This window comes from Streptomyces actuosus, from assembly GCF_016921115.1.
In the GTDB taxonomy this organism is placed as follows: domain Bacteria; phylum Actinomycetota; class Actinomycetes; order Streptomycetales; family Streptomycetaceae; genus Streptomyces; species Streptomyces actuosus_A.
In genome coordinates this window covers 1-57671 of record NZ_JAFFZS010000017.1, presented here as the reverse complement: position 1 = coordinate 57671, position 57671 = coordinate 1, and the positions used below count along the sequence as shown (strand labels likewise).

44 protein-coding genes and 1 rRNA gene (1 of these 45 running past the window's edge) are annotated in these 57671 nt (G+C 71.7%); 19 read left to right on the top strand and 26 right to left on the bottom strand.

Annotated elements, in window-relative coordinates; genetic code table 11:
* Positions 1-842, top strand: the 3' portion of a protein-coding gene (locus tag JS756_RS21275; protein WP_205384739.1) for an MFS transporter. It extends 535 nt beyond the left edge of the window; 842 of the gene's 1377 nt are visible here — the last part of the coding sequence; the start codon falls outside the window, past its left edge; it ends in the stop codon at positions 840-842.
* Positions 843-990: 148 nt separating this feature from the next.
* Positions 991-1248, top strand: a complete 258-nt coding sequence (locus JS756_RS21270) for an SHOCT domain-containing protein (RefSeq protein WP_240204120.1) — start codon at positions 991-993, stop codon at positions 1246-1248.
* A 428-nt stretch (positions 1249-1676) separates the two neighbouring features.
* Here the strand turns inward: JS756_RS21270 and JS756_RS21265 are convergent, their stop codons facing one another.
* Together JS756_RS21265 and JS756_RS21260 are read right to left on the bottom strand one after the other, a co-directional pair.
* Positions 1677-3107 carry a HAMP domain-containing sensor histidine kinase gene (locus JS756_RS21265; protein ID WP_205384737.1) on the bottom strand — a complete coding sequence of 477 codons (1431 nt, stop codon included), beginning with the start codon at positions 3105-3107 and terminating at the stop codon, positions 1677-1679.
* A complete protein-coding gene (locus JS756_RS21260; RefSeq protein ID WP_205384736.1) occupies positions 3108-3818 on the bottom strand; it encodes a response regulator transcription factor in 711 nt (236 codons plus the stop codon).
* Between the two features lie 193 nt (positions 3819-4011).
* Here JS756_RS21260 and JS756_RS21255 point away from each other — a divergent pair, with 193 nt between their 5' ends.
* Positions 4012-4464 (top strand): winged helix-turn-helix transcriptional regulator, encoded by a 453-nt coding sequence (locus JS756_RS21255; protein WP_205384735.1) that lies wholly within the window; start codon positions 4012-4014, stop codon positions 4462-4464.
* Between the two features lie 146 nt (positions 4465-4610).
* Here JS756_RS21255 and JS756_RS21250 read toward each other — a convergent pair whose 3' ends face one another.
* Both JS756_RS21250 and JS756_RS21245 read right to left on the bottom strand, forming a co-directional pair.
* Positions 4611-5084: a MarR family winged helix-turn-helix transcriptional regulator gene (locus tag JS756_RS21250; RefSeq protein ID WP_205384734.1), complete on the bottom strand. Its 474-nt coding sequence runs from the start codon at positions 5082-5084 to the stop codon at positions 4611-4613.
* 70 nt (positions 5085-5154) lie between these two features.
* The gene (locus JS756_RS21245; protein ID WP_205384835.1) at positions 5155-5607 is read right to left on the bottom strand and encodes a hypothetical protein; all 453 of its coding nucleotides are present in this window, start codon (positions 5605-5607) and stop codon (positions 5155-5157) included.
* 192 nt (positions 5608-5799) lie between these two features.
* Between JS756_RS21245 and JS756_RS21240 the strand changes: the two genes are divergently transcribed.
* The 4 genes from JS756_RS21240 to JS756_RS21225 all read left to right on the top strand — a co-directional run bounded on the left by JS756_RS21240 (position 5800) and on the right by JS756_RS21225 (position 8594).
* Positions 5800-6138: a YnfA family protein gene (locus tag JS756_RS21240; RefSeq protein ID WP_205384733.1), complete on the top strand. Its 339-nt coding sequence runs from the start codon at positions 5800-5802 to the stop codon at positions 6136-6138.
* Between the two features lie 121 nt (positions 6139-6259).
* A complete protein-coding gene (locus JS756_RS21235) occupies positions 6260-7036 on the top strand; it encodes an SDR family NAD(P)-dependent oxidoreductase (protein ID WP_205384732.1) in 777 nt (258 codons plus the stop codon).
* Positions 7036-7299: a hypothetical protein gene (locus JS756_RS21230; protein WP_205384843.1), complete on the top strand. Its 264-nt coding sequence runs from the start codon at positions 7036-7038 to the stop codon at positions 7297-7299. The genes JS756_RS21235 and JS756_RS21230 overlap by 1 nt, the downstream gene beginning before the upstream one ends.
* Before the next feature lie 26 nt (positions 7300-7325).
* A complete protein-coding gene (locus tag JS756_RS21225) occupies positions 7326-8594 on the top strand; it encodes a tyrosine-protein phosphatase (protein WP_205384731.1) in 1269 nt (422 codons plus the stop codon).
* A 93-nt stretch (positions 8595-8687) separates the two neighbouring features.
* Here JS756_RS21225 and JS756_RS21220 read toward each other — a convergent pair whose 3' ends face one another.
* On the bottom strand, positions 8688-9881 hold the full coding sequence (locus JS756_RS21220; RefSeq protein WP_205384730.1) for an RtcB family protein: 1194 nt from the start codon (positions 9879-9881) through the stop codon (positions 8688-8690).
* Positions 9882-10094: 213 nt separating this feature from the next.
* On the opposite strand from JS756_RS21220, the gene JS756_RS21215 reads away from it, so the two are divergent.
* The 3 genes from JS756_RS21215 (at position 10095) to JS756_RS21205 (ending at position 13561) form a co-directional block, all read left to right on the top strand.
* A complete protein-coding gene (locus tag JS756_RS21215) occupies positions 10095-10970 on the top strand; it encodes a DUF3558 domain-containing protein (protein ID WP_205384834.1) in 876 nt (291 codons plus the stop codon).
* A 118-nt stretch (positions 10971-11088) separates the two neighbouring features.
* Positions 11089-11976, top strand: coding sequence for a DUF3558 family protein (locus JS756_RS21210; protein ID WP_205384729.1), 888 nt, complete (start codon positions 11089-11091; stop codon positions 11974-11976).
* A gap of 253 nt (positions 11977-12229) precedes the next feature.
* A complete protein-coding gene (locus JS756_RS21205) occupies positions 12230-13561 on the top strand; it encodes a DUF2637 domain-containing protein (RefSeq protein ID WP_205384833.1) in 1332 nt (443 codons plus the stop codon).
* A 202-nt stretch (positions 13562-13763) separates the two neighbouring features.
* Here JS756_RS21205 and lysS read toward each other — a convergent pair whose 3' ends face one another.
* Entirely contained in the window at positions 13764-15506 is a 1743-nt protein-coding gene (gene lysS / locus JS756_RS21200; RefSeq protein ID WP_205384728.1) for a lysine--tRNA ligase, read from the bottom strand.
* A gap of 127 nt (positions 15507-15633) precedes the next feature.
* On the opposite strand from lysS, the gene argS reads away from it, so the two are divergent.
* On the top strand, positions 15634-17403 hold the full coding sequence (gene argS, locus JS756_RS21195; protein ID WP_205384727.1) for an arginine--tRNA ligase: 1770 nt from the start codon (positions 15634-15636) through the stop codon (positions 17401-17403).
* 257 nt (positions 17404-17660) lie between these two features.
* On the opposite strand, the gene JS756_RS21190 is transcribed toward argS, so the two are convergent.
* Both JS756_RS21190 and JS756_RS21185 read right to left on the bottom strand, forming a co-directional pair.
* Positions 17661-18392, bottom strand: coding sequence for a hypothetical protein (locus JS756_RS21190; RefSeq protein ID WP_205384726.1), 732 nt, complete (start codon positions 18390-18392; stop codon positions 17661-17663).
* A 26-nt stretch (positions 18393-18418) separates the two neighbouring features.
* Positions 18419-26386: a ricin-type beta-trefoil lectin domain protein gene (locus JS756_RS21185; protein WP_205384725.1), complete on the bottom strand. Its 7968-nt coding sequence runs from the start codon at positions 26384-26386 to the stop codon at positions 18419-18421.
* A gap of 408 nt (positions 26387-26794) precedes the next feature.
* Between JS756_RS21185 and JS756_RS21180 the strand changes: the two genes are divergently transcribed.
* Complete coding sequence (locus JS756_RS21180; RefSeq protein WP_205384724.1) at positions 26795-29926, top strand: DNRLRE domain-containing protein; 3132 nt, start codon at positions 26795-26797, stop codon at positions 29924-29926.
* A gap of 307 nt (positions 29927-30233) precedes the next feature.
* Here the strand turns inward: JS756_RS21180 and JS756_RS21175 are convergent, their stop codons facing one another.
* The gene (locus JS756_RS21175; RefSeq protein WP_205384723.1) at positions 30234-31133 is read right to left on the bottom strand and encodes an SAM-dependent methyltransferase; all 900 of its coding nucleotides are present in this window, start codon (positions 31131-31133) and stop codon (positions 30234-30236) included.
* A gap of 542 nt (positions 31134-31675) precedes the next feature.
* Positions 31676-32668 (bottom strand): porphobilinogen synthase, encoded by a 993-nt coding sequence (gene hemB, locus JS756_RS21170; RefSeq protein WP_205384722.1) that lies wholly within the window; start codon positions 32666-32668, stop codon positions 31676-31678.
* Positions 32669-33006: 338 nt separating this feature from the next.
* Here hemB and JS756_RS21165 point away from each other — a divergent pair, with 338 nt between their 5' ends.
* Positions 33007-34398 (top strand): FAD-binding oxidoreductase, encoded by a 1392-nt coding sequence (locus JS756_RS21165; protein WP_205384721.1) that lies wholly within the window; start codon positions 33007-33009, stop codon positions 34396-34398.
* A 114-nt stretch (positions 34399-34512) separates the two neighbouring features.
* On the opposite strand, the gene JS756_RS21160 is transcribed toward JS756_RS21165, so the two are convergent.
* A complete protein-coding gene (locus tag JS756_RS21160; protein ID WP_205384720.1) occupies positions 34513-35730 on the bottom strand; it encodes an alpha/beta hydrolase family protein in 1218 nt (405 codons plus the stop codon).
* Positions 35731-36111: 381 nt separating this feature from the next.
* Here JS756_RS21160 and JS756_RS21155 point away from each other — a divergent pair, with 381 nt between their 5' ends.
* The 3 genes from JS756_RS21155 to JS756_RS21145 all read left to right on the top strand — a co-directional run bounded on the left by JS756_RS21155 (position 36112) and on the right by JS756_RS21145 (position 38862).
* Positions 36112-37359, top strand: a complete 1248-nt coding sequence (locus JS756_RS21155; protein WP_205384719.1) for a serine hydrolase domain-containing protein — start codon at positions 36112-36114, stop codon at positions 37357-37359.
* A 460-nt stretch (positions 37360-37819) separates the two neighbouring features.
* Positions 37820-38659 (top strand): helix-turn-helix domain-containing protein, encoded by an 840-nt coding sequence (locus JS756_RS21150; protein ID WP_205384718.1) that lies wholly within the window; start codon positions 37820-37822, stop codon positions 38657-38659.
* On the top strand, positions 38656-38862 hold the full coding sequence (locus tag JS756_RS21145; protein ID WP_205384717.1) for a DUF397 domain-containing protein: 207 nt from the start codon (positions 38656-38658) through the stop codon (positions 38860-38862). The genes JS756_RS21150 and JS756_RS21145 overlap by 4 nt, the downstream gene beginning before the upstream one ends.
* 159 nt (positions 38863-39021) lie before the next feature.
* Here JS756_RS21145 and JS756_RS21140 read toward each other — a convergent pair whose 3' ends face one another.
* The 5 genes from JS756_RS21140 to JS756_RS21120 form a co-directional block, all read right to left on the bottom strand.
* On the bottom strand, positions 39022-40728 hold the full coding sequence (locus JS756_RS21140; protein WP_205384716.1) for a bifunctional uroporphyrinogen-III C-methyltransferase/uroporphyrinogen-III synthase: 1707 nt from the start codon (positions 40726-40728) through the stop codon (positions 39022-39024).
* The gene (hemC, locus tag JS756_RS21135) at positions 40725-41696 is read right to left on the bottom strand and encodes a hydroxymethylbilane synthase (protein WP_205384715.1); all 972 of its coding nucleotides are present in this window, start codon (positions 41694-41696) and stop codon (positions 40725-40727) included. Before hemC ends, JS756_RS21140 begins: the two co-directional genes overlap by 4 nt.
* Positions 41693-43402, bottom strand: a complete 1710-nt coding sequence (locus JS756_RS21130; protein WP_205384714.1) for a glutamyl-tRNA reductase — start codon at positions 43400-43402, stop codon at positions 41693-41695. The genes hemC and JS756_RS21130 overlap by 4 nt, the downstream gene beginning before the upstream one ends.
* The gene (locus JS756_RS21125; protein WP_205384713.1) at positions 43399-44154 is read right to left on the bottom strand and encodes a redox-sensing transcriptional repressor Rex; all 756 of its coding nucleotides are present in this window, start codon (positions 44152-44154) and stop codon (positions 43399-43401) included. The genes JS756_RS21130 and JS756_RS21125 overlap by 4 nt, the downstream gene beginning before the upstream one ends.
* A 281-nt stretch (positions 44155-44435) precedes the next feature.
* Positions 44436-44723, bottom strand: a complete 288-nt coding sequence (locus tag JS756_RS21120) for a glutaredoxin family protein (protein WP_205384712.1) — start codon at positions 44721-44723, stop codon at positions 44436-44438.
* 130 nt (positions 44724-44853) lie between these two features.
* Here JS756_RS21120 and JS756_RS21115 point away from each other — a divergent pair, with 130 nt between their 5' ends.
* The 3 genes from JS756_RS21115 (at position 44854) to JS756_RS21105 (ending at position 48973) form a co-directional block, all read left to right on the top strand.
* Positions 44854-45804 (top strand): HAD family hydrolase, encoded by a 951-nt coding sequence (locus tag JS756_RS21115; protein ID WP_205384711.1) that lies wholly within the window; start codon positions 44854-44856, stop codon positions 45802-45804.
* An 896-nt stretch (positions 45805-46700) separates the two neighbouring features.
* Positions 46701-47489, top strand: coding sequence for an ECF subfamily RNA polymerase sigma factor, BldN family (locus JS756_RS21110; RefSeq protein WP_205384710.1), 789 nt, complete (start codon positions 46701-46703; stop codon positions 47487-47489).
* Positions 47490-47734: 245 nt separating this feature from the next.
* On the top strand, positions 47735-48973 hold the full coding sequence (locus JS756_RS21105) for a DUF5667 domain-containing protein (RefSeq protein ID WP_205384709.1): 1239 nt from the start codon (positions 47735-47737) through the stop codon (positions 48971-48973).
* Positions 48974-49268: 295 nt separating this feature from the next.
* Here JS756_RS21105 and JS756_RS21100 read toward each other — a convergent pair whose 3' ends face one another.
* From JS756_RS21100 to rrf, 10 genes are all read right to left on the bottom strand, one after another.
* Complete coding sequence (locus tag JS756_RS21100; RefSeq protein ID WP_205384708.1) at positions 49269-50354, bottom strand: lysophospholipid acyltransferase family protein; 1086 nt, start codon at positions 50352-50354, stop codon at positions 49269-49271.
* 14 nt (positions 50355-50368) lie between these two features.
* Positions 50369-51430: an NAD-dependent epimerase/dehydratase family protein gene (locus JS756_RS21095; protein WP_205384707.1), complete on the bottom strand. Its 1062-nt coding sequence runs from the start codon at positions 51428-51430 to the stop codon at positions 50369-50371.
* Positions 51431-51635: 205 nt separating this feature from the next.
* Positions 51636-51734, bottom strand: a complete 99-nt coding sequence (locus tag JS756_RS21090; RefSeq protein ID WP_003948845.1) for a 30S ribosomal protein bS22 — start codon at positions 51732-51734, stop codon at positions 51636-51638.
* A gap of 199 nt (positions 51735-51933) precedes the next feature.
* Positions 51934-52143 carry a helix-turn-helix domain-containing protein gene (locus tag JS756_RS21085; RefSeq protein WP_205384706.1) on the bottom strand — a complete coding sequence of 70 codons (210 nt, stop codon included), beginning with the start codon at positions 52141-52143 and terminating at the stop codon, positions 51934-51936.
* A gap of 129 nt (positions 52144-52272) precedes the next feature.
* Entirely contained in the window at positions 52273-53088 is an 816-nt protein-coding gene (locus JS756_RS21080; protein WP_205384832.1) for a phosphatase, read from the bottom strand.
* A gap of 454 nt (positions 53089-53542) precedes the next feature.
* Positions 53543-54715, bottom strand: a complete 1173-nt coding sequence (locus tag JS756_RS21075) for an acetoin utilization protein AcuC (RefSeq protein WP_205384705.1) — start codon at positions 54713-54715, stop codon at positions 53543-53545.
* Complete coding sequence (locus tag JS756_RS21070; RefSeq protein ID WP_205384704.1) at positions 54666-55910, bottom strand: MFS transporter; 1245 nt, start codon at positions 55908-55910, stop codon at positions 54666-54668. Before JS756_RS21070 ends, JS756_RS21075 begins: the two co-directional genes overlap by 50 nt.
* Before the next feature lie 85 nt (positions 55911-55995).
* Complete coding sequence (locus JS756_RS21065) at positions 55996-56712, bottom strand: VC0807 family protein (RefSeq protein WP_205384703.1); 717 nt, start codon at positions 56710-56712, stop codon at positions 55996-55998.
* A 175-nt stretch (positions 56713-56887) separates the two neighbouring features.
* Positions 56888-57532, bottom strand: coding sequence for an HAD family hydrolase (locus tag JS756_RS21060; protein WP_205384702.1), 645 nt, complete (start codon positions 57530-57532; stop codon positions 56888-56890).
* A gap of 60 nt (positions 57533-57592) precedes the next feature.
* Positions 57593-57671, bottom strand: a 5S ribosomal RNA gene (rrf, locus tag JS756_RS21055); the annotation flags it as partial.

Sequence of the window (57671 nt, the reverse complement as noted above, 5' to 3'; positions counted from 1 at the left end):
GAGCCCTCGCCGACCACGCGGGTCTGCGGCCCGAGCCGTTCCTCCTGGGCATCGCCTGTGCCGCCCTCGGCCTGGGCCTGTCCACGCTGGCCGTGCGGGAGACCCGCGACCACGCCCGCGCCGAGGCGGCCCGCCACCCCGCCCCCACCGACCCGCGCCACCGGGAGAACCCGAGCACCGCCGAGGTCGCACGGATCACCAGCGTCCGCGACCGGTCCCTGTCCGCCGCCGCCCAGGCCGGCCTGGTCAACAACCTCAACGACGCCCTGGCCTGGGGTGTCTTCCCGTTGCTGTTCGCCGCCCACGGACTGCCGGCCGTCGAGATCGGCGTACTGAGCGCCCTCTACCCGGCGGTGTGGGGGTTCGGGCAGCTGGTGACCGGCTGGTGGTCCGACCGCGTCGGCCGCAAGCACCTGATCACCGCAGGGATGCTGCTCCAGGCGGGCGCCATCGGCCTCGTCGCCGCCGGCACCACCGTCCCGGTGTGGACCGTGGCCCAGGTCCTCCTCGGGGTCGGCACCGCCCTGGTCTACCCCACCCTGCTCGCCGTCGTCGGGGACGTCGCCCACCCGGCCTGGCGGGCCCGCGCCGTCGGGGTCTACCGGCTGTGGCGCGACGGCGGGTTCGCCGTCGGAGCCCTCCTGGCCGGCGTCCTCGCCGACGCCTACGGCCCGACCACCGCCGTCTGGGCGGTCGCCGGCCTGACCGCCGCCTCCGGGCTGGTGGTCGCCGTCCGCATGGACGAGACACTGCGCCGCCCCGCGCACCCTTCCCGGGCCGTGCCCGCCTCCGCCCCCTCGCCCCCGTCCGCCTCGGCCCCGCCTGCTTCGCCCGCGCCCTGACGACCGGTGCCGCTCGGCCCGCCGCCAGGGACGAAGGGCCCCTGCCGGGGCGGCCCGGTCCGCGCGGAGGCTGAGAGGAGGAGAGGGCGGAGCGGCGACCGCGAGGACCGGAAGCGGACACGACACGCCTCCCCGGGAGGTGGACGCGATGATGTACTGGGACGGCGGCGGCTGGGCCTGGATGACCTTCATGCCGCTGTTGTGGATCGTGCTCGTGGGCCTGCTCGTGTGGGCGGTCGTCCGCCTCACGCACCCGACGGGCCGCGCCGGCGTGCCTCCGGCCGCTCCCGGGCGCGAGACCCCGGAGGAGATCCTCGACCGCCGGTTCGCCGCCGGTGAGATCGACGCGGACGCCTACGCACGGGCCCACGAACAGCTCGCCGCGCACCGCGGCAAGTCCCGCTGACCCGGCGAACCGCTCGGCCGCGCGCCCGCCCTCGGGGCCCGGGCAGGGGAGCGGGCACCGCCCGACTCCCCGGGTCCTCCGTTCGGGCGCGCCCGGCCTCCACCCGAAGACCCCGCCGCGCTGCGGGCATGCCGGCGCGGTGGGCAACCGGGCCCACCCCCCGCGGGCCCGGCTCCCCGCGGACGCGAATCCCGCACGGCGTCGACCTCCGCCCCGCAGACCCCGCCGCGCCGCCGCCGCGCCACCTCCCGGCCGACGAGCCGACGTCGCGCCCCATCCCCCCTGCCTCCCCTGCTCCCGCGCAGACCGTGACGCCTTCACGCACCGCCGCACCCCGGCCACCCCGGCAACCCGGCGCCCCAAGGCGCCTCGGCCGCCCCGCGGCTCCCCCGGCGGCCGAGGGTCCGCGCGTCGCCCCGGCCGCCGGCTCACCCGCCCACGCGCGGGGTCACCCCGGCCACGGTGAAGCCGATGACCGAGCCGCCGCCGTCGCGCTGGGCGGCGAAGGGGGCGCCGCCGTGTGCGAGGGCCACCTCGCGCACGATGGACAGACCCAGGCCGGATCCGGGCAGGGAGCGGGCGTCGGCGGCACGGTAGAACCGGTCGAAGACCCGCAGCAGGTCGCCGTCGGCGACACCGGGGCCGCGGTCGAGGACCTCGACCCGGACCGGGCCCGGGACGGCGGGCCCGGCGACGGTGATCTCGATGGGTGCGGTGCCGTCGCGGTCGAACTTGGCGGCGTTCTCCACCAGGTTGGACACCGCCCGCTGCAGCAGGCCCGGTCGCCCGTGCACCGTGGTGTCCCCGCTCGCCCGCAGCACGATCCGCCGTCCGGTGCGGCGGCGCGCCAGGCCCGCCACGTCCTCGGCGACGTCGGCGAGGTCCACCGTCTGCGGCGGCTCGCTGTCGGACTGGCCGGCGGCGAGATCGACCAGCTCGTTGACCAGGTCGGTCAGCTCACGGGCCTCCTGGCCCAGGTCGGCGACCAGTTCCTCCCGGGTCTCGGGTGGCAGTTCGTCGATGCGGCGCAGCAGGGAGATGTTGGTGCGCAGCGAGGTCAGCGGCGTGCGCAGCTCGTGCCCGGCGTCCTGGACGAGGCGGCGCTGGTCCTCCTCCGACTGCGCGAGCCGGCCCAGCATGCGGTCGAAGGCGCGGCCGAGACGGCCCACCTCGTCGTAGCCGGTGACGGGCACCTCGACGCCGAGGCGGCGGGTGCGGGCGACGTCCTCGGCGGCGTCGGTGAGCACGACCAGGCGTCGGGTGATGCGCCGGGCCAGCCACCAGCCGAACAGCCCGGCGAGCAGTACGACCGCCGCCATCGTGACCAGGGTGCGCTGCTGGAGCGACCGGAGCAGGTCCTCGGTGCCGCTGAACTCCTGCGCCACCTGCACCGCGCCCCGGCCGCCGCCGAGGGAGACCGTCGCGACGCGGAAGACGTCGCTTCCGACATCGACGTCCTTGGACTCGGCCAGCCTCCCGGCGGCGACCGCGCCCGCGATCTCCCGGTCGGTGCCGGTGACCGGCAGGGCGGGCAGGCCGCCGTCGGAGACCTCCCCGTCCGGGCCGAGGACCTGCACGTTCGTCCGGGCGGGGCGGACCACGTCGTGGCCGGGCGCGGAGGAGAAGAAGTCCTCCGGCGCCATCCGGTGCGCCCGCACCTCGCCGCGCACGTCCTCGACGACCTCGTCGAACACGGACTGCTGGTCCACGCGGACCAGTCCGGCGGCGGCGCTGTAGGAGAGGATGCCGACGAGCACGGTGACGGCGGCGGTCACGGCCGCGAACGACACCGCGAAAGTGGTGCGCAGCGACACCAGCCTCGGCCGCCGTAGGGGCAGCAGCCGGCGCAGCCGGCCCACTCAGTCCTCCCGCAGCACGTAACCCACCCCGCGGACCGTGTGGATCAGCTGAGGCGCGTCGGGCTGGTCGAGCTTGCGGCGCAGATAGCCGACGTACACGGCGAGGTTCTTCGATCCGGGACCGAAGTCGTAGCCCCAGATGCGGTCGTAGATCATGGCGTGGTCGAGGACGATCCCGGCGTTGCGGACCAGCAGCTCCAGCAGCTCGAACTCGGTGCGGGTCAGTTCCAGCTCGCGCTCGCCGCGCCAGGCCCGCCGGGCCTGCGGGTCCATCCGCAGGCCGGCCGCCTCCAGGGAGCGGTCGGGGGACGGCTTCGGCGCCTCGGCGGGCGGCTCCCCCGCCGGGCCGGTGCGGCGCAGCAGCGCGCGCAGCCGGGCGAAGACCTCCTCGACGTCGAACGGTTTGACGACGTAGTCGTCGGCGCCCGCGTCCAGCCCCGCGATCCGGTCGGCGGTCTCCACGAGGGCGGTGAGCATGAGGATCGGGGTGCGGTCGCCCTCGGCACGCAGCACGCGGCACACCTGGAGCCCGTCGATGCCCGGCATCATCACGTCCAGGACGAGCACGTCCGGCGGTGACAGGTGCGCCTGCGCCAGCGCCTCGACCCCGTCGGCGACCGCGGTGACCCGGTAGCCCTCCAGGGTCAGGGCGCGCTCCAGGGCATGGCGGATGGCGCGGTCGTCCTCGGCGAGCAGCACGGTGTGGGGCACGGTCCCAGTCTGCCAAGGCCACCCGGCCCTCCGACATGACGGGCGACTCACCGGCGGTGCTTCTTACCCCGCTCTCACCGTGCCCACCGGGTGCGACGCCCCGCCCGTGGAGCCCGCGGCGCACCGGCGCAGCGGCACCCTTGGGGCACCAGCACCGTTACCCGAGAGTGCGTTGACACCGACGAGGAGAGCCATGGCGACCACGACCGCCGCCCAGCGCCGCGAGCAGGCACGTATCGCGTACGACGCCTTCCTGCGCGACTGCCCGACCGACCAGCTCCTCGGCCGACTCGGCGACAAGCGGGTCGGCCTGGTCGTCGCCGCCCTGGCGCCGGGCCCGCTCCGCTACAGCGACCTCAGCCGGAAGATCGCGGGTGTGAGCCCGAAGATGCTCACCCAGACGCTGCGTTCCCTGGAGCGCGACGGGCTCCTCACCCGCACCGTCACCCCGTCCGTCCCGGTCCGCGTCGACTACGCGCTGACACCCCTCGGCAGCAGCCTCGCCCTGCTCCTGGGAGCGGTGAAGGACTGGGCGGAGGCGCACTTCGACGAGGTCCACGCGGCCCGTGCGCAGTACGACGCGGAGAGCGGCGGCGCGGAGGAGCAGCGGGAAGCGGTGGCCGGCCGCGGCGGCCGGAAGCCGTAGGACGTGCGCGGGCCGGCGGCGCCCGCGGACGCGAAGCCGGGGCGGGGGCGGTGGGCTCCCCCCGGGCCCGCCGGGGGGAGCCCCTCGTGCGGGAGCGAGGACGCGCCCCCGCCACGCGGACGGCAGGCCCCGCCCCTGCGCGGGCGTCAGAGCCCGCCGGAGCGCAGGCGCGCGATCTGCTCCCCGCTCAGCTCCACCGTCCGCCTCATGTGGTCCACGATCAGGGCGAGTTCGGTCTCGTCCAGGTCGTCGAAGAGAGCCGGCCAAGGGGCACCCAGCCGGTCCCACATCCGCCCGAACTCCGCCACCTTCTCCGGTACGGCGACCACCAGCACCTTGCGCCGGTCGGACGCGTCCCGCTCCCGGCGCACGTAGCCCGCCCGCTCCAGCCGGTCCACCAGCCGCGTCGCCGACCCGGTCGTCAGCCCGGTGAGCTCCGCGACCCGGCCCGTGGTCACCGGGCCGTCCTCCAGCGTCAGCAGGTTCAGGCACTGCAGGTCGGTGGGGTGCAGTCCCAGGTGGTCGGCGACGGCCTGATCGAACAGGGCGTACGAGGCCATGTAGCGGCGGGAGACACCCGTCAGCTCCGCGAGCAGCCGCTCACGCCCCTGTCCCGACATCAGCCGCACCCTTTCCCTTGCGCGATGCAGAGATCGTACGGTGAAGCGACCGGCCCGCACGGCACCGGCTTCAGAAGGTGTACGCGTCCCCCGTGTCCAGCACCAGCACCCGCTGCCGGTCGTTGCCCCGGTTGCGGTCCACGGCGCCGCCGCCCCACACCGTGTCGATCTCCAGCCGCACCTCGCTGGGCCGCCCCCGCAACAACACCGCCAGCTCGATCCGCTCCCCGACCCCGTCCGCCTCCAGCTTTCCCGTCCGGCACATCACGTCCCGGGCCGCCGTCCGCGCGCATCCTGACGGCAGCCACGGCTGCCGCACCGCGAGGGGCACCGACCAGCGCAGTCGCACGGTGGCGTCCGGCACCGCCGACGGCCCGTGGTTGCGCGGGTTCAGCCCCACCTCCACCCGGCCCCCGGCCATCTCCGCCGCACCGTGGTAGGCCAGGTCGGCCTCCGGGACGGCGGCACCCACGGGCGGGGCCGCCCCGACCGTCCCCAGCACCGCCAGGGCCGCGCCCCACATCACAAGCCTCCGCACGCCGCTCACTCCTCACTCGTCGCGTTCGTCGCACATCACATGCATCACATGCATCGCACGCGCAGCGCTGTTCACATCCGTCACGCCGTCACGTTCTCGGGTCGTACGGATGTATGCCACGCACGGAGCCGGACAGGCGCCCTCCAACAGGTGACACGCATGTGCCACGCTGCGGGCATGCCGATCCTCCGCTCCGCCGCCCTCTTCGTCGTCGCCGCGCTCCTGGAGATCGGCGGCGCCTGGCTGGTCTGGCAGGGGGTGCGGGAGCACCGCGGCTGGTGGTGGGCGGCCGGCGGGGTCCTCGCCCTCGGGGCCTACGGCTTCGCCGCCACCTTCCAGCCCGACGCCCACTTCGGCCGCATCCTCGCCGCCTACGGCGGCGTCTTCGTGGCCGGCTCGCTCACCTGGGGCGCGGTCGCCGACGGCTACCGGCCCGACGGGTGGGACGTGGCCGGCGCGCTGGTCTGCCTGGCCGGCATGGCCGTGATCATGTGGGCGCCGCGCGGCAACGGCTGACCCGGCCACCGGACGGCGGTGACCTGAGCAGGGGCCGGTCGGCCACATACCGGGCCGGGACCCCGCTCCGGTCGCCTACCCTGGGCTCGGACCCGTCGCACACACGCCCGAGGAGCTGCCCATGGCCACCGCCGCCCCGTCCGCCGCCTCACGCATCGCCGTCGTCACCGGTGCGAGCAGCGGCATCGGCGCCGCCACGGCACGGCAGCTCGCCGCGGCCGGCTACCGCGTCGTGCTCACCGCCCGCCGCAAGGACCGCATCGAGGCGCTGGCGGAGGAGATCGGGAAGGCAGGCCACTCGGCGACGGCCTACCAGCTGGACGTGACCGACCGCGCCGCGGTCGACGAGTTCGCCACCGCGTTCCGGACGATCGGCGTGCTGGTCAACAACGCGGGCGGCGCGCTCGGCGCCGACCCGGTCGCCACCGGCGACCCCGACGACTGGCGCACGATGTACGAGACGAACGTCCTCGGCACCCTGCACCTCACCCAGGCCCTGCTGCCCAAGCTGGAGGCGAGCGGCGACGGCACGGTCGTCGTGGTCTCCTCGACCGCCGGCCACGGCACCTACGAGGGCGGTGCCGGGTACGTGGCCGCCAAGCACGGCGCCCATGTCCTCGCCGAGACGCTCCGCCTGGAGATCGTCGGCAGGCCGGTCCGCGTGATCGAGGTCGCGCCCGGCATGGTCAGGACCGACGAGTTCGCCCTGACCCGCTTCGGTGGCGACCGGGAGAAGGCGGACAAGGTCTACGCGGGGGTCGCCGACCCGCTGACCGCCGACGACGTGGCCGACACCATCACCTGGGCCGTCACCCGCCCCCCGCACGTCAACATCGACCTGCTCGTCGTCCGGCCCCGGGCCCAGGCGTCGAACACCAAGGTGCACCGGGAACTGTGATGACCGACGACGCGCCCGCCGCGCCCGCGAACACACCGGCCGAGCCGCCCGCCGAACCGCGCGGAAGCACCTCCGCGGAGACCTCCGGGGAGGTTTCCACCGAGACCTCCCCGACGGTGCCCGCGGCGGAGTCCCTGGAGCGGCGGCGCCTGGAGCAGGAGACGAAGGACGAGCGCAAGGTCTGGTACTTCCTGGCGTACTTCCTCTTCGGCATCCACTTCGTCGCGTTCGTGATGATCTATGCGGTGCGGCACGCCAAGTAGCCACGGCTTCGGGGGAGACACGACCGGTGGACAGACACATGGCGTTCGACCGCCTGCACAACTTCCGTGACCTGGGCGGCTACCGGACCACCGACGGCGGCCGGCGCGTCCGCCCGCGCCGCCTGTACCGCTCGGACTCCCTCGGCGGACTGGCCGAGGGCACGCCCGACTGGGACCGCTTCCTCGCGCTCGGCATCGGCACGGTGATCGACCTGCGCCACGGGTGGGAGATCGCGTCCCAGGGCCGGATCCCGGCGCACGCCTCCTTCACCTACCACCACCTGAGCATCGAGCACCGCCCCTACGACCAGGCCTCGCTCGCCGACGACGTCGAACCCGGCCCGTACCTGGCCGAACGCTTCATGGAGGTCGCCGAGGACGGCACCGAGGAGATCCGCCGGGCCCTCGAACTCGTCGCCCGGGCCGCCGAGTCGGACACCCCGCTGGTCTTCCACTGCGCCTCCGGCAAGGACCGCACGGGCCAACTGGCGGCGCTGGTCCTCGGCCTGCTCGGCGTCGACGAGCAGACGATCGCGGAGGACTTCAGCCTGACGGACCTGGCCGCACCGGCCCTGCTGGCCCGATGGCGCGCCCGCAACGACGGCCGCACGCCGGCCTGGCCGGGCTACGGCCGCGCCCCGGAGGCGGTGATGCGCCTGTTCCTGGCCGCCCTGACCGCACGCCACGGCAGCATCGACGCCTACGTGACCGGTGCCCTGGGCCTGGACGCACCCCGCCTGGCCGCGACGCTCCGCGCCCGCCTGCTCGAACCCGTCCCGCCCGGCGCCCCGCTGGCCTGCCGCACGGCGGAGCCGTCCGACGCGCGCGCCCTGGTCCGCCTGCGGGACTCCGCCGCCCTGTGGCAGCTGGCCCGCGGCATCGAGCAGTGGCGGCCGGGCGAGAAGGACGAGGCCCACTTCGTGCGCCGGATGCGCGAGGGCGAGGTCTGGCTCGCACACGCCGGCGGGCACCTCGCCGGCGCGTGGGAGCTGTGGTGGTCCGACGAGGCCGCCTGGGGCCCGCGTCCGCCCGACGCGGGTTACATCCACCGTCTGATGACCGTCCCCCACACCGCCCCGCCGGGCTCGGGCCGCGCCCTGCTCGCCGAGGCCGAGGCGCGCATCGCCGCCGCAGGGCGCCGTCGGGCCCGCCTCGACTGCCTCGCCTCCAACGCCCGCCTGCGCGCCTACTACGAGGCGGAGGGCTACCGGGTCGTCGGCGAGCAGCCGGCGAAGACGGACGGCACGGGCAGCCCGTACGCCGTGACGCTGCTGGAGAAGCGGCTCGCCCCGTGACGCTCGGGGCGACGGGGCGACGGGGCGACGGGGCCCGACCTTCGACGCTGCCGGCGAGGAGGTTCAGCCCCCCGACGCCGCCGGCGCCGCGGCTCAGCCCTTGACGCAGACGACCTGCTTCAGCTTCGCCACGACCGCGACGAGGTCCCGCTGCTGGTCGATGACCTGCTCGATCGGCTTGTAGGCGCCGGGGATCTCGTCGACGACGCCGGAGTCCTTGCGGCACTCCACACCCCGGGTCTGCTCCTCCAGGTCCTTGGTCGTGAAGCGCCGCTTGGCCGCGTTGCGGCTCATGCGCCGACCCGCACCGTGCGAGGCGGAGTTGAAGGAGCGGTCGTTGCCGAGGCCCTTCACGATGTAGGAGCCGGTGCCCATCGAGCCGGGGATGATGCCGAACTCGCCGGAGCCGGCCCGGATCGCACCCTTGCGGGTGACGAGCAGGTCCATCCCCTCGTACCGCTCCTGCGCCACGTAGTTGTGGTGGCAGGAGATCTCCGGCTCGAAGACCGGCTTCGCCTTCTTGAACTCCTTGCGGACCACGTCCTTCAGGAGCGCCATCATGATCGAGCGGTTGTACGCGGCGTACTCCTGCGCCCAGAACAGGTCGTTGCGGTACGCCGCCATCTGCGGGGTGTCCGCCACGAAGACCGCCAGGTCGCGGTCAACCAGGCCCTGGTTGTGCGGGAGCTTCTGGGCGATGCCGATGTGGTGCTCGGCGAGTTCCTTGCCGATGTTCCGGGAGCCGGAGTGGAGCATGAGCCAGACGGCGCCGTCGGTGTCGGTGCACACCTCGACGAAGTGGTTGCCCGAACCCAGCGTGCCCATCTGCTTCGTGGCCCGCTCCGCGCGGAACTTCACCGCGTCGGCGACCGTGTCGAACCGTCCCCAGAAGCCGTCCCACCCGGAGGTCGGGAAGCCGTGCAGCCGACCCGGGTCGACGGCGTCGTCGTGCATCCCGCGGCCCACCGGAATCGCCTGCTCGATCTTCGACCGCAGCCGCGAGAGGTCCCCCGGCAGGTCGTTCACGGTCAGCGAGGTCCTCACCGCCGACATGCCGCAGCCGATGTCCACGCCCACCGCCGCCGGACACACGGCACCCTGCATGGCGATCACGGACCCGACGGTCGCGCCCTTGCCGAAGTGGACGTCCGGCATGACGGCCAGACCCTTGATCCACGGCAGGGTCGCGACGTTCTGCAGCTGCTGCATCGCCGCGCCCTCCACCGCCGCCGGGTCGGCCCACATACGAATGGGGACCTTGGCGCCCGGCATCTCCACGAAGGACATATTTTCCTCATTCCCCCGAAATCAACATGAAAGCCTCAGATCGCAAAACCGGCGCCAGGGTCGACGAACAGGACATCGGACCGGCATCCACGGCAGTGCGTGCGATAGACATTGTGGTCAGGGTGCGCCCCCGAGCAGCAAGCGAATAAGCAGCGGGGACGCCGAAGGACCGAGCACATGGGGCCCAGCCCCGCCGTCGAGAGGAGCCTCACCGTGCAGCGGAAGGCCTACGTACCGGGCACGGCCGCGCTCCTCGCGGCATTGCTGGCCGGCTGCACCGGTGGCACGGGCGACGGCGGCAGCTCGGACAACTCCGATCCGGGCGAACCGGGCGCGGCGAGCGCCCAGGCGCAGCCCGGCAAGTACCGCACCCTGCCCGAGCCGTGCGGTGCGGTCAGCCCGGCCACCCTGGACCTGATGCTGCCCGGCATCGCGGAGATCGCCGACGAGGAGCAGCAGAACAAGGCCTACCGGGGCACCCCGATCCTGACGTACGACACCGACCGCAAGGTGGGCTGCCGCTGGAAGGTGGAGTCCGCGACCGCCACGGACCACCTGTACGTCGACTTCGAACGGGTCGTCAGCTACGACAACACCGTCAGCGACGACAGCGAGGCGGAGCGGCTCTTCGCCGGACAGCAGGCGGCGGCCGACCTGCCGGAGCCGACGGGTTCGGCGTCCGGCACCGGCGAGGCCGGCGCGTCCGTCGCCCCGTCCGCCACGTCGAGCGCACGGGTGGGCCCGACGCCCTCGGCCTCGGGGTCCGGTTCGGGGTCGTCCTCCCCCGTCTCCTCGCCCTCGTCGTCCGACGGGTCGTCTCCTTCGTCCTCCCCTTCCTCCTCGGAGGACCTCCGCCCCCGGGTCCTCGACGACCTCGGCGACGAGGCCTTCCTCGACGACCGGCTCTCCCCGTCCGGTTCGACCGCGAAGCGGCGCAAGGTGACTGTGGCGTTCCGCACGTCGAACGTCATCGTGACGATCGAGTACGAGGAGCAGCCGGCGACCACCGCGACGGAGCCGGACAGCAAGGAAATGCAGGACAAGGCACGGAAACTGGCGGCCCGGCTGGCGGACGCGCTCTCGGGCTGACGCCCCCGCACCCCCGCCTGCCGTGTCCCGGTCATGGGCGTGAAGGCCAGCAGTGCGGCTCCCCCACCGCGTACCGTGACCTCTCGGACCCGGTCCGACCGCAGGAACCACGAGCGTCATGAGTGAAGGAACCATGCAGCGACGAGCCCAGCGAGACCAGCGAGACGATCAGGGGGCGGCCCCCGCGCCCTACGGCTACGGGCAGCGGGGGAAGGAGCAGCGCGCACGGCGGCTGCGCGCCCTCGCCGGCGCGGCGGCCGTGCCCGTGATGCTGGTCGCCGCCGGCTGCTCCTCCGGCGACTCCGGCTCCGGCGGCGAGAGCGACGGCGCGAAGGCCTCGGGTACGCAGACGCCGTCGTCGGTGAGCGCGTCCCCGACGGTGCAGGCGGCGGCGTACCGCAAGCTGCCCAAGGTGTGCGGGGTACTGTCGAAGAAGACGCTGGAGGACCTGGTCCCGGAGGCGAAGTCGGGCAAGGAGGGCACCTCCAGCGACACCTCCACCCGCGCCAGCTGCTCCTGGAGCAGCCTCGACAACAACGGCGTGAAGGGCTCGCAGTTCCGCTGGCTCAACGTCTCCCTGCTGCGCTTCGAGTCCGACGCCACGCGCGGCGAGGGCGACCGGCTCGCCCACGACTACTACGAGAAGCAGATCAAGGACGCCAAGGCGGTGGCGGGCGCCAAGAACACCAAGGCCGCCCCGGTCGCCGGCACGGGCGACGAGGCGACCTCGGTCAGCTACGACCTGAAGAAGAAGGAAGGCGCGTTCAAGCAGCAGACGGTCGTCGCCCGCGTCGAGAACGTCGTCGTCACCCTCGACTACAACGGTGCCGGTCTGGCCGGCGACAAGACGCCGGACGCCGCCGAGCTGACGAAGGCCGCGCAGAAGGCGGCCAAGGAGGCCGTCGCCGCGGTGTCGACCGCCAACACCGCCTCGTCGAGCCCCGAGCCCTCCGCCTCGACCTCCGCCTCCGCCGAGCCGTCCGCGTCCGCCTCGAAGAAGAACTGAGCGCGCCGGGGGGAGAACTCGGGACGAACACCCGGAGAAGCGCCCGAAAGGAACACCGGGCGCACCCGGGAGGGACCCGGCGGGAACCGAGGCGGAGCCGAAACGGCGGCGCTTCGGCACCGAATCGGCACCGAAGCGGACCCGAGGCGGCCGACCGGCCACCCGTACACCGCACACATGTGCAACCCTGTTGCGCGCAACATCAGGCAGTGGGAGGGGAGTACGGGTGGCCGCGCCCATACAGCTGACACGGATGCACCGGATTCTCATCGGCGTGGTCGTGACCGGTGCCGTCATCATCGCGGGCATCGGCTTCGCCGGGTCGTACGCGGCCGTCCGCGAGCTCGCCGTCAAGAAGGGCTTCGGGAACTTCAGTTACGTGTTCCCGATCGGCATCGACGCGGGCATCTGCGTCCTGCTCGCCCTGGACCTGCTGCTGACCTGGATCCGGATCCCGTTCCCGCTGCTGCGCCAGACGGCGTGGGTCCTCACGGCGGCGACGATCGCGTTCAACGGGGCCGCCGCCTGGCCCGACCCGCTCGGCGTCGGCATGCACGCCGTGATCCCGGTGCTGTTCGTGGTGTCGGTCGAGGCCGCCCGGCACGCCATCGGCCGCATCGCCGACATCACCGCCGACAAGCACATGGAGGGCGTCCGGCTGATGCGCTGGCTGCTCTCCCCGATACCCACGTTCCTGCTGTGGCGGCGCATGAAGCTGTGGGAGCTGCGCTCCTACGACCAGGTCATCAAGCTGGAGCAGGAACGCCTCGTCTACCAGGCCCGCCTGCGCTCCCGCTTCGGCCGCGCCTGGCGGCGCAAGGCGCCGGTGGAGTCCCTGATGCCGCTGCGTCTGGCGAAGTACGGCGTGCCGCTGGCGCAGACGGCCGGGGCCGGCCTGGCCGCGGCGGGCATCGACCCGGTGCTGCTGCCGCCGGCAGCGCAGCGTGACGCGCTCGGCGCGGCCGCCGCGGACGACCGGGCCTCCGGCGTGGCGCCCGCGGGCGGCCAGAACGCCGCCGTGGGCGCCCGGGCCGCCCTGGGCGGGGCGCCGGCCGGCGAGCGGCGCCCGCAGCCGGCGGGCGGCCCCGGCGCGGGCATGCCGCCGCCCGGGTTCGAGGATCTGCCCCCCGAGCCCGACGACGAGCGGTCCCCGTGGTTCAACACCCCCCGCCAGGTCGAGTACCACGGCAACTACGACCCCTCCTTCGACACGTCGTACGCGGACCCCTCCTACACCCCGGAGGAGCAGTACGAGCAGTGGTACGAGGAGCAGTACCCGCAGGACCCGGCGCAGGCGGACTTCTCCCCCGAGCAGACCGGAAGCTTCCCGATCCCGGTGGTGCCCGGCGGCCGCACCCGCGAGCTGGGCGACGGCGGCGGCAGCCCCGCACCGGAGCCGACGGAGGAGGACTACTACCAGGTCTTCCGCCAGTCGATCAACGGCAGCTACCCGACGCCGCGTGAGCTGATCGACAACGTCCAGGCGGAGTTCGGCAGGGACCTTCCCGCCGACGAGGCCAAGCGCATGGTCATGCGCTTCCAGAACCGCCACACCGCGGAACTGGAAGAGGACCACATCGCCTGACGCCCGGCGCCCGGGCAGCGAGGGCATCGGGCCCTGGACCGCGGAACCGGATCCCGCAGGGGCAGGGCACGGCGAGGCGGGGGACCGTGAGCGGGCACGAAGCCGCCGGGAGACCGGCGCGCCCGCGGGAACACCGGCGCGCACGCGCGGACTCGACGGCGCTGACACGAAGAAGGGGCCCTCGACCGAGGGCCCCTTCCGTTCACTCGCCGAGCAGCTTGCGCACCCGGTCCTGCCCGACCGCCAGCAGCAGCGTGGGCAGCCGCGGCCCGGTGTCGCGCCCGACCAGCAGGTGGTAGAGCAGCGCGAAGAACGTCCGCTGGGCGGTCTTGATCTCCGGCGGCAGCTCCTTGGGCGTGGCGTCCGCGGGGAACCCGGCCCGCACCTTCGGCACCCCGTACACGAGGTGGGTGAGGCCGTCCAGCGACCAGTGCTCGGCGAGCCCGTCCACCAGCAGCCGCACCGACTCCCGGGACGCCTCGTCGAGGGACTTCAGCAGCTCGACGTCGGGCTCGTCGCGCACGATGGTCCGCTGGTCGGCGGGGACGTGCGTGTTGATCCAGGCCTCGGCCCGGTCGTAGCGCGGTCGGGCCTCGTCGAGGGAGACCAGCGGCTGCTCCGGGTCCAGCTCGCTCAGGATCCGCAGGGCCTGGTCCTCGTGGCCGGCGCTGACGTCGGCGACGGAGGCCAGCGTCCGGTACGGCAGCGGGCGGGCCGTGCGCGGCAGCTCACCGGCGGCCGTGCGGACCGCGCGGGAGTGGGCGGCGACGTCGCCCGGCAGGGCCGTACCGTCGGAGACCTTGGCGTCCAGGCGGTCCCACTCGTCGTAGAGCCGCTGGATCTCCTGGTCGAAGGCGATCTTGAAGGACTGGTTCGGCCGCCGCCGGGCGTACAGCCACCGCAGGATCTGCGGCTCCATGATCTTCAGGGCGTCCGCCGGGGTGGGCACACCACCGCGCGAGGACGACATCTTCGCCATGCCGCTGATGCCCACGAAGGCGTACATCGGGCCGATCGGCTGCTTGCCGCCGAAGATCCCGACGATCTGCCCGCCGACCTGGAAGCTGGAGCCGGGAGAGGAGTGGTCGACGCCGCTGGGCTCGAAGACGACGCCCTCGTAGGCCCAGCGCATCGGCCAGTCGACCTTCCACACCAGCTTGCCGCGGTTGAACTCGTCCAGCCGGACGGTCTCCGAGAAGCCGCACGCGGTGCAGGAGTACGTCAGCTCGGTGCTGTCGTCGTCGTAGTGGGTGACGGTGGTGAGGTCCTTGCCGCAGTTGCCGCAGTACGGCTTGTACGGGAAGTACCCGGCGGAACCGGAGGACCCGTCGTCCTCGCTCGCCGCGCCCGACCCCTCGGCCGCCTCCAGCTCGGCCTCGTCGACCGGCTTCTGCGACTTCTTGGCCCCGCCCTTGGCCTTGGTCCGGTACTGGGCGAGCACGGCGTCGATGTCCTGCCGGTGCTTCATCGCGTGCAGGACCTGCTCGCGGTAGGCGCCGGAGGTGTACTGCTCGGTCTGGCTGATCCCGTCGAACTCCACGCCCAGCTCGGCCAGCGACTCGACCATCGCGGCCCTGAAGTGCTCGGCCCAGTTCGGGTACGGCGAGCCCTGCGGCGCCGGGACCGAGGTCAGCGGCTTGCCGATGTGCTCGGCCCAGGACTCGTCGACGCCGGCGATCCCGGCGGGCACCTTGCGGTACCGGTCGTAGTCGTCCCAGGAGATCAGGTGCCGGACCTCGCGGCCGCGCCGCCGGATCTCGTCGGCGACCAGGTGCGGGGTCATGACCTCGCGCAGGTTGCCGAGGTGGATGGGGCCGGAGGGAGAGAGTCCGGACGCGACGACGACCGGTTTGCCCGGGGCCCGACGCTCCGACTCCTCGATGACCTCATCCGCGAAACGGGAGACCCAGTCGGTGGTCTCGGTGCTCTGAGCCACGATCGGCACGTCCTTCTTTCTGAACGGGTGACACCCCATTGTCACAGACCGGCATGCGACCCGGAAAACGGCTTTACCCCCCGTGGGATACTGGCCGGGACCATCCATCCCCACGAGGAGAACGGCACCCACACCTATGGCCTCGGTCACGTCCCTCAGCGATTCCGTCCAGCAGCACCTCGCGACCGCCCTCTCGGCCACCCTGCCGGAGGCCGCCGGCGCGGACCCGCTGCTGCGACGTAGCGACCGGGCCGACTTCCAGGCCAACGGGGTCATGGCACTCGCCAAGAAGGCGAAGGCGAACCCGAGGGAGCTGGCGACGCGGGTCGTGGCGGAGGTCGCCACCGGTGACGTGATCAAGGACGTCGAGGTCTCCGGCCCCGGCTTCCTCAACATCACGATCACCGACGCGGCGATCATCCGGAACCTCGCCGCGCGCCACGCGGACGACACCGGACGCCTCGGCGTGCCGCACGCCGGGCAGCCGGGCACCACGGTCGTCGACTACGCCCAGCCGAACGTGGCCAAGGAGATGCACGTCGGCCACCTGCGCTCCGCGGTGATCGGCGACTCCGTCGTGAAGCTGCTGGAGTTCACCGGCGAGAACGTGGTGCGCCGCCACCACATCGGCGACTGGGGCACCCAGTTCGGCATGCTCATCCAGTACCTGGACGAGCACCCGCACGAGCTGGACCACAAGTCCGGCGAGGTGAGCGGCGAGGAGGCGATGTCCAACCTGGACCGCCTGTACAAGTCCGCGCGGAAGCTGTTCGACTCCGACGAGGAGTTCAAGACCCGGGCCCGCCGCCGGGTGGTGGACCTCCAGGCCGGCGACCCGCACACCCTCGCCACGTGGCAGAAGTTCGTGGACGAGTCGAAGATCTACTTCTACTCGGTCTTCGAGAAGCTCGACATGGAGATCAGCGACCCCGACATCGTCGGCGAGTCCGGCTACAACGACATGCTCGCCGAGACCTGCCGCCTGCTGGAGGAGTCGGGTGTCGCCGTCCGCTCCGAGGGCGCGCTGTGCGTCTTCTTCGACGACATCAAGGGCCCGGACGGCAACCCGGTCCCGCTGATCGTGCAGAAGTCCGACGGCGGCTACGGCTACGCCGCCACCGACCTGTCCGCGATCCGCGACCGTGTCTTCCGGCTGAAGGCGACCTCGCTGATCTACGTCGTCGACGCCCGCCAGTCCCTGCACTTCAAGATGGTCTTCGAGACCGCCCGCCGGGCCGGCTGGCTCAACGAGGACGTGCACGCCCACCAGCTCGCCTTCGGCACGGTGCTCGGCAAGGACGGCAAGCCGTTCAAGACCCGTGAGGGCGAGACGGTCCGCCTGGTCGACCTGCTGGACGAGGCGATCGACCGCGCGACGGCGGTGGTCCGCGAGAAGGACGTCAGGCACCAGCTGTCCGAGGGCGAGATCACCGAGCGCGGCGCCCAGGTGGGCATCGGCGCGGTGAAGTACGCCGACCTGTCCACGTCGGCGAACCGGGACTACAAGTTCGACCTGGACCAGATGGTCTCGCTCAACGGCGACACCTCCGTCTACCTCCAGTACGCCTACGCCCGCATCCAGTCCATCCTCCGCAAGGCCGGCGAGGCCCGCCCCGCCGCCCACCCGGAGCTGGACCTGCACGAGGCGGAGCGCGCCCTCGGCCTCCACGCGGACGCCTTCGCGGCCGCGGTCGCGGAGGCGGCGGGCGAGTACGCCCCGCACAGGATGACGGCGTACCTGTACCAGCTGGCGTCCCTCTTCACGTCCTTCTACGACAAGTGCCCGGTCCTCGGCGCCGACACCCCGGAGCAGGTCGCCAACCGCCTGTTCCTCTGCGACGTCACCGCCAGGACCCTCCACCAGGGCATGGCCCTCCTGGGCATCAGGACACCCGAGCGGCTCTGAGCCCTCCGCCCGAGCACGACCTGCGGCCCCGCCCGGACCCCGTCCGGGCGGGGCCGCAGGCTTGAGGGGCCGCGCCCTACGCAACCCGGTGGGTGGACGAGCGAGGCCGGACCCGATCTGCTCGGGTCCGGCCTCAGAACCGTCCGTGCGGTCAGCGCACGTCAGCGATGCGGATTCAGCCTGCTGGCCGTGCGGCGCCCCTCAGCCCGACTGCGGATCGAGCGCGAGGAGCGGGTCGCACACGTTCTGGTAGCCCGTCATGGGGACTCCGGGCACCCCAGAGTGCTCAGTACAGCGGTCTCGGACAGTGGTTCGCTCACACTACCGTTGATGAGCCAGGAGCCGTCCCAGGTGACGTGCCAGACTTCGCCACGGAAGTTCTCCCACTCGACGAAGCTCCCCACAGTCCCCTCCAGCAACGCCAGCTCCCTGAGTAGCACATCAGTGGTGGTGAAGCCGCGCGACGGTCCGAGGCTGCCGCTGCCGGTCCTGGTGTTCTCGTACCGCATCCGGAGATACGGCGCCACCGGCCGCTCGACCACTGTCGGACGGATCATCCGCTTGAAACGGTGGATCGCCTCCTCAAGGGTCTCGTGTCCCGAGAACTCACAGCTGTACGCCGGGAACACCCCGATGATCTGTTCCCCCAGCGCGTTGCCCCGACCAAAATGATACTGGTGCACCGCGGGCGGAACAGCCACAACTACATCGAACCCGTGGAACTCTGTCGTGAAGCCAGGAGCGACCGTGAAGGGTGTGTCGTCCTTCACCTCCTCCGCCAGGTGCCGATCTTTCGCAAATTCGAGAACCGCGATGACGAGCCCTTGGTCGAAGTGATCGATAACGTTCATCTGGTAGGCACAGTTGCGCTTCGAGTCCAACGCCAGCGAGAAGACGAACCTTGGCGTCGGCGACCATCGCCACGCCTCTAGCATGCCGGAAATGGGTTCCGCCCCCTCAACCCCCGCCAAAACATCGTCGAAATTCATGACACCTCTTGCCTTTATCGATCCATTTAGGAGGAGTAATTAGGGCCTGTATCCTGCCGATATCTAGCCGTCATACGACCGCCCGCACTGGAATTGAGCCCCCTGCTCATGGGAACCAGGTTGTCCGGGTCATTGAAGTAGTCATTCCTGGCCGCCCGGCTGCTGTCATACCCGGAATAATTCCAATGATCGACCACAGGAGGCACATGGTCGTAGGTCAACTCTTCCCGAGGGATAACGCTACCTTGCTCATCAAGCCAGTTCCCGCTGGAATCCGTCCAGCGCCTTGCCATTTCCTGGTGGGTGGACGCACGATAGCCGCTCGGATACTGGTTACTGCGATCGAGCCTATTAACCGGAGCATTGGGGTTGGATCCCATGGTTCCGTCGGCCAGCCGTGGCTGCCCACCGCTCGCACACGCGCATGTGCCGGAATGCCCGTCAACACTGCCGCCGCAGTTGTGGACCAGAACCGGCGTCTCGCCCGCCACCACATAGTACGTGTGGACGTCACCGACCGTGAGGTTGTGCACCGTGGCGGTCTGGGCCGTCCATCGGTCCACCGCGGTGACCTGGACGTACGTGCCCGCGCTGGTGCGCAGCCATTCGCCGGCGTGCAGGTCGGTGGCCTTGATCCAGGCGTGCAGTTCCTGGACCCAGAAGGGGTGGCCGTCGGTCGCGGTGACCTGGGCCGTCCTGCTGCCCTTGGTGCCGTCGGTGTCGATGGTGACCTTGACGAGGTGCTTGAGGCCGTGGCCCTTGATCTCGGCGGTGACCGTCTCGACCCGGGTCTCGCCGGTCTTCGGGTCGGTCGTGACGACCTTGTCCCCGGTCCGAACCTCCTCGATCGGCTTGGTCGTGCCGTCGGCCATCAGGACCTGGGTGCCCGGGACGAAGCTGTTGCACGTCCCGCCGCCCTCACCCCCGTGGGAGCCGCCGCCGGACTTGCCGGAGCCGCCGCTGCCGCTGGAGCCGCCCTCGCTCTTGGAGGAGCCGCCCGACTTGCCGCCGGGCTTGCCACCGCCTCCGGAGCTCTTGCCTCCGGAACCGTGGGACGACGACTTCGGGGCCGCCTTGGCCTGGGCGTGCTTCTGGCGTGGGTTGCCGGTCTTCTTGGTGACGTCGACGGCCTTGTCGGCTGTTCGTTTGGCTTCCGCCGCAGCCTTCTTCTTGGCTCTCTGCGCGGCTCTCTTCTTGGCCCTCTCGATTGCCAGTTTCTTGGCCTTCAGGGCCAGGGTCTCGGCCATCTTGGCCAGCTTCAGGACCCGCTGGGCCTCCTTCTTGGCCTTGCGGAACGCCCTGACCGCCGAGATGGTGCGCTTGACCGCCTTGACGACCTTCGGGAGCTTGCCCAGCTTGTACCAGGGGATGGCCTCGGCCACGATGCCGACGCAGGACCACATGTCGCCGCCGAAGCAGGCGAGGGCGTCGTTGATGCCGATGAAGTCCTTGAGCGTCTCCCAGGCCACGGCCAGGATGATCGAGCCGAGGGACTTGCCCTGCATCGCCTGCGCCTGGGCGACCTGCGCCGCCGACAGACCCGCGCCCGCCAGTGCCGCCGCCCGCTCGGAGGCGGTCAGCGAGATGGCCAGACCCGTCGGGTCGGACATCGTCACCGGGTTGTTGTGGGCGTAGGCGTAGCCGTTGGACTGCAGGACGTCGTTGAGGTCCAGCACCGGGTCCGCGGACAGGAAGCGTCCGACCACCGGGTCGTACAGGCGCGCGCCCAGCGGCACGAAGCCGGAGGAGTCGTCGCGGGCCGCGCCCAGGAATCCGGTGTGGGTCTGGACGTTGACGCCCACCGTGTCGGCGCCGCGCTGGTTGCCGAACGGGTCCTGCTTGCGGATCCGCACCGACATCTGGTCCTTGAGCGCGACCTCCGCGAACGTGCTGCCCTGGTGGTCGCCGGCGAGGGCGACGAGTTGCTCGCCCGCGTTGCCGTAGGCGTAGCGCATGACCGCGCCGCCGGGGACGGAGTAGGTGCGCTGGGTGTTGACCAGGACGCCGCCCTGCTGGACGGTGACCTCGGCCTCGCCCAGGTACAGCGTGGCCTGCTTGCCCTTGATCGACAGCAGGCGGGAGCCGTCGGGACCGTAGATGTAGCGGGTGTCGTTCTGCGGCGCCCATTGCTGCTCGGCCTTGGTGCCGTCGCAGGTGGCCAGCACGACGGGGGTCGACTCCGCCGAGTTGGCGTCCTTGACCGCCAGGCACATGCCCGTGGCGACGTGGAACAGCTGGCCTGAGGCGTTGCGCTTCAGCTGCTGCGCGGTCGAGCCGTCGCAGGCCTGGACCTGGAGGGCCGAGCCTGCGGCGCTGCCGGCGGGCTGGACGCACCACGTGTCGTAGACCGTCAGCGTGCCCAGGTCGGGGTCGGTCTGTGTCGCCCCCGGGACGGTGGCGAAGTGCCAGCTCTGCGCCGCCGAAGCGTTGCACGAGTGCAGCTGGATCGGCTGGTCCGCGGTGGGCACGCCGCCCTTGAGGTCCAGGCACTTGTCGGCGAGACCCAGGTAGGGGGTCTTCCCGCCGCTGCCCTCGCCGGTGATCCGTTCTACCTGGCCGTCGTAGGTCCAGGTCAGCTGCTGCTTGTCGCCGTTGTCCAGCGACGTGACCGACTTGGTCTCGCCGGTCAGCTCGTACAGCCGCTCGGCCTCCGCCTTGACCTGCGCGCCCGCGGGCGTGGTGTAGGTCTTGGACACCTTGGTCAGCGTGTGCGGCTGGGTGCCGTCGGCCTTGCCGTAGGCGTAGGTGGTCGTGGCGTCCTTGGCGGTGTCGCCGGTGAGGTCCTTCTCGGTCAGCCGGGTGCGGTTGCCCAGGAGGTCGTAGGTGTACTCCTGCCAGTAGCCGGACCTGTCGCCGCCGGCCGCCACGTTCAGCGTGCCGTCGCTGTTCTTCGGGCCGGTGCAGGAGCTCTGGTCCTTGGCGGTCCAGGCCGTCTTCAGCTGGCCCAGAGGGTCGTAGACGAAGCACTGCCGCTCGGCGATGCCGGTGGCGTGCTCCTGGATGGAGGTGACGTTGCCGGCGGGGTCGTAGGCGTAGGTGCGCTTGGAGACGAGGTTGCCGGGAACCACGCTCTGGTCGCCGGTCTGCTCACGGTAGACCTGCTGTTCCTGGAGCTCACCGCTGGACTCGTCGTAGGAATTCTGCGTCCACACGCGGTAGGGCTGGGCGCCCAGGGTGGAGCGCAGGACCTGGCCGTAGGGGTCGTAGACCGTCTCGGCGCCGTACCAGTCCTTGCCGGAGACGGACAGCGGCTTGCCGTCCTTGTTGTAGCGGACGACGAGCTTCTCGGCGTCGAACCGGCCGACGGCCGGCAGCATGCCCTCCTTCAGCGCGCCAGTGTCGTCGTACGTGTAGCTGTACGAGTACGACGTCTTGAGGCCCCAGGTGTCGGCCAGGGACTGCGGCAGGCTGAGCGTGGTCCCGGTCGGCTGGTAGTCCTGAGTGTAGCCGTCGACGCTCTGCGTGTAGGCCTCACCGTCGGTGTAGCGGGTGGCGGTGGCGGGCAGGCCCTTGCCGCCGGTGACGGTGTCGTAGGTGAACTTGGCCAGCAGGGTGCCGGTGGAGCCGTCCAGCCGCTGCTCGGTCGGCCGGGACAGGGTGTCGTAGCCGTTCCAGACCGTGACGCCGCGGGCGTTGGTCGTGGTGAGCGGGCGGTCGTACGTGTCGTAGGTGGTGGACGTGGTGCCGGTGTCGGGGTCGGTGGCGCTGCTCATCCGGCCGCGGTGGTCGTACGTCCACGTCCACGGGTGTGTCGGGTCGGCGGAGCTGGTCGCCTTCACCATCTGGCCGGCGTGGTCGTACGTGTAGCGCATCGACGTGTAGCCGCCGGGCGCCGCCGGGTTGAAGGTGTCGGTGCGCACGGTGCGGCCGAGGGCGTCGGTCCACACGCGGTAGGAGGAGGCTCCTTCCGGCTGGATGACCTTCGACCAGTCCGTGCCGTACTCGTACCGGGTGGCGCGGGCCGGAACCGGCTCCGAGGTGGCTTCCCCGGTCAGCGGGTCCTTGACCTTCAGCACCGGCGTCTCCTGGAGGACGCGGCCCTGGCCGTCGTAGGTGTAGCGGGTGATGTTGGGGACGGCGGTGTCCGCGAGCGGGGTGAACAGTTCGCCCGGGGTCACCTCGTCGGCGAAGTAGGCGTTGTTGGTCTGCCAGACCTCACCGGAGCTGTTGTACAGCGTGTCGGTGATCAGGTAGCCGCCGCCGTCGGCCTCCTCCTGCGTCTGGCGCTCCCGGCCGAGTCCGTCGTAGAGGGTGACGGAGGTCTCGATCCGGTCGTTGTGGCCGCGCGCGTAGGTGGTGACGTACGGGGGCTTGTGGTCGGTCTTGGACGGGTCGTCCGGGTCGTACTCGGGCACCGTGTACTCGGCGCGGAAGTCCGGGACGGACGAGGGCGACGGCGTGCGGCCGGGGCTCCAGGCCTCCGCCAGGCGGCCCAGCGGGTCGTACGTCGCCTGGCTGACGTAGCCGTTGGCGTCGGTGGTCTTCAGGGTCGTCGACCGGCCCGGCTCCAGCTCCTGCTTCTCGGTGTGGCCGAGCGCGTTGGTCGTGGTGACCTCGAAGACCTGCCCGACGGACGGGGAGTAGGTGATCGTGCCGGTCCTGCCGTCCGGGTCCGTCTCCTTGACGACGCGGCCGACCACGTCGAAGTCGGTGGTGCCGTTGGACTGGAACCCGGTGCCGTCACCGTTCACCGTCCACGACTCGGTGGCCTCGCCCAGCGTGGTGTCGGCGAGCGCGGTGCCGTAGGCCTGGTGGTCGTAGGCGGTCCGCACGGCGCCGGTCAGGGTCGACAGGTCGGCCCAGTCGGCGTCGTCGCAGGTGGTCGGGGACACCAGGGCCTGCTTGCTCAGGCCGATGATGTTCCTGGCCGTGTTGTGCAGGTACTCCAGCTTGGTGCAGGACTCGTCGCCGGTCCTGTTCTCGTCGGCGTCCCCGAGCGACTCCACCAGCACGGGCAGGCCGTACGTCGACTCGTACGTGGTGTGGGTCCTGACGACGCGTTCGGTACGCGGGTCGTCCCCGGTGCCGGAGGACTTGGTGTACGCGATCTCGTCCGGCTCGGTGACCCGCCAGGCGCGCAGCGGGCTCAGGCCGTCGTCGCGGTCCCGCTTGGCCAGTTCGGTGGCGGCGGGGACGGTGACGCTACGGGAGAGCCAGTCGCCGTCCTGGTCGTCGGCGCTGGTGTAGGTGAGTTCCTCGGCGATGCGGCCGGCGAACGGCTCCTTGTCCTTGGCGATCTCGGCGCCGGTGATGTCCTTCACCGACACCGTGTCGCCCATGCCGCGGAAGAAGCGGGTGACGGCCTTGGAGCGCTTGCTGCCGATGTTGGCGTCGTCCGCGCCGGTGATCACCGTGGTCTGTTCGAACCCGGCGAACTGCGAATAGGTGCGGGTCGACTTCTTGGAGAACTCGGCCTCGGCCAGCTTCCAGCCGGCGTTCTTGTACGTGTAGGCGGTCTTGGTGGAGAACTCGCCGTCGACGTTGGGGAGTTCCTCGATGGTGTCCACCACGTACTTGTGGAACCAGTCGATGTCCTCGACCTCGGGGTCGGGGTTCCAGAACGACGGGTAGCACAGGCGGGTGTTGGACTTCAGCGCCGCGGTGTCGGACTTGCCGGGCAGGTTGCTGCCGGTCGCGCAGTCGCCGGTGGGCGCCTTGTAGGTGACGACGGTCTCGCCGCCGTACTCGTTGATGACGCGGGCGATGCGCAGGCGGGAGAACCCGGGGGTCGGGTCGTTGGCCCGCACGACCCGGTTGGGCATGTCCTCGGCGTTGGACTCGAAGCGCACCGGGTTGAGGGTGACGCTGTCGTCCGTGGAGCCGTTGCGCGCGTAACCGGTGCGCTGGACCGACTCCAGCCACAGCGCGATGTTCGGGCCGGTCCTCAGCACCGGAAAGCTCTGCTTGAGCGCGTAGCTGTCCACCACCTGGCGGGCGGTGGTGTCGGTGCGGCGCTGCGCTGCGGTCTGGATCCGCGTCAGCCGCTTGCGGGACCAGAACGACGGGCCGGCGTTCCAGCACTTGCGGGTGTAGGTGGCGGTGACCTTCTTGCAGTTCAGGTCGGCCGGGGTGTCGTACCAGATGCGGTACTTGCCCGGGTCCTTGTCCTCGAAGTTGGCGTCGGCACAGGTCAGCGGGGCTTCGTCGAAGCAGCGCTCCTCGACGGTGAACCCGACCCGGGCCGGGGCGGTGTCGGAGAAGAGCCTGTCCCTGCGCTGCCCGTAGTCGATGTGGTCGAGCCAGCCGCCACGGTCGTAGAGGACCGGCGCCTTGAAGTTGAAGTTGCGGGCGTAGTAGTTCTGCTCCTTCTTCCACCACAGGGACATGGCGTTGCCGTGGATGTCCTCGACGTAGTCGAGGTTCCACCGCCAGCCCTGGGTGCACCAGGAGCCGGACCAGTCGCCGGACTTGTAGCAGGGCTCGCCCGAGTGGTTGCCGTACACCGGGACCGTCAGCACGGAGTCGGTGACGGGCTGGCCGTCGGTCCAGCCGGGCAGCCGGTTCAGGCCGAAGTGGTAGCGGGTACCGTCGCGGGTGGTGACGACCCAGTACTCGCCGTCCTTGGCGCCGTTGGCGGTCTGCGGGTCCTTGACCTGCTCGACCCGGGCCCCGTCGCCGTTGGCGGTGAACCACTTGCCCTTCGCGGCGTCCCACACCAGTTCGGTGGTGGCTCCGCCGAGCGACAGGGTGGCGTTGTTCGAACCCCAGCACAGGTCCGAGGTGCGGTGCGTGGCGTTGTTCGAACCGGCCTTCTTGGAGTCCTGGCGGCAGTTGGCGTACGTGCGGGTGATCGAGCCCGGGTTGTAGTCCCAGCCGTCACCGATCCAGGAGGCCTGGTTGTTCGTCGCCGAGGTCCGTCCGTCGACGGACTGCGAGGAGTAGTTCAGCGCGATCTTCGGCATGAGGCCGCCGGCGGTCTCGGGGACCTGGACGGCGTAGGAGTAGGTGAACGCTCCGGAGGAGGAGCCGGCCGCCCAGGAACCCGACGACAGCAGCGGTGTGGCCGTGAAGTCGCCCGAGGACGAGGAACCGGTGTCCATCGCGCCGATCACCTGCGGGCCCGAGGCGTCCACGGCCGGCAGGACGCTGCTGCCGGTGGTGAAGGAGGCGGTGCGGGCCGAGGCGCCCGACGCCTTCGTCTTCGCGCCGGTGGTGTCCCCGCCGAGGAGGCTGGAGATCGGGACCGAGCCGGTGAGGATCTTGCGGGTGCGGGCCTTCTTGGCGGCCTGCGTCCTGGTGGGTGCCTGGGCCGCCGGCACCTCCTTGACCCTGCTGGGCAGTTCCTGGGCGTGCGGGTCCGGCTTGCCGGACATCGTCATCGTTCCGCCGTCCGCGGCGCAGTCGCCGCTGTCCGGGGCGTTCATGACGCAGTCCGGCAGCAGCACCAGGCCGAAGCGTTCGGCGGCCTGCGGGCCGTAGAGGTCGGCGAAGCTCGTGGTGTCGATGTCCAGGGTGACCTGGGCGGTCGGATCGGCGTCCGCCGGCGGCGTGACCTTCATGATCAGGCCGGAGACACCGGCGTCCTGGGAGGTGCTCGGCGCAGCCAGGTCGACCTGCCATTCACCGTCGATGGCGGCGGGGTCCGTGCCCTCTGGTACGCCGACGGCCACCGGGAGCCCGTTGTCCACCGCAACCGTCGTGCCGGGCTCGGTGGTCGGTTCCAGCTTCGCCTTTCCGGTGTTCCCCGACCACGGCGTCACCGACTCCGGCTCGTAGGGGGTGACCGGCACCTCGGGCGCGGTGGTGAGGTTCTTCTCGGCCTCCGCGTCCTTGTCGACCGTCGTGGGGTCGGGCAGGTCGGGGAGCTTGACCTCTTCACGGGTCATGCCGGGACCGGGAACCGCCCAGGCCTCAGCACCAAGGCTGGTCACCGTCAGGGCCGAGGACACCAACAGGACGATCGCCACACGGCTCTGCCGCCGGCGCCGCCGTTCCGACTCCGTCGTGGCCAGGCGTCCCCGCCCCAGCCACGACAGCGGACCTTGAACACGCATACGCGTCGTCGACTCCCACCCCAGGCAATGAAACAACACAGGTCGATCGCACCCTCTGTCATGACCGCCGCAGGCTTCAAGATCGGCGGAGAGGGGCGGGAGCGCTTTGCTGTGAACTACCTCACGGATAATCTTCTGACAGATCGTCTGTTCGCCTGCTGAACAGGAAATATTGCGAGCAGGAGCCTCTATCCACGCAGAGCGGGCGACCAAAAGGGACAGGAGTGACACGCACAAGGTCAACCCATGACTTCACCAAGTGCGCATCACGGCTTTATAAATTCTTCATACGTGGACGGTCTGTGTGAATCGTGTGATCGTGTGCGCGCCCATGTCTTGAATCCGCTTGGCCCACACGGGGAGTAGACCGCCGACGTGTCCGCGCCGCCTCGCTTTCTCAGTCCGTTCATGCGCACGCGCACCCGACTGACCCTCACGCTCGGCCTGATCGTGGCCGCCCTGACCATCACCCTCCTGCCCTGGTGGCTGCCTGACGATCCGTCAAAATCGCAGGCCGGCCAGGCGACCGACGCACGGCAGACTGCCACCGGCCCGCGGGACGAGGCCGCCGCCATGGCCGAGGCCCGCCGCACCGGCAAGGAGGTGGCCGTCGACACGGCGACCACCGCCACGTCACTGACCTGGGCCCGGCCGGACGGCCAACTGCGCACGCGGATCAGCGCACTTCCCGTGCGGGCGAAGAACGCGCAGGGCAGGTGGGCACCGGTCGACAACCGCCTGCGCCGCGCCGAGGACGCCACCGACGGCCTCGGCATCCGCCCCGCCAACCCCGTGACGCCGGTGCGCTTCTCCAGCGGCACGCCCGGCACGGACACCCGCGCCGACCGCTCCTACCGCCGCAGCCCCCTGACGGACGGTCCGGCGACGGACGAGACGGCGCTGGCCGAGTTGGACGTCGCCGGCCACACCGTCACCTACACCTGGCCGGGCCCGCTGCCCGAGCCAGTGCTCGACGGCCCGCGCGCCCTCTACCCCGAGGTGCTGCCGGGCGTCGACCTGCTCCTGGTCGCCCGCGAAGAGGGCGGCTTCGCCCAGTTGCTGATCGTCAAGACCGAGGAGGCGGCACGGAGCAAGGCCCTGGCGACCGTGTCCTACGGGCTGCGATCGAAGACGGCCGTCTTCCGGCACGACGAGGAAGCCTGGCGCGTCCTCGTGCTCGATCCAGCCGGCCAGGAGATCGGCTCGATCCCCACGCCGTTCGCCTGGGACTCCAGCGGCCTTGACCCCGAACTTCCTGAGGCCGGCACGCCGCGTACCTCCGTCGCCACCTCCGCTGACGTGCTCGCGCTGTCCGGCCTGAGCGGTATCGAGCCCGGCGCGCACAGCGCCCCGATGCCGATGCAGGTGACCGGCGACGACACGGGCACCGCCCGGCTCGACCTGGACGTCGCGCACACCGGTCTACTCGCCCGCGAGGACGTCACCTACCCGCTGTTCCTCGACCCGACCGCCATCACCGGCTGGTCGGCGTGGACGGTGGCGTACAAGCCGTACCCCAACACCAGCTTCTGGGACGGCACCAACTTCAACTCGGGCACCTCCGACGCGCGCGTCGGCCACGAGAGCGACAGCGGCGGCACGGCCCGCTCCTTCTGGCGAATGAACTTCAACAGCAACCTGAAGGGCGCGCAGATCTCCGACGCGACCTTCCAGGTGCTCAACAACCATTCCTGGTCCTGCTCAGCCCGTGACATCCAGATCTGGCTCACCGGAGGCATCTCGACGGGCACGACATGGAACAGCCAGCCGAGTTGGGCTACATGGCTTCAAACGAAGTCCTTCGCCCACGGCTGGTCCTCCAGTTCCTGCCCCGACGACTACGTGGCGTTCAAGGTGACCTCCGCTGCCCAGAAGGGCGCGGACAACGGCTGGTCCAACATCACCTTGGGTATGCGTGCCGCCAGCGAGACCGACACCCAGACGTGGCGCAAGTTCCGGGCGACCTCGGCAACCCTGGTAGTCGTCTACAACCGGGCGCCCGCGGTGCCGTTCGGCGTCAAGAGCACGCCGGGCGGAGACTGCAACACCGCGACGGGCGGAACGACCATCGGCAAGACCAACCTGGTTCTGTCAGGTCAGTCCAATGACCCCGATGGAAACCTCGCCAGCCTGGTCTTCCGGTTCTGGAAGGCGGGTGCCACAGCGACGACGTACCCGGCCACGACCAACTCCAACGGCTCTGCCAGCACAACCATCCCCGTCACCCTTGAGGACGAGGCGACCTACTACTGGGACGTGCGCGCGAAGGACCAGGAAGGCACCTACTCGGACTACTACCCGGGCAGCGGCAAGGAGTGCACCCTCACCATCGACGGCTCCGCGCCGCCCACGCCCACGATCACGAGCGCCGACTTCCCCCGCGCCAGCGACGACGGCGACGTCTGGGCGACACGCAAGTTCGGTGAGACAGGTACTGTCACGTTCACCTCCACCGGTGCCACGAGGTTCAAGTACGCCATCGAGGGCCTGAGTTGGACGGACAAAGTCGCTGCGGACACCGTCACCATCGATAACCTGAAACCGGTGCATGCAGGCCCCAACTGGCTCAACGTGTACGCCTACGACGCCGCCGGCAACCAGAGCGCCCGTGCCGACTACCTCTTCTACGTTCCACCGCGCGACGACGCCGACAGCCCCGGTGACACGGGCGGCGACGCCATGCCCGACCTGCTCACCGTCAATTCCGGCGGCGACCTCGTCAACTGCACGGGAACACCTGGTGGCGACCTGTACTCCTGCCTGGCCGGCTCATACTCCGTCGACGGCGGCGTCACCAAGCTGAACCCGGCTGGACACTGGTACGACCCCGCCACCGGCAAGGCCGCCCTGATCACGCACTTCGACGACGCCTATCCGGGTGACGGGTCCACCGACTTGTTCGCCGTCACCCCCGACGGCAGGTTCTGGCTCTATCCCGGTGACGGCTACGGCAGCTTCGACATCGACCGACGGCTGGAAGTCCGGCTGCCCTCGAACTCCCCGGACCCGTCGACCTGGACCCAGATCAAGGCTGTCGGCGACATCACCGGCGACAAGCTGCCCGACCTGGTACTGCGGGCCGGCACCGCCTTCTGGACGCTGTCCGGCTACAGCGGTGCCACCTTCCAATCGGCCACGTTGATGAACGGCGACGACTGGGCCCACCGCGACATCATCAACGTCGCCGACATCAACGGCGACAGTACGCCGGACCTGCTGTGGCGGGACCTGGACACCGGGAAGATGTACGTGCGTCACGGCAAATCCGGTTCCACGAACGGCAGCGTCGACCTCGGCTCCTTGAAGGAGAGCACCGGTTCCCTCAACGGGGACGTGGTCTACGGATCCGGCTGGACCGCGAGCTATGTCACCGCAGCCGTCGGGATTCCCGATGTCAACGGGGACGGCATCCCGGACATATGGGCCCGCTTCGGCAACGACGGCAAGATGCGCGTCTACTATCCGTCCCGGACCAACACGAACGGTCCCGTGAAGATCGTCCTGTCGGTGGACTGGAGCACCGTCAAGGCCTTCGGCTGACAGCCAATGACAACGGCGGCGGCCCGGCCCCTTCGGGGACCGGGCCGCCGCCTGCACCCATTCACACACGGTTCAGCTCACTCATCCCGACATCGCAGGCCAACAGTCGAAGCCGCCTCGACGACACGCCGAGCACCTCGTCGGCGAACAGGCCGGGTCCGTCCCGACCGTCGCGCCGCCCGCCTCCCCGCCGCGTGTTGCGCAGGAGGGGGCGGGGACCGCACCGGCATCGGCGGGGCGGAGCCGCGGAAGGCGGGAACCCCCGCCCGAGGCCGGGTCCGGCCCGGCGGCGGGCTCCGCGCCCCCGTCAGTCCTTGCGCGCCACCGCCGCGTAGACGCTGACGTCGGTGTCCGTGACGTCGTTGATGTCGTGGTACCTGATGCGGTCGACGAGGTCGAGGGAGTCCAGGTACTCGGACGACGGGGCCGTCAGGACCGGGGCGGCACCGTCGGGACGCCAGTGGTGCACGGGCACGACACCGGGCTCCACCGGGCTCAGCCCGTTCTCCGTGAAGAAGCGTTCCACCTTGCCCTTGGACCGCAGCACGAACGACAGCCCGCGCTCCTGGAAGGACTTGACGATCCGGGCGGTGTGCGGCGTGAGGTCGTCGGCGAGGTGGCTGAGGACCAGCCGGCTGCCCGGCGCCAGCGCGTCCAGCAGCTCGCCGACCACGGCGTACGCCGTCTCGTCGGGGATGAAGTGCAGGACCGCCAGCAGGCACAGGGCGACCGGCCGGTCGAAGTCGAGGGTCTCGGCGGCCCGTTCGAGGATGGCGGACACGTCGCGCAGATCCGCGTCGACGTAGTCGGTCCGGCCCTCGGGACCGCTGGTGAGCAGGGCGCGGGCGTGCGCGAGCACGATCGGGTCGTTGTCGACGTACACCACCCGCGACTCCGGGGCGATCTGCTGGGCGATCTGGTGCACGTTGTTCTGCGTCGGCAGCCCGGCCCCGATGTCCAGGAACTGCCGCACCCCTTCCTGGGCGACGAGCCCGGTCACCGCGCGCCGCAGGAAGTCGCGGTTGTGCCGTGCCGTGAGGAAGGCCCGCGGCTGGTGCTCCAGGGCGGCGGCCGCGGCGGCCCGGTCGACGGGATAGTGGTCCTTGCCGCCGAGGAAGATGTCGTAGACCCGGGCGGGGTGCGCCTTGGTGGTGTCGATCCTCCTGCGCAGCTCGGCGGGGTCTTGGCTGAGGGCATCACCGGGCATGGAGGTCTCCTTCAACGCACAACCAACTCTGCGGTCAACAACCTATCCCGCCAAAGGACTTGCCGCGCCCGCACATCCCGCCACCCGCATCCGACCACGCCCCGGACCGCCGCGGTACCCCGGTCGCGGCACACCCGACGCGGCGACCCCGTCCCGTCACCGTGTCGGCGCGCGTCCCCGCCCGGCACGCCGCCCCGTCCCCCGCTCCCGACCCCGGCAGGCACCGCCGAGTCCCGCGGACCGTCCCGGACCCCGTCCCGAACAGGGCACCTCGTCGCAGGCCGGGGCGCCGGTGCGAACTCCGGTGTCCCGACTGCGCCGGTGACGGTGAGGGGCCCGGCCGCGGGCACCCCGGCTGGGCGGCGCACTCGTCGGCGCCCACACCACCGGAAGGCCTCATGCCCGTGCACCACCGCGCCCGCCTGCTGCTCGCCGGGCGCCGACCGGGCCCGCCGCCCCGCCCTCGCCACTTGCCGCGACGGCGAGAGCCTGCACGACGAAGACCGATCGCACTCCCCGGAGGAGCCGTGCGCAGGGCGGGCTCAGCCCAGCTTCTGCGCGACCTCGGTGGCCCAGTAGGTGAGGATGTTCCGCGCGCCGGCCCGCTTGATGCCGACGAGGGTCTCCATGATCGCCCGGTCGCGGTCGACCCAGCCCTTCTCGGCGGCGGCCTCGATCATGGCGTACTCACCGGAGATCTGGTACGCGGCGACGGGGACGTCGACGGCGTCCGCGACACGGGCCAGGATGTCGAGGTAGGGCCCGGCCGGCTTGACCATGACCATGTCCGCGCCCTCCTCCAGGTCCAGGGCGAGCTCCCGCATCGACTCGCGCCAGTTGGCGGGGTCCTGCTGGTAGGTCTTCCGGTCGCCCTGGAGCGAGGAGGCGACGGCCTCCCGGAAGGGGCCGTAGAAGGCGGAGGAGTACTTGGCGGTGTAGGCGAGGATCGCGACGTCCTCGCGCCCGATCTGGTCGAGCGCGTCGCGGACGACCCCGATCTGGCCGTCCATCATGCCGCTGGGCCCGACGACATGGGCGCCGGCGTCGGCCTGGACCTGGGCCATCTCGGCGTACCGCTCCAAGGTGGCGTCGTTGTCGACCCGCCCCTGCTCGTCGAGCACCCCGCAGTGGCCGTGGTCGGTGGTCTCGTCCAGGCACAGGTCGGACATGACCAGGAGGTCGTCACCCACCTCGGCCCGTACGTCGCGCAGGGCGACCTGGAGGATCCCGTCCGGGTCGGTGCCCGGGGTACCCGCCGCGTCCTTCTTGGCCTCCTCGGGGACGCCGAAGAGCATGATCCCGGAGACGCCCGCCGCCACGGCCTCCGCGGCGGCCTTCTTCAGGCTGTCCCGGGTGTGCTGCACGACCCCGGGCATCGATGCGATCGGCACCGGCTCGGCGACGCCCTCCCGCACGAACGCGGGCAGGATCAGGTCGGCGGGGTGCAGCCGGGTCTCGGCGACCATGCGGCGCAGGGCGGGGGTGGTGCGCAACCGGCGAGGACGCGTACCGGGGAAGGATCCGTACTTCGTCATGCCACCTACGCTACGCCCGGCGCGGCGGCGCCCATGCCGACGGCCTGTCGGCGCCGCGGGGCCGTCCGGGCCGGTGGGCGACCGGACCCGAGCGGGTCCATCCTGGAAACGGGGACCCCACCCGCCCCGCGCCCGCGCCGGCCCCCCGGCGCCTCCGCACCCCGGCCGTCACCGACGCCGCCGCCCCGACCCGTACCCCCAGGACCCCGGCGGCCCCACCCGCCCGGTCCGACCGCCCGACCGCCGGCCCGACCACCACCCGTCCGACCGTCCGCTCGCGCGGCCGTCCCGCACGCTGCGCCGCCGCCGTCCCTCCGTCCCGCGCCACGGAGGACGCGATGACCACCATCCACCCCCTGCCCGACCTGTTCCTGCTCTCCGAGGTCCGCGGCCCGGTGCTGCGTCCCGACGACGAGGGGTACGCCGACGAGGTGCTCGGCTTCAACCTGGCCGCCCGCCCCACCCCCGACGTCGTGGTGGGAGCGGCCGCCTCCGGCGACGTCACCACCGCCCTGCGCTGGGCCGGCGCCACCGGAACGCCCGTCGCCGTCCAGGCCACCGGGCACGGCGCCAACTACCCGCTCCCCGACGGCCTGCTGATCACCACGGGACGCATGACGGACGTGCGGGTCGACCCCGTGGCGCGCACGGCCGCGGTCTCCGCCGGCGCGACCTGGCGGGACGTGGTGCGGGCGGCGGCACCGCACGGCCTCACCGGGCTCCACGGGTCGTCCACGCCGGTCGGCGTCGTCGGCTACACCCTGGGCGGCGGCCTGCCCGTCCTGGGACGCGTCCACGGCTACGCCGTCGACCTGGTCCGCTCCTTCGAGGTCGTCACCCCGGACGGCGTCCCGCACATCGTCGACGCCGACCACGAATCCGAGCTGTTCTGGGCGCTGCGCGGCGGAAAGGGCAACGTCGGGGTGGTCACCTCCCTCACCACCGGGCTGATCCCCCTGCCCCGCCTCCTCGGCGGCGGCATCCACTGCCCGGGGGAGCAGGCCGAACCACTGCTGCGCACCTGGGCCGAGTGGACCTCGACGGTCCCCCCGCAGATGTGCACGGCCTTCAGCCTCCTGCGCCTGCCCCCGCTGCCGATCGTCCCGGAGCCGCTGCGCGGCGGCTTCTTCGCCCGCGTCGCGGTGGCCTGGACGGGCGACCCGGCCGAGGGCGACCGCCTCCTGGCCCCCCTCCGCGCCGCGGCGCCGGTGCTCTTCGACACCGTGGAGGAGATCGGCTGTACGCAGACGGACCGGGTCTACGACGATCCGAAGGACCCGCTCCCGGTCCGCGAGGCCTGCGCGCTGCTGCGTGCCCTGCCCCCGGACGCCGTCGACACGCTGCTGGCCCGGGTGGGGCCCTCGGTGCCCGACTGCCCGCTCCTGGCGATCGAGATCCGCCACATGGGCGCGGCCCTGTCCCGCCCCCCGGTCCACGAGGACGCCGTCGGCGCCCGCGACGCCGCCTACCTGCTGGAGTCCGTCGGTGTCCCGGCCGGCCCGGAGGCCGCCGCGGCCGTGGAGTCGGCCACCGCCTCCCTGTACGCGGCGATGGCCCCGTACGGAACCGGCCGCACCATGCCGAACCTGCACGGCACGCCGGGCGACGCGTCCGACCGGGCCCGCGCCTGGACCCCGGCCGCGTACGACCGGCTGCGCCGGGTGAAGCGGACCTACGACCCCGCCGGGCTGCTCCGCTACGGCCACACGGTGGCCCCGTCGGCGGCGTAGCCCGTCCGGCCGCGGGGCCGCTGCCTCTGGCGGTCGCCGGGTCGCGGGTCGCCGGGTCGCCGGGTCGCCGGCGCGCAACGGCCCGACCACCGGCGGAGGACCGGAGCCGGCCGGTCAGGGCCCGTGGGGGTGGGCGAGCACCTCGTCGAGCCAGTCGAAGACGCGCTGGTCGAAACGTGAGCGGTTCCAGCTCTCGCAGTGGCCGGCCGCTCCCTCGGCGGCGGAGAACCGCACCAGCGTCTTGGGGCACCGCAGCGCCTCGTACAGCTGTTCCGCCTGGCCGGCGAGTTGATCGCCCTCGGCCATGGCCACCAGCGTGGGGCAGGCGATGCGGTCGACGACATCGGAGAGCCGGTAGCGGCCGGATTCGACCACGTACTCGCCCAGACTTCCCAGGCCGTGCACCCACAGGGCCCGCTGGACCAGCTTCCAGCGCGCGACCGGGTGCTCGACCACGGGTGCGAGGTGAGCGTCCAGCTCGGCGGGGTCCACGTCCGGCAGTCGGTCCCGCAGATCCTGGGGAAGCGGCAGCAGGGCCTTGATGTTGTCCAGCAGGTCCCACTGCCCGGGGTCCGCCACCAGTGCGGCCACCCGTGGTTCGCCGCTGACACCGCGCGGGGCGAGATAGCCGCCGAAGCTCCAACCGCTCACCGCCAGCCGGGTGCCGTCCACGCCCGGAAGCGTCACGGCGTGGTCGACGACGGCCCGGAGCACCGTCTCCCAGTCCGGACGCATGGTCAGACCCTGGTGGACCAGGGCGAGACCCTGCCCCGGCCCGTCGACCAGCAGGCAGTGGTAGCCGCGCCGCACGGCCGGTCGGGCGTGGCTCCACCACATCTCGTGCACGTCGGAGTCGTAGCCGTTGACCGCGATGACGGTGGGCCGGGGATCACGCCCCGGGGCGGTGTCCGGCGCCGGGCAGAGGTAGCCGTCGAGAAGACCGCCCTCGAACGGCACCCGGACCGGCCGCAGCGGTGGATCGCACAGCTCGGCGAAGCGGGCGAAGCAGTCCCGCTCGTCCCGTGCCGCCTCGGTGAGCCGGGGGTCCACCGGCAGGCCGAAGAGCGGGTAGTACGAGACGCGCAGGTAGGTGGCGGCCCGCAGATAGGCCTCCCGGGCGCTCACCGGGTGGCCGGCCCGGTCGCTCTCCTCCGCCCACCCCCGCACCATGGCCGCGGTGGCGGTCCACTCCCGGTACCAGCTGTCGTCGTCGCCGTCGGCGATCCGCGCGGCCGTCACCGCGCACTCGCCGTACTCCGCGCCACCGCCCGTCATCGTCGCCAGTGCGCGCTCGACGAACATCTGGAACCGGGCGTCCTCGAAGAGCTTCACCGAAAATCCCTGCGCTCGTTCCGCCATGCCTGGTCGGCCGCCTTCCGTGCCGGGCCGGCTGCGCGTGTCTGTCTGGTGCTGCGCGGCGAGGTGCCGTGCCGGACGCCGCGAGCCGGTGAACCTTCCCGATCACAGCACTAGCACCGCCGCACCGGGGCCGCGGCTGCTTGCACCGGTGGTGGGCGTGGCGGCCGGCCCTGCCCGAGGGCGTGCGGACGCCGGCGCGCGTGCGCCGTGTGGCGGACCTCTGTGGCCCGATGTGGTGGTGTCCGGCGCGGGCCGGCCTGCGGTGCGCCGTCCGCCGGGGAAGCAGCCGGTGGCACGGGACCGGTGGGCCGCAGTCCCGTCGTCCGTCGTCGCCCGAGCCGCCTGGAGCCCCGCATGCCGATCACCAACGCCCGCCGCACCGTCCCCCTGCGACCGCGGCGCAGCGTCGTGGCCTCGCTGGCAGCCTCGGTCGTCCTCCTCGCGGGGACGTCCTGCTCGGGCGGCACGGTGACCGAGAGTGCGGGAACGCGGCTGTCCTCCGAGGGAGCGACGTCGTCCCCGACCGGGGCGGACATGGCCGCGCGGCTCGACGCCGCGGTCCGGCAGGTGATGAGCACCACCGGTGTTCCCGGTGTGATCGTGGGGTTGTGGATGCCGGGACAGCCCGGCTATGCCCGCGCCTTCGGCGTCGCCGACAAGCGGACCGGCGAGCCCATGGCGACGGACATGCACATGCGTATCGGGAGCGAGACGAAGACCTTCACCGTCACCGGCATCCTCCAACTCGTCGACCAGGGCGAGCTCGGCCTCGACGACCCCGTCTCACGCTACGTGCCGGGCGTGCCGGAGGGCGACAGGATCACGCTGCGGGACCTGGCCCGTATGCAGAGCGGGCTCTTCGACTACACCAAGGACCCGGACTTCGACGCCGCCGTGGAGGAGAACCCCGAGCGGGTCTTCACCGCGCAGGAACTCCTCGACTACTCCTTCAGGCACCCGCTGGACTTCACTCCCGGAACACAGCTGGTGTACTGCGACACCAACACGGTGCTGCTGGGACAGGTGCTGGAGAAGGTCAGCGGCCAGAGCATCGCCGACTATCTCCGCGAGCACGTGCTCGATCCCCTGGGCATGGACCAGACCCTGTACCCGGCGAACGCGCAGATCCCGGCACCGTACGCGCACGGCTACACCACGCAGACCAAGGACGGGACCGAGACGGACGCCACGCACTGGAGTCCGTCCGACGCGAACGCCGCCGGCGCGATGATCTCGACGCTCGGTGATCTGCGCGTCTGGGCACCCGTCGTGGCCACCGGCACGCCTCTGATCACGCCCTCGACCCAGAAGCAGCGCCTGCAGACGGCCACCAGTCCGGACTTCCCCGGGGCGGGCTACGGGCTCGGCCTGTTCACCGCCGACGGCTGGGTGGGCCACAACGGTTCGATCCCCGGCTATCAGAGCCTGACGCTGTACCTGCCGTCGCAGAAGGCCACCATGGTCGTGCTGCTCAACAGTGACACGCCGTACAAGGGAACGGATCCCAGCACGCTGTTCGGCACGGCCGTCACCTCGGTCGCCACTCCCGGCCATGTGTTCCGCTTGGGCCCCGAGACGTCGGCCTCGCCCTCGGCCGGATAGCGCACGGCGTCGTCGGCCCCGGCGGGCGCGGGATCCGGCTCCGCCCGCACCGTCCTGCAGGGCACGGCCGCACCGCACCGATGCCCCGAAGGTCCCCCGACTCCCCCACCAGCGGGCGTCCGGAGCCGGACGCGGCGGGCACGTCGGCGGCGTTCGCCCCGGACGGGGAGACGACCACTCCGGGCCATCGGTCACGTCGATGCGCCACACGCACCGCGCACCGACCCCGCCGGAGAGCGGCACGCAGGGCCGGCGCACCGGAGTACGGAGGGTGGAGATTCACTCATTCACGTCACTCAGTGTGCTCGCGCATGCATAAATTGTGAAGTACGGCGGCCCGTGCGGTCGGTGACCGTCCGTGCGGTGACCGGTCCCGTCCGGGCCGTACGGGCTGTCCGGGGACGCGCGGGACCGATTGGACCGGTTGGACCGGAAAGGGCGCGGCGAGAGGGCGGCTGACGTGAGCGACTGGGACGCGGGACTGGAGGACGCCGAGGCCGGAGCCGTGATGCGGACCGTCGTACGGCAACTGAAGCTGTGGCGCGAGGGGGCGGGCCTCACCCAGGCCCAGTTCGGGGCGGCCATCGGATACGGGGAGGACCTGGTCTCCGCCGTCGAGCGGGGGCGGCGCATTCCGCGGCCGGAGTACCTGGACGCGGCGGACGAGGTCCTGGGTGCGGGCGGCCGGATCGCGGCCATGAAGCGGGACGTGGCGGAGGTCCGGTACCCGAAGAAGGTGCGGGACCTGAAGAAGCTTGAGGCGGATGCGATCGAGCTGTGCGCCTACAACAACTCCGTGATTCATGGGCTGTTGCAGACGGAGGACTACACGCGGGCGATCTTCAACGTCCGTCGGCCCGCGTTCACCGAGGAAGAAGTGGAGCAGCAGGTGGCGGCACGCCTGGCGCGCCAGGAGATCCTCGATCCCGGAGCAGGCCGACGCGTTTTCAGCTTCGTTCAGTGCGAGTCGACACTTCGCCGCCCCATCGGGGGAAGGATGGTCATGCGACGGCAACTCGAACGAGTGTTGGAGGTGGGGCGGCTACGCAACGTGGACTTCCAGGTCCTGCCCCTGGACCGCGAAGAGAACTCGGGCACCGACGGCTCGTTCAGGCTCCTCAAACTCACCGACGGAGCCACGGTCGCGTTCAGCGAAGCACCGCTCAGCAGCCGTGTCATCACCAACCCCAAAGAGACGACGGTCCTGGACATTCGTTATGGGGTCCTCCGAGCCCAGGCTCTCAGCCCACGGGAGTCCTTGGCGTTCATCGAAAAGGTACTGGGAGAAACAGAGACATGACGCTTCAGGCCTCAGCAGGAGCGGACGCAGGCGTGGACTGGATAAAGAGCAGCTACAGCACGGCGGACGGACCCGACTGCGTCGAAGTCGCCACCGCCCCGGGCACCGTCCTCGTCCGCGACTCCAAGAACCCCCACGGCCCCCGCCTCGCCCTCACCCGCACCGCCTGGGCGACCTTCCTGCCGTACGCCTCCGGGCGCTGACACACGAGTCGGCCGCGTCCTCGCGTCGGCGGCCCCGGACACCGGACACCGGACACCGGACACCGGACACCCAGTGAAGAAGCCCCGCCGTCTCCCGTGAAGAGGACGGCGGGGCTGAAGGACCCGTTCGGGTACCCGGTCCGCGGCAGCGGCAGGCGGCTACGACGTCGAGCGCCGTCTGCGCGCACCAGGGCGCCGCTCGCTCGGCCGGGTCACCGGGTCGCCGGCCTCCAGGGCCGCGGCGCGCCGCCGCCGGCCAAAGTCGCCGAGGGCCTCCGCGAGCTTGTGCACCGACGGTTCCGGAGCCATGACGTCCACCCGGAGGCCGTGCTCCTCGGCCGTCTTGGCCGTGGCCGGGCCGATGCAGGCGATGACCGTCACGTTGTGCGGCTTGCCCGCGATGCCGACCAGGTTCCGCACCGTGGAGGACGACGTGAACAGCACCGCGTCGAAACCGCCGCCCTTGATCGCCTCCCGGGTCTCGGCCGGCGGCGGCGAGGCGCGCACCGTCCGGTAGGCGGTGACGTCGTCGACCTCCCAGCCGAGCTCGATGAGCCCGGCGACCAGGGTCTCGGTGGCGATGTCGGCCCGCGGCAGGAAGACGCGGTCGATCGGGTCGAAGACCGGGTCGTACGGCGGCCAGTCCTCCAGGAGGCCCGCGGCGGACTGCTCGCCGCTCGGCACCAGGTCCGGCTTGACGCCGAAGGCGATCAGCGCCTTGGCGGTCTGCTCGCCGACCGCGGCGACCTTGATGCCGGCGAAGGCGCGGGCGTCGAGGCCGTACTCCTCGAACTTCTCGCGGACGGCCTTGACGGCGTTCACCGAGGTGAAGGCGATCCACTCGTAGCGACCCGTCACCAGGCCCTTGACGGCGCGCTCCATCTGCTGGGGCGTGCGCGGCGGCTCGACGGCGATCGTCGGCACCTCGTGGGGCACGGCACCGTAGGACCTCAGCTGGTCGGAGAGCGACGCCGCCTGCTCCTTCGTCCGCGGCACGAGGACCTTCCAGCCGAACAGCGGCTTGGACTCGAACCACGCCAGCTGGTCACGCTGGGCGGGGGCGCTGCGCTCGCCGACCACGGCTATCACCGGCCGGCCGCCGTCGGGCGAGGGCAGCACCTTGGCCTGCTTGAGGGTCTGCGCGATCGTGCCGAGCGTCGCCGACCAGGTCCGCTGCCGGGTCGTCGTGCCGGCGACGGTGACGGTCAGCGGGGTGTCGGGCTTGCGGCCCGCCGCGACCAGCTCGCCGGCCGCGGCGGCCACGGAGTCCAGCGTCGTGGACACGACCACCGTGCCGTCGGAGGCTCCGACCTCGGCCCAGCAGCGGTCGGACGCGGTACGCGCGTCGACGAACCGGACGTCGGTGCCCTCGGCGTCCCGCAGCGGGACACCCGCGTAGGCGGGCACACCGACCGCGGTCGCGACGCCGGGGACGACCTCGAAGGGGACACCGGCCTTGGCGCACGCCAGCATCTCCTCGGCGGCGAACGCGTCGAGTCCGGGATCACCGGACACGGCACGCACGACCCGCCTGCCGCCCCGCGCGGCCTCCATGACAAGATGTGCCGCATCCCGCTCCGCGGGTGTCACAGCGGTTGTTGACGCGCCGTCGACAACCGCCGGCCGCGGCGTGCCCGTGCCCGGAACGGCATCCGGCGAGGCGTCCCCGTCCGTGCGGACGAGGGACACACCCTGCCGGGCGTGCTTCCGTACGACGTCGAGCACCTCGTGCTCGGCGACAAGGACGTCGGCGCTCGCCAGCGCCTCCACGGCGCGCAGAGTCAGCAGTCCCGGATCCCCGGGTCCGGCACCCAGGAAGGTGACGTGCCCGTGTTCGAGGCCGGCGGGAAGGGTGGTGGGGCTCAATGTGCTCGCTCCCCCATCAGACCGGCCGCGCCCTGGGCGAGCATCTCGGCGGCGAGTTCGCGGCCGAGTGCCACAGCCCCGTCGTGCGTCTCGGGCACGGGACCGGTGGTGGACAGCTGCACCAGCGCGGTGCCGTCGGTCGTGCCGACGACGCCCCGCAGGCGCATTTCCTTGACAATCCGCCCGTCGGCCAGGTGGTCGGCCAGCGCGCCCACGGGCGCACTGCAACCGGCCTCCAGGGCGGCGAGCAGTGACCGCTCGGCGGTCACGGCGGCCCGGGTGAGCGGGTCGTCGAGCTCCGCGAGCGCGGCGACCAGAGCAGCGTCCTGGGCGGTGTCCCCGGCCCTGCACTCGATCGCCAGTGCCCCCTGGCCGGGGGCGGGCAGAACCGTGTCGACCGACAGGAAGTCGGTCACCTCGTCGATGCGGCCCATGCGGGTCATGCCGGCCGCGGCCAGCACCACCGCGTCCAGCCCGCCGTCCCGCACGTATCCGATGCGGGTGTCGACGTTGCCGCGGATCGGGACCGTCTCGATGTCCAGCCCGTGGCTGCGCGCGTACGCGTTCAGCTGCGCCATGCGGCGCGGCGAACCGGTGCCGATGCGCGCCCCGCGCGGCAGGTCCGTGAACTTCAGGGCGTCGCGCGCCACGATCACGTCCCGCGGGTCCTCACGCACCGGGACGGCGGCCAGGACCAGTTCCTCGGGCTGCGCGGTGGGCAGGTCCTTGAGCGAATGAACCGCGAAGTCGACCTCGCCCCTGACCAGCGCGTCGCGCAGCGCCGTGACGAACACGCCGGTGCCGCCGATCTGTGCGAGGTGCGCGCGGGAGACGTCACCGTAGGTGGTGATCTCGACCAGCTCGACGGGCCGCCCGGTCACCCGGCTGACGGCCTCCGCCACCTGCCCGGACTGGGCCATGGCGAGCTTGCTCCGCCTGGTCCCGAGCCTCAAAGCCTTGTCACTCATGCCGGCCCTCGGTTCTGCTTCTCGTCGGTGCTGTCCTCGGCCCGGGAGACGGCGGCGACCGTCTCGGGGTCGAGGTCGAACAGGGTGCGCAGGGCGTCCGCGTACCCGGCGCCGCCGGGTTCGGACGCCAGCTGCTTGACCCGCACGGTCGGCGCGTGCAGCAGCTTGTCGACGACACGCCGGACGGTCTGGACGATCTCCGAGCGGTGCTTGTCGTCGAGGCCCGGCAGGCGGCCCTCCAGGCGCGCGATCTCGCCGGCCACGACATCGGCGGCCATGGTGCGCAGGGCGACGACCGTGGGCGTGATGTGCGCGGCCCGCTGGGCGGCGCCGAACGCGGCGACCTCGTCGGAGACGATCCGGCGGACCTGGTCGACGTCGGCGGCCATGGGGGCGTCGGCGGAGGCGTCGGCGAGGGACTCGATGTCGACGAGCCGCACCCCGGACAGCCGGTGCGCGGCGGCGTCGATGTCGCGCGGCATCGCCAGGTCGAGGAGGAAGAGGACCGGCTCGGGCCGTGCGGCATCGACGGCCGGCTCGGGGCGGCGCCGCTCGGGGATCCGGCCGACCGTCGCCACGGTCGCGGCGAGCGCGCCGATGAGCTCCGCGTCGGCCTCGGCGCTGCGCCGGGCGTCCTCGCGGCGCTGGACGACGGTGCCCCTGTCGACCCAGGCAGCGTGCTGCTCCAGCGTCGCGGCGTCCATGCCGGCCACGGCGGCCTCGCCGAACACGGAGAAACCCGCCTGCACGGCGGCCGGGTCCAGTGGGCAGCCCTCCTCGGTGCCGACGGAGGTGGGCGGCAGCGCCCGCGCGCCGGGCTGCTCGCCCGTCGCCGGGCCCCCGGCCGGGGCGGTGGAGGTGCCCGCGCGGCCCTCGACCGCGGTGGCGACGGCCTCCGCCGTCAGGACCAGTCCGGTCGCCCCGGTGCAGGAGACGGCTACGTCGGCACGTGTCAGCTCGGCCGGCACCGATTCCATCGGTACCGCGCGGGCCACCACGTCCGTGCCGTGGGCGTCGGTGAGTATCCGGGCGAGTCGCTCGGCGCGCTCGAAGGTGCGGTTGGCGACGACGACCTCGGCGACACCGGCGCGGGCGAGCGTCGCCGCGGCCAGCGACGACATCGATCCGGCCCCGATGATCAGCGCCCGCTTGCCGGCCGTCCAGGCGCCGACGTCGGCGCCCCGCGAGAGCTGCTCCAGCCCGAAGGTGACCAGCGACTGCCCGGCCCGGTCGATGCCGGTCTCGGAGTGGGCCCGCTTGCCGACCCGGAGGGCCTGCTGGAACAGGTCGTTCGTCAGCCGCCCGGCGGTGTGCAGTTCCTGCGCGCGGGCCAGGGAGTCCTTGATCTGGCCGAGGATCTGCCCCTCGCCGACGACCATGGAGTCCAGCCCGCAGGCCACCGAGAACAGGTGGTGGACGGCCCGGTCCTCGTAGTGCACGTACAGGTAGGGCGTGAGCTCCTCGAGGCCGACCCCGCTGTGCTGGGCGAGCAGCGTGGACAGCTCGGCCACACCGGCGTGGAACTTGTCCACGTCGGCGTACAGCTCGATGCGGTTGCAGGTGGCGAGCACCGCGGCCTCGGCGGCCGGCTCGGCGGCGACCGTGTCCTGGAGCAGCTTGGTCTGCGCGTCCGCACCGAGCGACGCCCGCTCCAGCACGCTGACCGGGGCGCTGCGGTGGCTCAGTCCCACGACGAGGAGACTCATGCCGGCATCACGGCGGGTACGTCCCCGTCGGGCCCCTGGTCGGTGGTGTCACCGCTGGTGGCGGCGGCCGGTACGGCGTCGGCGGCCTCCTCGCCGGCCTTGCGCTGCTCGTGGAAGGCGAGGATCTGCAGCTCGATGGAGAGGTCGACCTTGCGCACGTCGACCCCTTCGGGGACGTTCAGCACGGTCGGCGCGAAGTTCAGGATGGAGGTGACGCCGGCGGCGACGAGGCGCTCGCACACCTGCTGGGCGGCGCCGGCGGGCGTCGCGATGACGCCGATGGAGACGCCGTTGTCCTGGATGATCTTCTCCAGGTCGTCGGTGTGCTGCACCGGGATCCCGGCGACGGGCTTGCCGGCCAGGGCCGGATCGGCGTCGATGAGCGCCGCGACGCGGAAGCCGCGGGAGGCGAAGCCGCCGTAGTTGGCGAGGGCCGCGCCGAGGTTGCCGATACCGACGATGACAACCGGCCAGTCCTGGGTGAGACCCAGTTCGCGGGAGATCTGGTAGACGAGATACTCGACGTCGTACCCCACACCACGCGTCCCGTAGGAGCCGAGGTACGAGAAGTCCTTGCGCAGCTTTGCGGAATTGACCCCCGCCGCCGCGGCGAGCTCCTCGGAGGAGACCGTGGGGACCGAACGCTCCGAGAGCGCGGTCAGGGCGCGGAGGTACAGCGGAAGCCTGGCGACGGTGGCCTCGGGAATCCCTCGGCTACGGGTCGCCGGTCGGTGAGTTCGGCCAGTTGCCACGGTGCTCCTGCGGGTAGAGCGGGGCTGCGGGCGGCCATACGTCCCCGGACCGCCCCGTCGACAGCAGGCTATGTCTTTGTGAACGCGTGCACAAAGATGGTGTCCGATTTGCCCGCCCAACGTGACCGGGCTCACGCATCCCCGACGCCCCGATATGGAACCGTCACGCGGGTGCCGTCGTTGCTCTGCTGAAGGGGGCACAGCTGCACACACTCCTCACCGCATCCCGCCCCCGAGAACACAACGCCGTCGATCCTAGGCGACTTTCCGGCCAGTTTGGACTACTCGGTCAGTGCCTTGCGGAGCCTCTCCTCGTTCACACGCCAGAAGGTGTGCTGCTCGCCGTCGACCAACACGACGGGAATCTGCTCCCAGTACTGGTCATGGAGTTGCCGGTCCTCGGTGATGTCCTTCTGTTCCCAGGACACGCCGAGCTCGCCGCACACCTTCTCGATCACGAGCTGTGCGTCATCACACAAATGGCACCCGGGCTTGCGGACGAGAGTGACGAGACGGTCACCCGGGGCCATCGGGGCCTTGCGACGGAAGAAGGGACTCATGTCGGCCATTCTCTCGCGGCGGCGCAAGGTCGGAAGCCGCCCCGGAACCAGCCCCTTTAACGATGCGGTCGCGGAGAGTTCACACCCCGCGAACCTCTCGACACCGGAAGCACCGAACAGACTGGCTATGCTCACGGGCATGGCCGCTCTAGGATGGCTCACTCCCCGTAGGCGCTCCGCCACGGCGCGGAGCGTGTTGGCAGGCGAGGCCTCGGCCGAGGCCGCCCGCAAGTCCTCGCAGGACGCCTCCCAGGACGTCCCGGTGGAAGCCCTGGCGGAAGCCCCGGCGGAAGAGGAGCCGGAGTTCCCCGTCTCCGGCGACGACAAGGCCGCCGCGTTCTTCGACCTCGACAACACCGTGATGCAGGGCGCCGCCCTCTTCCACTTCGGCCGGGGCCTGTACAAGCGCAGGTTCTTCGATACGCGCGACCTGGCCCGGTTCGCCTGGCAGCAGGCCTGGTTCAGGCTGGCCGGCGTCGAGGACCCCGAGCACATGCAGGAGGCCCGGGACTCCGCCCTCTCGATCGTCAAGGGCCACCGCGTGTCGGAGCTGAAGTCGATCGGCGAGGAGATCTACGACGAGTACATGGCCGAGCGCATCTGGCCCGGCACCCGCGCCCTCGCCCAGGCCCACCTGGACGCGGGCCAGAAGGTCTGGCTGGTCACGGCGGCACCGGTGGAGATCGCCCAGGTCATCGCCCGCCGCCTGGGCCTGACCGGCGCTCTGGGGACCGTGGCCGAGTCGGTCGACGGCGTCTACACGGGCAAGCTGGTCGGCGAGCCCCTGCACGGGCCCGCCAAGGCGGAGGCGGTGCGCGCCCTGGCGACGGCGGAGGGCCTGGACCTCGGCCGCTGCGCGGCGTACAGCGACAGCCACAACGACATCCCGATGCTCTCCCTGGTCGGGCACCCCTACGCCATCAACCCCGACACCAAGCTCCGCAAGCACGCCCGCCGACTGGACTGGCGCCTGCGCGACTACCGCACCGGCCGCAAGGCGGCCAAGGTCGGCATCCCCGCGGCGGCAGGAGTCGGCGCGGTGGCCGGCGGCACGGCGGCGGCGATCGCCCTGCACCGCAGGCGCCGCTAGCGCTGCGGCCGGAAGGGTCCGCCGGACAGCTGGCGGCGTCCGGTGCGGTGCGTCGCGGGGCAGAGCGTCACCTCGCGCACTGGACGTTCACGGGTGATGCGACAACGCGGCGAGGTGCCGTGCCGGACGCCCCGAGCCGGTGAACGCTTCCGGTCACAGCACCTGGCCGCACATCGGCGGCACACGACCACCGCTGCGCCACGGGGCGGGCGGCGACCAGGCCCGCGCGGCCCCGCACGACCGGCCGCCCCCGCAACGACGGAACGTCCGGCGCGAGATGCCGGGGCCGCGCGCCCGGCGGTACCGGCCCGGTCCGAGCCCGCCCCGGCGGGTGCGGCCGCCCCGGGTGCCGTTCCCCTGCCTTCCGTGTCCGCATCGCTGTCCGTGTCGCCGCCCGCGCCCCTGAACCGGGCCGGGCGAACCGGGCCGCCACCGGCGCCCTGGGAGGCGGGCCCCGCCGGTCCGGCCTCCGATGCGCCGGGGAGAGCACCCTCGCGCCCCGCCCCGGACCCCGGGCGGCCGCCGTCACGCCGGCCGCGCCCCACCCGTCGGCCGGACCCGCCACTCATTTCCAGTCACCGACGCTCACACCCGGCCAATCCAGGTGACGTACCCCGCGGCATCCCTGTCCAGTCCCCTCACCCGCACCTGACCACAAGACGCCCTGCATCCACCCGAAAGCCGAAGAGAATCGATCATCAAACGCTCACTCTCAGGCACCCGATCGAGCGTCAACCGGATACAGAAGCGACGTAATCGATGATTTGAGCAACTCGGTGTAGCAGGGCCTGCACGAAGCGTTATTCTCCTCAGACGCAAACCGGTACCCCTCCGTCGCCACGACGGGTGAACGGTCCCGCACTGCACGTGATGGAAGCTCTGCCTCTGGGAGTCCCGTGTACCCACACGTCGGGGTTGACGCCTCGGGCCTGGCTACGCTGCGCGCAACGGTCGCGACAGTGCACAACATGATGCGCGGCTTGGTCCCCACCGCGTACGCCGTCCCCGCCTTCGCCTCCGCCACCCCCGTCGGCCCGTGCTACGCACTCGCCGACGGCGGCGCGGCGGTCGGCAGACGGAACCGCTCGGCCAACAACGGCAGCGGCGCCACCACCCGCCGCCCGGCCGCCGACAGTGACAGCGCCCGCATGATGGACCTCGTCGAGCGCGCCCAGGCCGGCGAGGCCGACGCGTTCGGCCGTCTCTACGACCAGTACAGCGACACCGTGTACCGCTACATCTACTACCGGGTGGGCGGCAAGGCGACCGCCGAGGACCTCACCAGCGAGACCTTTCTGCGCGCCCTGCGCCGTATCGGCACCTTCACCTGGCAGGGGCGGGACTTCGGGGCCTGGCTCGTCACCATCGCCCGCAATCTCGTCGCCGACCACTTCAAGTCCAGCCGCTTCCGGCTGGAGGTCACCACCGGGGAGATGCTCGACGCCAACGAGGTCGAACGCTCTCCCGAGGAATCGGTCCTGGAGTCCCTCTCCAACGCCGCCCTGCTCGACGCCGTACGCCGGCTCAACCCTCAGCAGCAGGAGTGCGTGACGCTCCGGTTCCTCCAGGGCCTCTCCGTCGCGGAGACCGCCCGCGTCATGGGCAAGAACGAGGGTGCGATCAAGACCCTCCAGTACCGCGCCGTGCGCACCCTCGCCCGGCTCCTGCCGGACGACGCCCGCTGATCGCCCCACCCGGTCCGCACCCTCGGCGACACCCAACTCACTTTCCGTAAAAGTTCGTTGACTTCCCCATCCGATCATCCTCCGTCCGTAACCCAAGTGCCGCGCCGCTCGTTGTGCGGGATACAGGCTCCCTGTGGTCACGTCCGGGCCAACCCTGATCACTCGATCGAGTGGAGGTGGTCGTGGGCGTGCAACCCTCAGGCCCCCTGGGGAGTCGACCGTCATGACGAGAGGAGGTGCCGCCAGTGATCGCGAACGTATCGGCGCACCGGCGGGCGAACGCCTTCGCCCAGGCCCTGGAGGAGCAGAGCGACCGGGGCTCGGCGGCCGAGCAGTCCGAAGGATCGCCACCGGCCGCAGCCGCCGCGGAACAGACCGAGAAGGGCCGACTTCTGGCCCTCGCCACCGGTCTCGGCGAGCTGCCCAAGCCGGAGCTCGACCCCGAGGTCAAGGTCGTCCAGCGGGCCCAGCTCGTGGCCGCGTTCGAGGCCATGCTGCAGGAGGGCGCGGGAGGCGAAGCAACGGACCCTTCGGTGCCCGAGCAGCGTTCCCATCGGGCCCGGGGCACACACCGGGCGACCCCGCTGGGGAAGCTCCGTCCGCGTACGCGGCTCGCCAAGGGCCTCACCGCGGGCGGGCTGAGTATCGGAGTCGCCGCGGGCGCGTTCGGCGGAGTCGCCGCTGCGAGTTCCGACGCCCTGCCCGGTGACTCGCTCTACGGGCTCAAGCGCGGCATCGAGGACTTCAAACTCAACTACATGTCCGACAACGACGACGAACGCGGTCGGAGCTATCTGGACCAGGCCTCCACCCGGCTCAGCGAGGCCCGGCGGCTGATGGAACGTGGTCGCAGCGGCCACCTCGACCACGAGTCCCTCGGCGAGATCCGCCGCGCCCTGTCCGGCGTGCAGCACGACGCCGCCGAGGGCCACCGCCTGCTCCACGAGGCCTACGAGCGGGACCCCGACTCGCTGGGCCCCATCCAGGCGCTGTCCGCCTTCTCGCGCTCGCACCGCGAGGCCTGGGGCGCCCTGTCCCAGCGGCTTCCCGTGCAGCTCGGGGACGTCAGTCAGCAGGTGTCGTCCGTCTTCGACGCCATAGACGAAGAGGTGGCCCCGCTGCAGTCCCTGCTCCCGCAGCCTCCCGCGCAGGGCGGTGGCGCGAGCAGCCGGCAGTCCCCGGGCACCCCGGGCACCGGGCCCTCCGGTGGCGGGGCCCCGGCGGCGCCCAGCGCCGGCAGCGGCGCCCCCACCGCCGGCAGTCGGTCCAGCAGCGGCAGCCCGAGCACGTCCCCCGCCGGCTCCGACGGCCAGAACGACGGCCTGCTCGGCGGCAGCACCGGCGGCCTGCTCGACCCGCCGCAGGACACCGGCAGCACGGCGTCGTCGTCCGGCACACCCACACCCGCGCCGGACGTCACGCTCCCGCCGCTGCTGCCCGGTCTGCTGCCCGGCCTCGGCATCGACGGCGACGACGCCACCTAGTGCCGCAACAGGGCGGGTTTCGAACGTCGCGTCCTGCCCGCGGTGTCCGGTGCGGGACGTCGCCGCGTTGTCGGGATCGCCCGCGTACGCCCCCGTACGCGGGCGGTCCTCCGCCCGGCCGACGCACGGCACCGGACACCGCGAGCCGCGCCCCTGGGTGGACGACGCCACTTTCGCAACACGCCTTGGCCGCCACCCGGCCCGGTACGACGACGGGGGCGCCCCCTCCGGAGGGGGCGCCCCCGTCGTCGTACCGGGCCGCAGCGGGTGCCGTGGGCGCCGGCGCGCCGAAGCGCTAGAAGAACACCGACCGCCGCTGCACCAGCAGCTTGTACAGCGTGTGCTGGATCTGCTCGCGGACCTGGTCGGTCAGGTTGAACATCAGCATCGGGTCCTCGGCCGCCTCCGGCGGATAGCCGTCCGTGGGGATCGGCTCACCGAACTGGATGGTCCACTTCGTCGGCAGCGGAACCGCCCCGAGCGGCCCCAGCCACGGGAAGGTCGGCGTCAGCGGGAAGTACGGGAAGCCCAGCAACCGGGCGAGCGTCTTGGCGTTGCCGATCATCGGGTAGATCTCCTCCGCCCCGACGACCGAGCAGGGGATGATCGGAGCGCCCTGCCGCAGCGCCGTGGACACGAACCCGCCCCGACCGAACCGCTGGAGCTTGTAGCGCTCGCTGAACGGCTTCCCGATGCCCTTGAAGCCCTCCGGCATCACCCCGACCAGCTCGCCCTGCGCCAGCAGCCGCTCGGCGTCCTCCGCACAGGCAAGCGTGTGGCCCAGCTTACGGGCGAGCTCGTTGACGACAGGCAGGACGAACACCAGGTCGGCGGCGAGGAGCCGCAGGTGCCGGTCCGCCGGATGACGGTCGTGCACGGCGACCTGCATCATCAGGCCGTCCAGCGGCAGCGTCCCGGAGTGGTTGGCGACGATCAGCGCCCCGCCCTCGGCCGGGATGTTCTCGATGCCCTTCACGTCGACCCGGAAGTACCTCTCGTACACCGGGCGCAGCAGGGACATCAGGACCTGGTCGGTGAGCTCCTCGTCGTATCCGAAGTCGTCGACCTCGTAGTCCCCGGTCAGGCGGCGGCGCAGGAACGACAGCCCGCCGGCGAGACGCCGCTCCAGGCCGTTGCCGGAGGACGCCGCCTTCTCGGCGGGCTCAGGGGTCACAGGGCCATCATCCTGTGCGGCAACCCGGCCGGGCAGGGTCTGGACGTCACCCGTCGTCCGCGTCTCACGCACCTGGCGCACGTCCCGGACCGGAACGTGCTCGCTGCTCTTGCGTCGGCCTCCCGGGCCCCTGCGCCGCTGCGGGCGCTGCACGGCGCTCCCGCGGGACCGGTCGTCGTCGAACGGAATGACCTTGGCGTCCGCCATTGTTGATGCGCTCCTCAGTTGGCGCTCTGCGTCGGGGGCTTGCCGCCGCCCGCGACGGGCAGCGCGGCGATCCGGTCGACGGCCCCCGCAAGGGCCTCGGGGGGCAGGAGACCCGGCCCCCGGCTGAGCACGAAGTCCGCGAACGTTTCTGCGGTCGTGTACTTCGGCTTGAATCCCAGCGTCTCGCGCATCTGCGTGGTGTCCACGACCCGGCCGTGGGTGAGCAGCCGGATCTGTTCGGGAGAGAAGTCCGTCATCCCCAGCGTACGCACCAGGGAGCCCGCCCACGTCACGGCGGGCAGCAGCAGGGGGACCGTGGGCCGGCCCAGCCGGCGGGAGCACTGGGAGAGCAGCAGGACGCCGTCGCCGGCGATGTTGAAGGTGCCGCTGTTGAGCGTGCCCCGCTCCGGCTCGTGGGAGGCGATGCGCAGCACCTCGATCACGTCGTCCTCGTGGGCGAACTGCAGCCGCGGGTCGTAGCCGAACACGGTCGGCAGGACCGGCAGCGCGAAGTACGAGGCGAGCGGGGTGTCGGCGCTCGGGCCCAGGATGTTGGCGAAACGCAGCACGCACACCGCGACGTCCGGCCGCCGCCGGGCGAAGCCGCGGACGTAGCCCTCGGCCTCGACCGTGTCCTTGGCGAAGCCGCCGCTGGGCAGCGACTTGGGCGGGGTCGTCTCGGTGAACACGGCCGGGTCGCGGGGCGCGGAGCCGTACACGTTGGTGCTGGACTTCACCACCAGGCGCTTCACGGTCGGCGACTTCTGGCAGGCACCGAGCAACTGCATGGTGCCGATGACGTTCGTCTCCTTGACCGTGGCCCGGCTGCCGCTGCCCAGCGCGGTCGCGGTGATGTCCATGTGCACGACCGTGTCCGCGCCCGTCTCCGCCAGCACGCGGGCGATGGTTGCCTGCCGGATGTCGGCCCGGACGAAGTCCGCGCCGCCCAGATGGTGCTCGGGTTGCACCGCGTCCACGGCGATCACCCGGTCCACCTGCGGGTCACGCTGGATGCGCCGGACGAACCGGCCTCCCAGCGGACGGGCCGCTCCGGTCACGAGCACGATCTTTCCCAAGATCAGCGCCTTCCTTCTCGACCTCGTACCTAGCCCGCGTTCCCCCGTGCCGCCAACTTAGCGGGTCGATGTTGCGCTGTGATGACCACCCGATGCACGAAGTGACGAGAAACAGCCGGGAGGCGGACACGGGATACGGCTGTGGCCCCCCACCGAATGCGATGGGGGGCCACAGAACAGACGCGGCACGTCCGTGCGTCGTCGCTTACTTCTTGTTGCGACGCTGGACGCGCGTGCGCTTGAGCAGCTTGCGGTGCTTCTTCTTGGCCATCCGCTTGCGCCGCTTCTTGATAACAGAGCCCACGACTACCCTCGCTCACTTCTCATCACTCGGTGTTTGGGCGCCATGGGCCCACACGACCTACGAGGGGCTAGCCTACCCGTCCGAGCGCCGAGGTCGTAATCGAGGGGCTTCGGGGAGACCGGAAGTGCCCTGTCCTGATCGCCGGGATCACCGTCGAAGCCGTTGATCCCGCCGCTCAGCGGCCTCCCCGAGGCAGCCGTCACGCCGTGTCCACCCCCACATAACTCTCGCGGAGGTACTCGTGAACCGCGTTCTCGGGGACGCGGAAGGACCGCCCCACCCGGATCGCGGGCAGATGACCGCTGTGCACCAAGCGGTACACGGTCATCTTCGACACTCGCATCACCGAGGCGACCTCCGCCACGGTAAGGAACTGAACCTCGCTCAGAGGCCTCTGGTCTGCAGCCATGACACACCTGAACCTTCCGCACTCGACGGCCACCGGCTTCCCCTTCCGGTGACTCTTCGTCGTTGCGTGCTCACTCCCCAGACTAGGGGCGGGTGATGCGAGTGGGGAAGAGGTGCACCCATCGGCGGCCTACTGTGACAGACACGCTCGATTGAGTACGTAGCGGGTCAGCGGCAGGTAGTAATCAGCCCGCACGGCATCATCAAGTGGAACGGCGACGGACACGACACCCTCGGCCTCCCCCACAAAGAGCGCGGGGTCATTCGTATCGGCCAGCCCAATGGCCTCAAACCCCAGCTGACCTGCCCCGCAGACCCACCCGTGATCCCCGACGACGAGGTCGGGCAGCGCTCCGCCGGCCTCGGCCACGCCGGCCAGGGCCGTCCGGACGGGCAGCGGCGAGTGCGAGTGCGCGCCGGTCGCACAACCGGGGCGCCGCGGTCCGGGTTCGCGTAGCAGCGCGACTCCTCGTACGTAGTCGAGGTTGTACGTGCGTAGACCGAACCGGGTCGTTATGTCGACACAGCGACCCTGCGCCGGGGTGAGGACGGTACATCCCGACGCCGACAGGCCGTCTGCCAGAGCGGCGTAGAAACCGAGCAGCCGGTGCGGGTGACCGGTGCCGATCAGGACCGAGGCACCGCCCCGAGCCGCGACGGCCAGCCGGCCGGCGAAAGCATCGAGGGCGGCCAGGGTCCGCTCGGGATCAATCACATCATGACCCGAACTGCATCGGGGATCGGCCGAAACCCCGCACTTCTCGGCCATCAACGCGATCAGATCACGCACACCCCAGGCGTCCTCCGGGTCGATCCCCATCAGGGCCCGGGGATCCCGGGCCGCGAACAGCCGATAGCTCCGCAGGCTCGTCTCCCGCGACGTGGCCACGACCCCGGCGATCCCGGACGCGAGAAGGTGGGCCCGCAGGGCCCGCACGCTCAGCACGCCGCTCGACACGCCAGCGATGCTGGCGCACCCCGCACCCGTGAACGGCCGGAACCGGAAAAACACCCCCGGTCGGCGTAACGGTTCTCCGGACGGCCGCCGGAACCGTCCCTCCCGGCCCGCAGGACACGGGCGCACACGCACGGGGGAAGCAGCACGGACGAACGAGCTACCCGGAGGGCCCGCACGGTGACGCGGGGCCACAGGGAGCGCCGGGCCGCGGGGAACCGCGGGGACAACGGGGACACGGGAGTCCAGGGCCACGGGGCAAGGCGGGGAACCCGGACCAGGGAGAGCGGGAGACACACGGACACGGGGGCAGAAGCGCGAGGAGGCCCGACCGCAGGAGCGCTCACCTCACCGCGCCGCCGCCGTGGGACCGCCCGTCCTCGCCGGGTGCCCTCAGGCGTCAGCGCCCCCGTCGGCCTGCCCTCCGCCCCCGGGCCGCCGCGCCTCAGGCCAGGAGCCCGCGCAGCGGAAACACCGCCCGTCGCGTGGCCAGCACCGCCTGGTCCAGGCGGTCGGCGGGGTCGTAGCCCGCCTCCCAGTCGGCCCACCCCGCCGGCCACCGGCCGTCCGTCATACGCCCGGGCGCCAGCTGCCGGGTCCGCGCGAAGACCTGCTGCCGCCAGGAGTCCGGCGTCACCGTCTCCGGCTCGATCGGCCGCCCCGCCGCGATCCCCACCAGATGCGTCCACGACCGCGGCACGACGTCCACGACGGCGTATCCCCCACCGCCCAGCGCCACCCAGCGCCCGTCGGCGTACTCGTGCGCCAGCTCGTGGCACGCCACCTGCACCGCCCGCTGCGCGTCCAGCGAGACCGCCAGGTGAGCCAGCGGATCCTCGAAGTGCGTGTCGGCCCCGTGCTGCGTCACGAGCACCTGCGGCCGGAAGTCGGCCAGCAGTTCCGGGACCACTGCGTGGAACGCCCGTAGCCATCCCGCGTCCGCGGTCCCGGCGGGCAGTGCCACGTTCGCCGCCGACCCCTGCGCGGAATCCGACCCCGTCTCCTCCGGCCATCCGGTCTGCGGGAACAGTGTCCGCGGATGCTCGTGCAGCGAGACCGTCAGCACCCGCGGATCGTCCCAGAACGCCGCCTGCACCCCGTCGCCGTGGTGCACGTCCACATCGACGTACGCGACCCGCTCCGCCCCCAGCTCCAGCAGCCGGGCGATCGCCAGCGCGGCGTCGTTGTAGATGCAGAACCCGGACGCCGCCGCGGGCATGGCGTGGTGCAGCCCGCCCGCGAAGTTCACCGCGTGCTGCACCTCGCCGCGCCACACGGCCTCCGCCGCCCCCACCGACTGCCCGGCGATCAGCGCCGACACCTCGTGCATCCCGGCGAAGGCGGGATCGTCGATCGTCCCCAGCCCGTACGACTGGTCGGCCGCCGCCGGGTCCGCGGAGGCCGCCCGCACGGCGGCGATGTAGTCCTCCCGGTGGACGAGCCGCAGCGTCGACTCGCCCGCCGGCTTCGCGGCCACGACGTCCAGGTCCCGGTCCAGCCCGAAGGCGTCCACCAACTGTTTCGTCAGGGCCAGCCGGACCGGATCCATCGGATGGTCCGGACCGAAGTCATAGCCCGTCACTGCCTCGTCCCACATCAGCTGTGCGCCGCCGCTCATGCCCGCCACCGTATCGGTCCGGTTGAGCAGCGAACGACCGGGCGTAGGCGAGCGTCACCAGCACCAACGCCATCGGCACGAGCATCGCCCCGCGGTAGCTCCACGCGTCCCCGAGGGCACCCACCAACGGCGAACCCACCAGGAAGCCGACATAGTTGAAGACGTTCAGCCGTGCGACCGCCGCGTCCGACGCCCCGGGGAACCGCCGCCCGGCCGCCGCGAAGGTCTGCGGCACGACCACGCACAGCCCCAGCCCCAGCAGGGTGAACCCGAGCATCCCGACCCATGCCCCCGGCGCTCCGGCCACCACCGCGAACCCGGCCGCCGCCACCAGCGCCCCGACGCGGACGACCGCGACCGCCCCGAACCGCCGTACCCCGAGGTCCCCGACGGCCCGCCCCAGCAGCGTGGTCACCATGTACACGTTGTACGGCAGGGTCGCCAGCTGCTCACTGCTGCCCAGCACGTCCTGGAGGTACTTCGCGCTCCAGTTGGAGACGGTCGAGTCCCCGATGTACGCGAACGTCATCACCAGGCACAGCGGCAGCAGCGCCCGGAAGACCAGCCCCCCATCCTCGACCCGATCCCCGTCCGAGGTCGTGCCGGCCACGTCCGGCACGGTGCCGGGAACGCCGGCATCCCCGTCGACGTACCACCGGCTCCCCACCAGCGCCGCGGGCAGCAGCAGCACGACCACCGGCAGGTACGACACGAACAGCGCCAGGTGCCAGTGCGCGCCCGCCCACGCCAGCGAGGCCCCGACGATGCCGCCCAGGCTGTACGCGGCATGGAAACCGAGCATGATGCTGCGCCCGTACGAGCGCTGGAGGCTCACCCCGAGCATGTTCATCGAGGCGTCCAGCGCCCCCACCGCCAGCCCGAACACGGCCAGCGCCGCAGCCAGCTCCACCATCCCCCGCCCCGCCCCGACGCCCAGCAGCGACAGCAGGACGACCGGTTGGGACCAGCGCAGCACCCGGCTCGGCGGTATCCGCCGGATCAGCCGCTCGGTCGTCACACTGCCGATGCCCGCCAGGACCGGAACGGCGGCCAGGAACGCCGGCAGCAGCGCGTCGGAGACGCCGTAGCGGTCCTGGACCGCCGGGATACGCGTCACGAGCAGCGCGAACGCGACGCCCTGCGCGCAGAAGCCGAACGCCAACGAGGCCCTGCCGCGCCGCAGCACATCAGTCATGGCGGCGAGCGTAGGGCCCCGGCGTACCCGTGGGTAGATCCGGCCAAAGATGAATTCCCCTCATCTTTGACGGGCTGTCGCGGTGTTACGCGGCGACGGCGACGGCGGACCGCATCGCGGGCTGGGCCACGGCCGTCGCCGCCTCGTCCCGGAGCAGCCGCTTCATCGGCGCAGCGGCCAGACCGCCGCCCGCCACGAACCCGGCCGCCATCGCCACGGCCATGATCACGCCGCCCAGCCAGACCATGGTGTCCACGGGCACGGTGTAGGCACCGACCACGCGCACGACGCACTCGGCGAGCAGCACCCCGCCCCACACCAGGGAGAACGTCCTCTCCTTGCGCAGAAAGGCCGCCGAGCCCGCTGCGGCACCGGCCGCCAGTCGCTCCCATGCCGCGCTGCGGGCGGCGCAGTCCCGCACCAGGAACGGCTTCATGGCCGCGGTCATCATCGGCCTGCCCAGCGCGACCGAGACGAGGATGCCGATACCGACAGTGCTGCTGACCGCGCTGTCCTTGGCCAGCATCAGCCGGGGGTCACCGGAGACGAAGCCGAGCACCAGACTCACGGCGTTGACGACGAGGATGAGCAGAGCGAGCCCGTTGGCACGCCGCTCCGCCACCACACCCCACAGCGTCCGGGCGGCCGGGACCACGCTGCTCCAGGCGAGCGCCGCGAAGGTGCTCGTCCCGATGCCGTCCTTGAACAGGTAGTACGCGCAGAGCGGCACCGCCACGTCGACCGCCGGCGCAGCGAGATGCTTCCTGATGCCCTGGCTCCGGGAACCCGTGTTCGTCGTCATGCCCCCAGCTTCGCCGCAGAGCGGGGTCCGTCAGTAGAAACGATCGTCCGGACGTCCGCATGACACTTGTCAGTCGGTCCGCCCACGCCTCGTCACGCGCGGCCCGCAGACCGGCCGTACAACGGCCGCCGCGCATCGGGTGAGTGACGGGCCGGCGGCGGCCACTGACGCGGAATCAGAGCAGCAGGTCGGCCAACTCCCCCATGTCCGCGAAAAGTCGGCTGGCGCCCTCGAGGTTCTCGGCCGCCGTCATGCCGGTGAACCCGTACACGTCCATGCCTGCCGCCACGCCCGCCTGCACCCCGAGCGGCGAGTCCTCGACGACCACGCACCGCTGCGGTGGGACCCCCATCCGCTCTGCGGCGTGCAGGAAGAGGTCCGGGGCGGGCTTTCCGCGCCCCACGTCCTGCGCGCTGAAGATCCGCCCGTCCTCGAACCACCGGTCCAGCCCGGTCCTCCGATGCCCCACCCGGATCCGCTCATGGCTCCCGGAGGAGGCGACGCAGTACGGCACCCCGTCCGCGGCCAGTTTCTCCAGCACTCCTGTCACCCCGGCCACCGGCTCCAGTTCGCGCTCGAAGGCCGCGAAGACCCGTGCGTGGAAGACGTCGTCGAAGTCCTCCGGGAGGCGCTGGCCCGTCCGCTCCAGGACCAGTTCATGGATCCGGTGCATCGCCGACCCCATGTAGTCCCGGATCGACTCCTCGTACGTCGTCGGATGCCCGACCTCGGTGAGGTAGCCGGCGAGCAGCCGGTTGGAGAGGGGCTCGCTGTCGACGAGCACGCCGTCGTTGTCGAAGATGACGAGGTCGTAGTGCATGTCATGAGCCTAAACGCAGAAAACCCCGCACCGAACCGGTGCGGGGTTTTCTCAATATTCGTTCGGCGGCGTCCTACTCTCCCACAGGGTCCCCCCTGCAGTACCATCGGCGCTGTAAGGCTTAGCTTCCGGGTTCGGA

Coding starts and splice junctions, on each gene's coding strand:
- JS756_RS21220 (WP_205384730.1), bottom strand. CDS start 9,881: ATGTCCTTCGTGGAGATGCCGGGCGCCAAGGTCCCCATTCGTATGTGG.
- JS756_RS21235 (WP_205384732.1), top strand. CDS start 6,260: ATGGCCACCGCCGCCCCGTCCGCCGCCTCACGCATCGCCGTCGTCACC.
- argS (WP_205384727.1), top strand. CDS start 15,634: ATGGCCTCGGTCACGTCCCTCAGCGATTCCGTCCAGCAGCACCTCGCG.
- JS756_RS21130 (WP_205384714.1), bottom strand. CDS start 43,402: ATGAGTCTCCTCGTCGTGGGACTGAGCCACCGCAGCGCCCCGGTCAGC.
- JS756_RS21165 (WP_205384721.1), top strand. CDS start 33,007: ATGACCACCATCCACCCCCTGCCCGACCTGTTCCTGCTCTCCGAGGTC.
- JS756_RS21240 (WP_205384733.1), top strand. CDS start 5,800: ATGCCGATCCTCCGCTCCGCCGCCCTCTTCGTCGTCGCCGCGCTCCTG.
- JS756_RS21255 (WP_205384735.1), top strand. CDS start 4,012: ATGGCGACCACGACCGCCGCCCAGCGCCGCGAGCAGGCACGTATCGCG.
- hemC (WP_205384715.1), bottom strand. CDS start 41,696: ATGAGTGACAAGGCTTTGAGGCTCGGGACCAGGCGGAGCAAGCTCGCC.
- JS756_RS21245 (WP_205384835.1), bottom strand. CDS start 5,607: ATGTGGGGCGCGGCCCTGGCGGTGCTGGGGACGGTCGGGGCGGCCCCG.
- hemB (WP_205384722.1), bottom strand. CDS start 32,668: ATGACGAAGTACGGATCCTTCCCCGGTACGCGTCCTCGCCGGTTGCGC.
- JS756_RS21155 (WP_205384719.1), top strand. CDS start 36,112: ATGCCGATCACCAACGCCCGCCGCACCGTCCCCCTGCGACCGCGGCGC.
- JS756_RS21120 (WP_205384712.1), bottom strand. CDS start 44,723: ATGGCCGACATGAGTCCCTTCTTCCGTCGCAAGGCCCCGATGGCCCCG.
- JS756_RS21250 (WP_205384734.1), bottom strand. CDS start 5,084: ATGTCGGGACAGGGGCGTGAGCGGCTGCTCGCGGAGCTGACGGGTGTC.
- JS756_RS21190 (WP_205384726.1), bottom strand. CDS start 18,392: ATGAATTTCGACGATGTTTTGGCGGGGGTTGAGGGGGCGGAACCCATT.
- JS756_RS21230 (WP_205384843.1), top strand. CDS start 7,036: ATGACCGACGACGCGCCCGCCGCGCCCGCGAACACACCGGCCGAGCCG.
- JS756_RS21085 (WP_205384706.1), bottom strand. CDS start 52,143: ATGGCTGCAGACCAGAGGCCTCTGAGCGAGGTTCAGTTCCTTACCGTG.
- JS756_RS21070 (WP_205384704.1), bottom strand. CDS start 55,910: ATGACTGATGTGCTGCGGCGCGGCAGGGCCTCGTTGGCGTTCGGCTTC.
- JS756_RS21145 (WP_205384717.1), top strand. CDS start 38,656: ATGACGCTTCAGGCCTCAGCAGGAGCGGACGCAGGCGTGGACTGGATA.
- JS756_RS21175 (WP_205384723.1), bottom strand. CDS start 31,133: ATGCCCGGTGATGCCCTCAGCCAAGACCCCGCCGAGCTGCGCAGGAGG.
- JS756_RS21075 (WP_205384705.1), bottom strand. CDS start 54,715: ATGAGCGGCGGCGCACAGCTGATGTGGGACGAGGCAGTGACGGGCTAT.
- JS756_RS21210 (WP_205384729.1), top strand. CDS start 11,089: ATGAGTGAAGGAACCATGCAGCGACGAGCCCAGCGAGACCAGCGAGAC.
- JS756_RS21065 (WP_205384703.1), bottom strand. CDS start 56,712: ATGACGACGAACACGGGTTCCCGGAGCCAGGGCATCAGGAAGCATCTC.
- JS756_RS21100 (WP_205384708.1), bottom strand. CDS start 50,354: ATGGCGGACGCCAAGGTCATTCCGTTCGACGACGACCGGTCCCGCGGG.
- JS756_RS21060 (WP_205384702.1), bottom strand. CDS start 57,532: ATGCACTACGACCTCGTCATCTTCGACAACGACGGCGTGCTCGTCGAC.
- JS756_RS21270 (WP_240204120.1), top strand. CDS start 991: ATGATGTACTGGGACGGCGGCGGCTGGGCCTGGATGACCTTCATGCCG.
- JS756_RS21115 (WP_205384711.1), top strand. CDS start 44,854: ATGGCCGCTCTAGGATGGCTCACTCCCCGTAGGCGCTCCGCCACGGCG.
- JS756_RS21180 (WP_205384724.1), top strand. CDS start 26,795: ATGCGCACGCGCACCCGACTGACCCTCACGCTCGGCCTGATCGTGGCC.
- JS756_RS21185 (WP_205384725.1), bottom strand. CDS start 26,386: ATGCGTGTTCAAGGTCCGCTGTCGTGGCTGGGGCGGGGACGCCTGGCC.
- JS756_RS21205 (WP_205384833.1), top strand. CDS start 12,230: ATGCACCGGATTCTCATCGGCGTGGTCGTGACCGGTGCCGTCATCATC.